This is a genomic window from Paraburkholderia sp. (assembly GCF_028283785.1).
In the GTDB taxonomy this organism is placed as follows: Bacteria; Pseudomonadota; Gammaproteobacteria; order Burkholderiales; family Burkholderiaceae; genus Paraburkholderia.
Window position 1 is genome coordinate 115343 of record NZ_JAPWKB010000008.1, and the last position, 57207, is coordinate 172549.

The 57207-nt window shown below is 63.6% G+C and carries 51 protein-coding genes (1 of these 51 running past the window's edge); 29 read left to right on the forward strand and 22 right to left on the reverse strand.

The window, feature by feature from the left end; translation table 11 throughout:
- Nucleotides 1-674 carry the 5' portion of an aminotransferase class I/II-fold pyridoxal phosphate-dependent enzyme gene (locus tag PW947_RS10140; RefSeq protein WP_299631347.1) on the reverse strand. It extends 364 nt beyond the left edge of the window, so the window shows 674 of its 1038 coding nt (coding positions 1-674); its start codon is at nucleotides 672-674; its stop codon lies off the left edge, out of view.
- 108 nt (nucleotides 675-782) lie between these two features.
- Nucleotides 783-1592, reverse strand: coding sequence for an AraC family transcriptional regulator (locus PW947_RS10145; RefSeq protein ID WP_299631349.1), 810 nt, complete (start codon nucleotides 1590-1592; stop codon nucleotides 783-785).
- A gap of 298 nt (nucleotides 1593-1890) precedes the next feature.
- On the opposite strand from PW947_RS10145, the gene PW947_RS10150 reads away from it, so the two are divergent.
- The 8 genes from PW947_RS10150 to PW947_RS10185 all read left to right on the forward strand — a co-directional run bounded on the left by PW947_RS10150 (nucleotide 1891) and on the right by PW947_RS10185 (nucleotide 10412).
- The gene (locus PW947_RS10150; RefSeq protein WP_299631350.1) at nucleotides 1891-3483 is read left to right on the forward strand and encodes an ABC transporter substrate-binding protein; all 1593 of its coding nucleotides are present in this window, start codon (nucleotides 1891-1893) and stop codon (nucleotides 3481-3483) included.
- A gap of 23 nt (nucleotides 3484-3506) precedes the next feature.
- A complete protein-coding gene (locus PW947_RS10155) occupies nucleotides 3507-4451 on the forward strand; it encodes an ABC transporter permease (protein ID WP_299631352.1) in 945 nt (314 codons plus the stop codon).
- The gene (locus PW947_RS10160) at nucleotides 4438-5322 is read left to right on the forward strand and encodes an ABC transporter permease (RefSeq protein WP_299631353.1); all 885 of its coding nucleotides are present in this window, start codon (nucleotides 4438-4440) and stop codon (nucleotides 5320-5322) included. The genes PW947_RS10155 and PW947_RS10160 overlap by 14 nt, the downstream gene beginning before the upstream one ends.
- On the forward strand, nucleotides 5315-5734 hold the full coding sequence (locus PW947_RS10165; protein WP_299631354.1) for an ATP-binding cassette domain-containing protein: 420 nt from the start codon (nucleotides 5315-5317) through the stop codon (nucleotides 5732-5734). The genes PW947_RS10160 and PW947_RS10165 overlap by 8 nt, the downstream gene beginning before the upstream one ends.
- Nucleotides 5691-6899 (forward strand): ABC transporter ATP-binding protein, encoded by a 1209-nt coding sequence (locus PW947_RS10170; protein ID WP_299631355.1) that lies wholly within the window; start codon nucleotides 5691-5693, stop codon nucleotides 6897-6899. The genes PW947_RS10165 and PW947_RS10170 overlap by 44 nt, the downstream gene beginning before the upstream one ends.
- A 33-nt stretch (nucleotides 6900-6932) precedes the next feature.
- Nucleotides 6933-8042, forward strand: a complete 1110-nt coding sequence (locus PW947_RS10175) for a C45 family peptidase (protein WP_299631356.1) — start codon at nucleotides 6933-6935, stop codon at nucleotides 8040-8042.
- A gap of 29 nt (nucleotides 8043-8071) precedes the next feature.
- Nucleotides 8072-9103: a LacI family DNA-binding transcriptional regulator gene (locus PW947_RS10180; protein WP_299631357.1), complete on the forward strand. Its 1032-nt coding sequence runs from the start codon at nucleotides 8072-8074 to the stop codon at nucleotides 9101-9103.
- Nucleotides 9104-9182: 79 nt separating this feature from the next.
- Nucleotides 9183-10412: a Rid family hydrolase gene (locus tag PW947_RS10185; protein WP_299631358.1), complete on the forward strand. Its 1230-nt coding sequence runs from the start codon at nucleotides 9183-9185 to the stop codon at nucleotides 10410-10412.
- Nucleotides 10413-10471: 59 nt separating this feature from the next.
- Here the strand turns inward: PW947_RS10185 and PW947_RS10190 are convergent, their stop codons facing one another.
- The gene (locus PW947_RS10190) at nucleotides 10472-11776 is read right to left on the reverse strand and encodes an adenylosuccinate synthase (protein ID WP_299631359.1); all 1305 of its coding nucleotides are present in this window, start codon (nucleotides 11774-11776) and stop codon (nucleotides 10472-10474) included.
- Between the two features lie 143 nt (nucleotides 11777-11919).
- Here PW947_RS10190 and gcvA point away from each other — a divergent pair, with 143 nt between their 5' ends.
- The 8 genes from gcvA (at nucleotide 11920) to PW947_RS10230 (ending at nucleotide 20712) form a co-directional block, all read left to right on the forward strand.
- The gene (gcvA, locus tag PW947_RS10195; RefSeq protein WP_299631361.1) at nucleotides 11920-12819 is read left to right on the forward strand and encodes a transcriptional regulator GcvA; all 900 of its coding nucleotides are present in this window, start codon (nucleotides 11920-11922) and stop codon (nucleotides 12817-12819) included.
- A gap of 359 nt (nucleotides 12820-13178) precedes the next feature.
- A complete protein-coding gene (locus tag PW947_RS10200) occupies nucleotides 13179-14573 on the forward strand; it encodes a lysine 2,3-aminomutase (protein ID WP_299631362.1) in 1395 nt (464 codons plus the stop codon).
- Nucleotides 14570-15442 carry an N-acyl homoserine lactonase family protein gene (locus PW947_RS10205; protein ID WP_299631363.1) on the forward strand — a complete coding sequence of 291 codons (873 nt, stop codon included), beginning with the start codon at nucleotides 14570-14572 and terminating at the stop codon, nucleotides 15440-15442. The genes PW947_RS10200 and PW947_RS10205 overlap by 4 nt, the downstream gene beginning before the upstream one ends.
- A gap of 10 nt (nucleotides 15443-15452) precedes the next feature.
- On the forward strand, nucleotides 15453-17345 hold the full coding sequence (locus PW947_RS10210; protein WP_299631364.1) for an FAD/NAD(P)-binding domain-containing protein: 1893 nt from the start codon (nucleotides 15453-15455) through the stop codon (nucleotides 17343-17345).
- Nucleotides 17342-17917, forward strand: a complete 576-nt coding sequence (locus PW947_RS10215; RefSeq protein ID WP_299631365.1) for a cupin domain-containing protein — start codon at nucleotides 17342-17344, stop codon at nucleotides 17915-17917. The genes PW947_RS10210 and PW947_RS10215 overlap by 4 nt, the downstream gene beginning before the upstream one ends.
- Nucleotides 17918-17948: 31 nt before the next feature.
- The gene (locus tag PW947_RS10220; RefSeq protein WP_299631366.1) at nucleotides 17949-19214 is read left to right on the forward strand and encodes an MFS transporter; all 1266 of its coding nucleotides are present in this window, start codon (nucleotides 17949-17951) and stop codon (nucleotides 19212-19214) included.
- Entirely contained in the window at nucleotides 19211-19864 is a 654-nt protein-coding gene (maiA, locus tag PW947_RS10225) for a maleylacetoacetate isomerase (RefSeq protein WP_299631367.1), read from the forward strand. The genes PW947_RS10220 and maiA overlap by 4 nt, the downstream gene beginning before the upstream one ends.
- On the forward strand, nucleotides 19861-20712 hold the full coding sequence (locus PW947_RS10230) for a sterol desaturase family protein (RefSeq protein ID WP_299631369.1): 852 nt from the start codon (nucleotides 19861-19863) through the stop codon (nucleotides 20710-20712). Before maiA ends, PW947_RS10230 begins: the two co-directional genes overlap by 4 nt.
- Nucleotides 20713-20741: 29 nt before the next feature.
- On the opposite strand, the gene PW947_RS10235 is transcribed toward PW947_RS10230, so the two are convergent.
- Entirely contained in the window at nucleotides 20742-21614 is an 873-nt protein-coding gene (locus PW947_RS10235; protein WP_299631371.1) for a LysR family transcriptional regulator, read from the reverse strand.
- A 131-nt stretch (nucleotides 21615-21745) separates the two neighbouring features.
- Between PW947_RS10235 and PW947_RS10240 the strand changes: the two genes are divergently transcribed.
- Nucleotides 21746-21892 (forward strand): hypothetical protein, encoded by a 147-nt coding sequence (locus PW947_RS10240; RefSeq protein ID WP_299631372.1) that lies wholly within the window; start codon nucleotides 21746-21748, stop codon nucleotides 21890-21892.
- 1 nt (nucleotide 21893) lies between these two features.
- Here the strand turns inward: PW947_RS10240 and PW947_RS10245 are convergent, their stop codons facing one another.
- The 8 genes from PW947_RS10245 to PW947_RS10280 all read right to left on the reverse strand — a co-directional run bounded on the left by PW947_RS10245 (nucleotide 21894) and on the right by PW947_RS10280 (nucleotide 33026).
- Nucleotides 21894-23120 (reverse strand): acyl-CoA dehydrogenase family protein, encoded by a 1227-nt coding sequence (locus PW947_RS10245; RefSeq protein WP_299631373.1) that lies wholly within the window; start codon nucleotides 23118-23120, stop codon nucleotides 21894-21896.
- A complete protein-coding gene (locus tag PW947_RS10250; RefSeq protein ID WP_299631375.1) occupies nucleotides 23117-24658 on the reverse strand; it encodes an amidase in 1542 nt (513 codons plus the stop codon). Before PW947_RS10250 ends, PW947_RS10245 begins: the two co-directional genes overlap by 4 nt.
- 59 nt (nucleotides 24659-24717) lie before the next feature.
- Nucleotides 24718-26346: an ABC transporter substrate-binding protein gene (locus tag PW947_RS10255; protein WP_299631377.1), complete on the reverse strand. Its 1629-nt coding sequence runs from the start codon at nucleotides 26344-26346 to the stop codon at nucleotides 24718-24720.
- Nucleotides 26343-28127 carry an ABC transporter ATP-binding protein gene (locus tag PW947_RS10260; protein WP_299631379.1) on the reverse strand — a complete coding sequence of 595 codons (1785 nt, stop codon included), beginning with the start codon at nucleotides 28125-28127 and terminating at the stop codon, nucleotides 26343-26345. The genes PW947_RS10255 and PW947_RS10260 overlap by 4 nt, the downstream gene beginning before the upstream one ends.
- Nucleotides 28124-29053, reverse strand: a complete 930-nt coding sequence (locus PW947_RS10265) for an ABC transporter permease (protein WP_299631381.1) — start codon at nucleotides 29051-29053, stop codon at nucleotides 28124-28126. Before PW947_RS10265 ends, PW947_RS10260 begins: the two co-directional genes overlap by 4 nt.
- Nucleotides 29050-30114 (reverse strand): ABC transporter permease, encoded by a 1065-nt coding sequence (locus PW947_RS10270; protein WP_299631382.1) that lies wholly within the window; start codon nucleotides 30112-30114, stop codon nucleotides 29050-29052. The genes PW947_RS10265 and PW947_RS10270 overlap by 4 nt, the downstream gene beginning before the upstream one ends.
- The gene (locus PW947_RS10275) at nucleotides 30111-31751 is read right to left on the reverse strand and encodes an ABC transporter substrate-binding protein (protein WP_299631384.1); all 1641 of its coding nucleotides are present in this window, start codon (nucleotides 31749-31751) and stop codon (nucleotides 30111-30113) included. The genes PW947_RS10270 and PW947_RS10275 overlap by 4 nt, the downstream gene beginning before the upstream one ends.
- 75 nt (nucleotides 31752-31826) lie before the next feature.
- Entirely contained in the window at nucleotides 31827-33026 is a 1200-nt protein-coding gene (locus PW947_RS10280; protein WP_299631385.1) for an LLM class flavin-dependent oxidoreductase, read from the reverse strand.
- Nucleotides 33027-33271: 245 nt separating this feature from the next.
- Between PW947_RS10280 and PW947_RS10285 the strand changes: the two genes are divergently transcribed.
- Both PW947_RS10285 and PW947_RS10290 read left to right on the forward strand, forming a co-directional pair.
- On the forward strand, nucleotides 33272-34420 hold the full coding sequence (locus tag PW947_RS10285; protein WP_299631386.1) for a rhodanese-like domain-containing protein: 1149 nt from the start codon (nucleotides 33272-33274) through the stop codon (nucleotides 34418-34420).
- A gap of 66 nt (nucleotides 34421-34486) precedes the next feature.
- Nucleotides 34487-35071: a DUF4865 family protein gene (locus PW947_RS10290; RefSeq protein ID WP_299631388.1), complete on the forward strand. Its 585-nt coding sequence runs from the start codon at nucleotides 34487-34489 to the stop codon at nucleotides 35069-35071.
- Between the two features lie 54 nt (nucleotides 35072-35125).
- Here PW947_RS10290 and PW947_RS10295 read toward each other — a convergent pair whose 3' ends face one another.
- Genes PW947_RS10295 through PW947_RS10310 form a run of 4 tightly spaced genes read right to left on the reverse strand, consistent with a single transcriptional unit; the run spans nucleotide 35126 to nucleotide 38919 of the window.
- Nucleotides 35126-36151: an aldo/keto reductase gene (locus PW947_RS10295; protein ID WP_299631390.1), complete on the reverse strand. Its 1026-nt coding sequence runs from the start codon at nucleotides 36149-36151 to the stop codon at nucleotides 35126-35128.
- A gap of 45 nt (nucleotides 36152-36196) precedes the next feature.
- On the reverse strand, nucleotides 36197-36451 hold the full coding sequence (locus PW947_RS10300; RefSeq protein WP_299631392.1) for a hypothetical protein: 255 nt from the start codon (nucleotides 36449-36451) through the stop codon (nucleotides 36197-36199).
- Nucleotides 36372-37799 carry an ABC transporter substrate-binding protein gene (locus PW947_RS10305; protein ID WP_299631393.1) on the reverse strand — a complete coding sequence of 476 codons (1428 nt, stop codon included), beginning with the start codon at nucleotides 37797-37799 and terminating at the stop codon, nucleotides 36372-36374. The genes PW947_RS10300 and PW947_RS10305 overlap by 80 nt, the downstream gene beginning before the upstream one ends.
- A 52-nt stretch (nucleotides 37800-37851) precedes the next feature.
- Complete coding sequence (locus tag PW947_RS10310; protein WP_299631394.1) at nucleotides 37852-38919, reverse strand: ABC transporter substrate-binding protein; 1068 nt, start codon at nucleotides 38917-38919, stop codon at nucleotides 37852-37854.
- Between the two features lie 250 nt (nucleotides 38920-39169).
- Here PW947_RS10310 and PW947_RS10315 point away from each other — a divergent pair, with 250 nt between their 5' ends.
- Complete coding sequence (locus tag PW947_RS10315) at nucleotides 39170-40147, forward strand: sulfonate ABC transporter substrate-binding protein (protein ID WP_299631395.1); 978 nt, start codon at nucleotides 39170-39172, stop codon at nucleotides 40145-40147.
- Nucleotides 40148-40358: 211 nt separating this feature from the next.
- On the forward strand, nucleotides 40359-41576 hold the full coding sequence (locus PW947_RS10320) for an acyl-CoA dehydrogenase family protein (protein ID WP_299631396.1): 1218 nt from the start codon (nucleotides 40359-40361) through the stop codon (nucleotides 41574-41576).
- 57 nt (nucleotides 41577-41633) lie between these two features.
- Here PW947_RS10320 and PW947_RS10325 read toward each other — a convergent pair whose 3' ends face one another.
- Nucleotides 41634-42998 carry an LLM class flavin-dependent oxidoreductase gene (locus PW947_RS10325; RefSeq protein WP_299631397.1) on the reverse strand — a complete coding sequence of 455 codons (1365 nt, stop codon included), beginning with the start codon at nucleotides 42996-42998 and terminating at the stop codon, nucleotides 41634-41636.
- Between the two features lie 240 nt (nucleotides 42999-43238).
- Here PW947_RS10325 and PW947_RS10330 point away from each other — a divergent pair, with 240 nt between their 5' ends.
- Entirely contained in the window at nucleotides 43239-44978 is a 1740-nt protein-coding gene (locus tag PW947_RS10330; protein ID WP_299631398.1) for an ABC transporter ATP-binding protein, read from the forward strand.
- Between the two features lie 29 nt (nucleotides 44979-45007).
- Here PW947_RS10330 and PW947_RS10335 read toward each other — a convergent pair whose 3' ends face one another.
- The 3 genes from PW947_RS10335 to PW947_RS10345 are packed head-to-tail and all read right to left on the reverse strand — an operon-like array spanning nucleotide 45008 to nucleotide 48468.
- Entirely contained in the window at nucleotides 45008-45901 is an 894-nt protein-coding gene (locus PW947_RS10335; protein ID WP_299631400.1) for an ABC transporter permease, read from the reverse strand.
- A 1-nt stretch (nucleotide 45902) separates the two neighbouring features.
- Nucleotides 45903-46928, reverse strand: a complete 1026-nt coding sequence (locus tag PW947_RS10340) for an ABC transporter permease (protein WP_299631401.1) — start codon at nucleotides 46926-46928, stop codon at nucleotides 45903-45905.
- Complete coding sequence (locus PW947_RS10345; protein WP_299631402.1) at nucleotides 46921-48468, reverse strand: ABC transporter substrate-binding protein; 1548 nt, start codon at nucleotides 48466-48468, stop codon at nucleotides 46921-46923. Before PW947_RS10345 ends, PW947_RS10340 begins: the two co-directional genes overlap by 8 nt.
- A gap of 360 nt (nucleotides 48469-48828) precedes the next feature.
- On the opposite strand from PW947_RS10345, the gene PW947_RS10350 reads away from it, so the two are divergent.
- From PW947_RS10350 to PW947_RS10370, 5 genes are all read left to right on the forward strand, one after another.
- Entirely contained in the window at nucleotides 48829-49422 is a 594-nt protein-coding gene (locus PW947_RS10350; protein WP_299631403.1) for a carboxymuconolactone decarboxylase family protein, read from the forward strand.
- Between the two features lie 49 nt (nucleotides 49423-49471).
- Entirely contained in the window at nucleotides 49472-50809 is a 1338-nt protein-coding gene (locus PW947_RS10355) for an LLM class flavin-dependent oxidoreductase (RefSeq protein ID WP_299631404.1), read from the forward strand.
- Between the two features lie 172 nt (nucleotides 50810-50981).
- Entirely contained in the window at nucleotides 50982-51800 is an 819-nt protein-coding gene (locus tag PW947_RS10360) for an ABC transporter substrate-binding protein (protein ID WP_299631405.1), read from the forward strand.
- An 89-nt stretch (nucleotides 51801-51889) separates the two neighbouring features.
- The gene (locus PW947_RS10365; protein WP_299631601.1) at nucleotides 51890-52639 is read left to right on the forward strand and encodes an amino acid ABC transporter permease; all 750 of its coding nucleotides are present in this window, start codon (nucleotides 51890-51892) and stop codon (nucleotides 52637-52639) included.
- Nucleotides 52636-53337 (forward strand): amino acid ABC transporter permease, encoded by a 702-nt coding sequence (locus PW947_RS10370; RefSeq protein ID WP_299631407.1) that lies wholly within the window; start codon nucleotides 52636-52638, stop codon nucleotides 53335-53337. The genes PW947_RS10365 and PW947_RS10370 overlap by 4 nt, the downstream gene beginning before the upstream one ends.
- Before the next feature lie 52 nt (nucleotides 53338-53389).
- Here PW947_RS10370 and msrA read toward each other — a convergent pair whose 3' ends face one another.
- Both msrA and PW947_RS10380 read right to left on the reverse strand, forming a co-directional pair.
- On the reverse strand, nucleotides 53390-53905 hold the full coding sequence (gene msrA, locus PW947_RS10375) for a peptide-methionine (S)-S-oxide reductase MsrA (protein ID WP_299631409.1): 516 nt from the start codon (nucleotides 53903-53905) through the stop codon (nucleotides 53390-53392).
- A 108-nt stretch (nucleotides 53906-54013) separates the two neighbouring features.
- Entirely contained in the window at nucleotides 54014-54946 is a 933-nt protein-coding gene (locus PW947_RS10380) for a LysR substrate-binding domain-containing protein (protein ID WP_299631410.1), read from the reverse strand.
- A gap of 71 nt (nucleotides 54947-55017) precedes the next feature.
- Between PW947_RS10380 and PW947_RS10385 the strand changes: the two genes are divergently transcribed.
- Both PW947_RS10385 and PW947_RS10390 read left to right on the forward strand, forming a co-directional pair.
- Complete coding sequence (locus PW947_RS10385; RefSeq protein ID WP_299631411.1) at nucleotides 55018-56484, forward strand: aldehyde dehydrogenase family protein; 1467 nt, start codon at nucleotides 55018-55020, stop codon at nucleotides 56482-56484.
- A 40-nt stretch (nucleotides 56485-56524) separates the two neighbouring features.
- On the forward strand, nucleotides 56525-57193 hold the full coding sequence (locus PW947_RS10390) for a haloacid dehalogenase type II (RefSeq protein WP_299631413.1): 669 nt from the start codon (nucleotides 56525-56527) through the stop codon (nucleotides 57191-57193).
- Nucleotides 57194-57207: the final 14 nt, after the last annotated feature.

Below are 57207 nucleotides of genomic sequence, written 5' to 3' on the forward strand. Positions count from 1 at the left end.
TCGTCAGTCAAAGCCGGGTTGCACACGACGATCGCTTCACCGAGCAGCGTGCCGACTTTCGTCCCGCCGATCCAGAACAGATCAACGAGCGATGCGATATCGGCTAACGTCGCGTCGTTTTTGCTCGACGCGAGCGCTGCGCCCAATCGCGCGCCGTCGAGAAACAGAATCAGCCCGCGTTGCCTGGCGAGCGCGGAAATGGCGCGCAGTTCGGCGAGCGTATAGATCGTGCCCGTTTCGGTCGCGTTTGAAATGTAGATGAGCCGGGGCTTCGCCATGTGCGGAAAATGCGCATTGCTGGCAAGTGCGGCTTCGATATTGCCGGGCGTGAGCTTCCCATCGACGGCGGGAACGGTGATGAGTTTGTGGCCCGTTGCTTCGATCGCGCCGGCTTCGCGCACGACGATATGCCCGGAGTTCACCGCGATCACGGCTTCATGCGGACGCAGGCAACTGGATATCGAAACGATGTTCGCCATCGTCCCGCTCGCAACGTAGTGAATCGCGCCGTTGAAGGTCTCTCCCAGGCAAGCCTTGATGCGAAGCGTTGCATCGGCCGAGTAGGTATCGTCGCCGTAGGGCGCTTGCTGGATGTAATTCGATTCCGTCAGCGCGCTAAGGATGTCGGGATGCGCGCCTTCGCTATAGTCGTCGAGAAAGCTGGAAGTGGTCATTCGGTGCTTCTGCCTTTGATAGAGGTCGCCCCAACAGGAGGCGAGGCCGAAACCAGTACGCTACCGATTCGCTTCCCTATTTCCTTGTAAAAAATTGCCGCTCTGCCGTCAGAAACGGGCCGGCGTCACGCCATAGGCGTGACGGAACGCGCGCGTGAAATGACTCTGATCGAAAAACCCAACGGCGTGCGCGATGTCGGTCATCGGCAGGTTGCGGTTTGCGCGGATCAACGCGACCGCCTTCTCCAGTCGCAAGCGGAGCAGCCATGCGTGAGGCGTCATGCCGACCGATCGCTTGAATTGCTTCAGGAAGCGAAAGCGTTCGAGCCCAATCAGGTGGGACAGGTCTTCGAGGACGATCTTGTCGGCGATATGCGCATCCACGAATTCCCGGACGACGCGCAGTTGCAGCGCGGACAGGTTGCCCGTGATCGTCTGCGGGGACGGTTGCTTCAGGCGGGCAAACAGCGCCTCCAGCAATTCCAGCACGTAGGTCTCGTTCAGCATCCGGTCGGCCGGCGCCTGTTGCAGCGTCGCGTGGATGTTGAGCAACTGGTCTGCGAGGCGACTATCTTGGATCACCGCAGGCGCCGGTGACGGAGAGGCGTGCGTGCCCGTGATTTCTTCACCGAAACCGTCCAGCAGCGCCGGTGACAGGCGAAAGGTGTGCAAGGTGTAGGACTGGTCCGCGCCTGCAATGCCGTCGTGGACTTCGCCTGGCGGCATCAGTTGAATTGCGCCTCTGGACAGCAACAGCGATTCGCCGCGAAACGATTGACGCTGCGCGCCGCTGGTCACGAGCGCGATATGGCAGTCGAGATGAAAGTGCGGCTCGAATCGAAACTCGGCGAACCTGGCCGTGCTGAGGATCAGGCCGGGAATGTCGGTCGGGTGACTGTACTGGACGTCTTCGGCCATGCAATTCCTCCGGTTCGCCGGTTCGCCGGTCCGCTGCGGTGATTATTCGCGGGTGACAGGGCGTTCGAGTAAGAGATTGTCGATGATTCGCGGTGGCGTGTCGAACGTCGGAGGCGGCGCCGGATACCGTCCCGTGCCGGATCGCCGCCCGTCGTAGCGCTGTCTGAATTTCGCTTCGCTCCACTTTTCCCCTTTTTTGAAAACGCTTGCTTTATCGTTTCACCTATTGCTTAATCGATAAAGCGGCGTGACCTGCGATTCAGGTCACGCATCAAAAAAGCCAGTCAGGAGATCGGGAATGACAGCGGAATCGAAGAGTTCAGTCTCGCGGCGCGCGTTTATCGCAGGCGCGGCGGTCGTCGCGGTGGGGGCCGCAATCGGGGCGCGTAGCCAGTTTCACAACCGAGACAGTGCGCCGTCCGCGGCGGCAGCAGCGGGTGCGCCGCGCAACGGCGGACGTTTGCGCGTCGGTCTGAGCGCGGGCTCGGCGAAGGATAGCCTCGACGCGAAAGCCGCGCTGACAGATGCCGACATCGCCCGCCAGAATCAGCTCTACGACACGCTGCTGCACTTCGACCCGGCGTTCAAGATCCAGCCGGCGCTCGCCGAGAGCGTAGAAGCATCGGAGCGTGCGTCGGTGTGGACCATCCGCCTGCGTAAGGGCGTGACGTTTCACAACGGCAAGCCGCTCACGGCGCAGGACATCGCTTACACGCTCGCGTATGCGCTCGACCCGGCGCGACCGGGCGCATCCGCCGCGCGTTTGCGCGCGCTCGATATGAAGTCCACGCAGGTACTCGACGACCTGACCTTGCGGGTGCGCTTCCAGTCGCCGTTCTCGATGTTTCGCGAAGTGCTTGCCGATGCGGGCACGGCGGCGTTGCGCGTCGTTCCGCAAGGCTACGACCCTGCGCAGCCGGTCGGCACGGGGCCGTTCGTGTTCGAGCGTTTCGAGCCGGGCGTGCGCTCCGTGTTCAAGCGCAATCCTCATTACTGGCGTCCGGACGAACCGCACGTTGACGCGCTCGAACTGCTGAACTTTACCGACGACGCCGCACGCGTCAATGCGCTGCTGAGCAACCAGATCGACGCATTGGCGAATCTTCCCGCAAACCAGATGGCAATCGTGAAAGCGAATCCGCAACTGCGTCTGATCGTGTCGGAAACGGGCGCGTGGAATCCGTTCACGATGCGTGTCGACGTCGCGCCGTTCGACGACGTACGGGTGCGCAAGGCGTTGCGTCTGCTGGTCGATCGCGAGCAACTGGTGCAGCAGGTGCTGGCCGGACAGGGTTACGTCGCCAACGATATTTTTGCCCGCTACGACCACGGCTATGCCACCGATCTCGCGCAGCGCGAAGTGGATATCGACCAGGCGAAGAGCCTGCTGCGGCAAGCCGGCCGCGAGCATCTCTCCGCCGAAATCGTCACGTCGCCGGTGTCGATCGGGCTCGTGCCCGCAGCCGAAGCGCTGGTCCAGCAGGCCTCGCGCGCGGACGTGCAGCTGAGCTTGCGGCAGATCGAACCATCGACGTTTTTCTCGCGCTTTTTCATGAAAGCACCGCTGTCGCAATCGTACTGGGGCACGCGCAATTATCTGCTGCAAGCGGCCGACAGCATGATGCCCACCTCGCCGTACAACGAAACGCACTGGCACGACGACGCGTGGCTGAAGCTCGTACAGGCGGGCTTCGCTGAACAGGACGAAGCAAAACGCGCCGAACTGATCCGCGCGGCGCAACACATCGAATACGACGAAGGCGGCTATATCAACTGGGGTTGGTACAACAAGATCGACGTGGTGCGCTCGAACATCGAAGGGTTCGTGCCGGATCGCAGCGGCTTTTCGCTGACGAGTTTCGCCTTCCGCCGCGCGTGGTTTTCGGCCTGAACGCTTTTATCGAGGATTCTTTTATGTTTTCCAGTTCGATCAGGCGGCTCGGGGCGACCGCGCTCGCGTTGCTCGTCGTGTCGCTGTGCGTCTTCACCGCGACGCAGGTCTTGCCCGGCGACGCCGCTCAGGCCATTCTCGGACGCGACGCCACGCCCGAGCGTCTCGCCGCGCTGCGCATGCAGTTGCATCTCGACGGCAGCCCGTTGTCCCAGTATGGCGCGTGGCTCTGGCATGCCGTGCATGCCGATTTCGGCGTCTCGCTGAGCAACGGCATGGCCGTCAACCTGATGCTCGGCGAGCGCGTCGGGAATTCGCTGTTGCTGATGGGCGCGTCGATATCGATCGGCGTGCCGCTTGCGTTGATCACCGGCGCCGCGTCCGGCTACTGGCGCGATAGCGCATTCGATCACGCAGCGACGATCGTCACGCTGGTGCTCTCGGCGCTGCCCGAAGTCGTACTTGCAATGGGCCTGATCATCCTGCTGGCGACCGGGCTCTTCCCGCTGTTTCCTGCAACCGCGACGATGCGGCCCGTGACCGCTTACCCGCTGCAGTTGGTGCTGCCCGCGCTGACACTCGGGCTCGCGATCGTTCCGTACATCGTGCGGATGGTGCGCGCGGCGATGATCGAGGTGATGGACAGCGACTACGTGGCGTATGCGCGGCTGACGGGCCTGCCGGAGCGCACGGTTGTCTTCAGGCACGGACTCGTCAACATGCTGGGCGCGGTCGCGCAAGTGCTGGCATTGCAGCTCGCCTATCTCGCGGGCGGCGTCGTGATGGTCGAATACGTGTTCGGCTATCCCGGCATCGGCTCGGCGATGATTGACGCAGTGAATAACCGCGATCTGCCGGTCGTACAGGCCATCGCGTTGCTGATCGCGATCGTCTATATCGTCGTCAACCTGATCGCCGATTCGCTTACCTTGCTCGCCAATCCGAGAGTTCGCCATGCAGCCCGATAACGCACCCGCGCTCGTTCTGACCGATCACGCATCGCCGACGCTCCTGCACCGCATGACGGCCGATAGCCGATTCTGGATTGGCTTCGTGCTGATGGCCGTGCCGTTGCTGGTCGCAATCGCCGGCCCGCTGCTCGTGCCGCACGACCCGAACGGATTCGTCGGCGCGCCGTACGCGGGATCGTCCGCAAGCGCGTTCTTCGGCACCGATAATCTCGGCCGCGACGTGTTGAGCCGCTTCATGGCGGGTGGCCGCATGCTGATCATGCTGTCGGCGGTCGCGACCTTGCTCGGCGTCGGAGGCGGCAGTGCGGCGGGCGGATTGCTCGCCCTCGAACGCGGTCGCGTCGATGCCGTCGTGATGCGCGGTGCCGACGTGCTGCTGGCATTTCCTTCGATCGTGCTGGCGCTGATGTGTCTGAGCCTGATGGGCGCGTCGGCGTGGCTGATGGCGCTGGTCGTGGCGGCGGGCCATTTGCCTCGCACGATGCGGGTGATCCGGGCCGTGGCGCTGGGCGTGGTCGAGCGCGACTTCGTCAAATACGCGCAAACGCTCGGTTACGGCCGCGCGCGCACGGTGTTCCGGGTCGTCTTGCCGAATCTGGTCGTGCCGATCATGGTCGAGCTGGGCATCCGCTTTACCTACTCGATCGGCATCGTCGCGAGTCTCAGTTTTCTCGGGCTGGGCGTGCAACCGCCCAATCCGGACTGGGGAAACATGATCAACGAGAACCGGATGGCGTTCTCCGTGCAGCCGTGGGGCGTGCTCTTGCCGCTGACGGCCATTGCGAGTCTTGCGGTCGGCTGCAATCTGCTCGCGGACTGTGTAGGCCGCGCGGTCAACTTCATCGAAACGAGGTCGAAGCATGGCTGACGTGCTGACTATAACGGGCCTGCGGATCGTCAACACGCGCACGGGCCTGCCGCTGATCGACGGAATCGATCTGTCGATCGGGCGGGGTGAACGGGTGGGCCTCGTCGGCGAATCGGGTTCGGGCAAGACCACGATCGGACTCGCCGGGCTCGGTTACGTGCGTGGCGGCATGCGGATCGACAGTGGCGAGATTGCGTTGAACGGTCAGCGGCTTACCGTGCTCGACAGCCGCCAATTGGGCGCGCTCCGGCGCAGCGCGATGGCGTATGTGCCGCAATCGGCGGCGATGGCGCTGAACCCGGCGCTGCGGATCGGCACGCAACTCGCAGCATCGTCTCGAAGACGCGGCGACCGATACGCAGCCGCGTTTGCTTGCCGCGCTCGAACAGGTTCGTCTTCCTGCAACGGTTGAGTTCCTCAAGCGCTATCCGCATCAGCTTTCTGGCGGACAGCAGCAGCGTGTCGCCATTGCGGCGGCGTTGCTGTCCGACCCGGCGCTGATCGTGTTCGACGAACCGACAACGGGTCTCGACGTGGCGGTCCAGGCGCAGATTCTCGAACTGATCCGCAGTGTCTGTGAAGCAAAGAACGTTGCGGGGCTGTTCATCAGTCACGATCTCGGCGCGGTCGCTGCGCTGTGCCGTCGCACTGTCGTGCTGCGACACGGACGTATCGTCGAAAGCGGTGCCACGCGGCACGTTCTGAAAACGCCGTCGAGTGCTTATGGGCGCACGTTGATCGACGCGGCGCCTAGCCTCTCGCGGATTCTCGCGAAGGCGCAAGACGATGCGCCGGTCCAGCGCGCGACGACGCAAACGGACAGCGCGCCGCGGCTGCGCATCACGGCACTGCGCGGCTATTATGGCAAGCGGGAAGTCCTGCATGAGATCGACCTGACCGTGCCGGCGGGCGGCTGCGTTGCGCTCGTCGGCGAATCGGGCAGCGGGAAGACGACCTTGTGTCGCGCGATGATCGGTCTGCACGAGAACTATGCGGGCACGATCGCGCTGGACGGCGTAACGCTCGAACGCGCGGTGCATCGTCGCTCGCGCGAGCAACGGCGCGATCTGCAATACGTTTTTCAGAACCCGTATGAATCGCTCAATCCGCGATGCACCGTCGGCGATCTGCTCGAACAGCCATTGCGCTTCTTCGGCATGGCGATACCGTCGGGCCATGTTCGGCATCAGCTATCGCGGGTGTCGCTGGGTGCCGGTGTTGCGTCGAAGTATCCGCATCAGTTGAGCGGCGGTGAGCGTCAGCGCGTTGCGCTCGCGCGTGCGCTTGCGGTGCAGCCCAAAGTGATGATCTGTGACGAAGTGACGTCGGCGCTCGATGTCTCCGTACAGGCGTCCGTGGTCGATCTGATCAACGACTTGCGGCACGAACTGCAACTGACGGTCGTGTTCGTCACTCACCACATTGCACTGGTGCCGCAGATCGCCGATCAGGTCGCCGTGCTCGAACAGGGGCACGTGGTCGAGCGGGGCGAGACGAGAGCCGTATTCAGCCGGCCGCAAGCCGCGCTGACGCGTCAGTTGATCGAGCAGACGCTGGATCTCGATCAGATGGTCTGATGCGCAATCTTCACTTTTCCGATGGAGACAGACATGATGATCGTTGAGTGCACAGGCGATGGTCGCGCGCGCGGCCGCGCGCATGGCGAGAGCGCGCGTGAACTCGTGCGCGGCGCGCTCGATCGCTGGGCGGATGCGACGATGCGCGCCTGGCACGCAGAGAAGGACGTGCCCGATATCGACGCATACGCGGCGCGTCTGCTCGCGCAAACCGGACTGTTCGACACGGCATCGCGCGTGTTGCCCGATCTGGCGGACGAGGTGCGCGGCATCGCCGAAGGTGCCGGGCTGCCGTTCGAACGGGTGGCCGCCTACAATCTGATGGACGAGCAATGGTGGTACGACCTCGACGCGTTGAGTGCGCTGCCGACGTCCGAGCCGGGTTGCAGCGTGATCGGATTCGCGGACGCAGAGTCGGTCGTGCTGGCGCAGAATATGGACTTGCCCGCGTACATGGACGGATCGCAGATCGTGCTGCGACTGCGTGACGGAGATGGACCGGAATCGCTCGTGCTCAGCGGTGCGGGACTGATCGGTTTGACCGGCATCACCGCGGCGGGCGTCGCGATCTGCGTGAATACGTTGTTGATGCTCCGGCACGACACGGCGGGCATTCCCGTTGCATTCGCGTTGCGCCACGCGTTGCGGCAGCGCACGGCGCACGACGCCTTCCAGGCGTTGCAACACATGACGCACGCGAGCGGCCAGCACTATGCGATAGCCGATCGCACGGGTGTCGCCAGCATAGAGTGTTCGGCGCATGGCGGCGCGTTGCGCGCGGAGCCGCGCGGCAATGCGTTATGGCACACCAATCATCCGCTGTATAGCGGCGACGTCAGGGAAGAAGCCGTCTTGCAACTGGCCGCGAGCGGACGCATTCATAATTCGACTGAACGCCTCGCGTTTTTGCATGAGCGCGCAACCTCGCTGCATTGCGCAGACGACGTCGAAGCGTTGCTGGCGGATCCCGGCACGCCGCTTTGTATGACGCCGCGCGGCGCGAGCATCAGCCAGACGTTCGGCTCGGTGCTGTATCGTCTCGGCGACCGGCCCGAGGCGTCCTTCTGCGCAGGCAGACCGGGCGAAGCGCGCTGGCAACCGGTGCCGTTCTCGGCCATCGGCGAGGCGCGCCGTGCGCAGTGACAGTAAATCGCCTTTTGAACGTACCGAACATGATTGATGAAAAGAAAAAGCGCAGTCGCATCGGCATCAAGGACATCGCGGAACTGGCGAATCTATCCAAGACAGCCGTGTCGTATGCGCTCAACGGCACGGGCCGGCTGGACGAGGAAACGCGTGCCCGCGTGATCGCGATTGCCGAACAGCACGGCTATCGCGCGAATCCGTTCGCGCGCAAGCTGAGGGGCAAGAATTTCGGCGTGCTGGCGGTGTTCGCGTCGGTGCCGTCGTCGATGTCGGAAGTCGTCGCGAATACAGACTACTTCGTGCGCTTGTGGCAAGGCGCGGTGACATGCGCGCTTGGGCGCGGTTATATGCTGTTGCTCGCGCCGTTCGGCACGGGCCCCGACATGCTCAGCAACATGCCGATAGACGGCGGCATCGTCATCGATCCGGTTCAGAACGACCCCACGCTCACGCATCTGAACCGCAACGGGCTGGCTGCCGTCACGATCGGACGCGACCTCGAGGCCGGCAGCGACACGCTCTGGATCGACAGTCCGCATGGCGAACTCGCGACCCGTCTGTTCGATCTTTTCGAAGCGCAGGGTGCGCGTCGGGTCGGCGCGATTCTGTCGTCGCCTGCGTACGGTTACACGCTCGCTGTGCGTGACGCCTACCTTCAGTGGACGCGCGCGCGCAAACAGACGCCGATGCTCGTGGAGATCGAGTCGCATCCGTCCGAGTCGGCCGGCTGTGATGCGGCGATGAAGATGCTGGCCGGCAAGTCGCCGCCCGACGCGATCTTCGCGTCGCTCGACCGCCTGGCGGCAGGCGTGTTTCTCGCCGCGCAGCGACGCGGCATCGTCGTGCCCGACGCGCTGATGATCGCGGCGGGCACGGACGGCGCCGAGAGCCGTTCGGCTGCAATGCCCATTACCGCACTCGATCTGCGGCCGGAGGCACTCGGCAGTGCAGCCGTTTCAAAGCTGATCGCGAAACTCGAAGGCAGCGAAGATGCGGGCGGCGAGATGCTGTCGGGCGACGTCTTGTTGCGCGCGACGACAGCACGTCACCCGACCTGAGCGAACGGAGGCAGGCAGCATCATGCTGTCTCCGTTCCAGTCAATATAGTTAGGGTTACTACACGGGAAGGAAGGCGAGATGTTGAAAGAATATGCGTGGCTGACACGCGAGACGGACGATCCGACGCCGGGGACGCACGCGCAGGGTATGCGCTGTGGGCAAATGATCTGGATTGCCGGGCAGGCCGATCTGACTGCCGCAGGCGAGATCGCTCATCCCGACGATCCACGCGAACAGACCCGGGGCGCGATGCGGCGCGTCGACGATGTGCTCGACGAACTCGGCAGCGATGCGACCCAACTCGTCAAGTTGCTGTGCTTCTATGTCCCTGACGACGGCTTCGACGAGACGGCCTGTCTTGCATCGCTTGCATCGATGTTGCCCGCTGGCGCGCGGCCTGCGGTCACGGTAATTCCGGTCGGTTATCTGTCGCATCGTGGGATGCGGGTGTTGATCGAAGGCTACGCAATGCAGGCCGCCGACGGCGCACGCCTGTCGCGGCAGTACGCACCGCGCGACAACGGTGAAGCATGGCTGCCAGCCCCTTTCGAAACGGCGGTGCGCTGCGGCAAGATGATTTTTGTCAGCGGCCAGCTGGCTGTCGTGGACGGAAAGGTCGCGCATCCTGGCGATATCGTTGGACAGACGCGGCAGGTCATGCAGCAGATCGGCGGCGCGTTGGCTGCGTTCGGTGCGACCTTCGACGATGTCGTCAAGGTCAATCGCTGGTACGTGGGTCGTGGGTCCGTTGAGGATTTCGAGCCGGCGGCGCTCGCGTGCGCCGCGCACTTCAACGAACCGGGCCCGGCGGCAACCGGCATCCCGCTTGCAAACCTCGCGCGCGAAGGCGAGCTGATAAGGATCGAAGTGGTCGCGATGCTCGGTGAAGACGGTGAGCGCTTGCCGCGCCGTCATGCGTGGCCCGATAGCCTGTGGGACTGGACGACGCATCTGCCGTACAAGCACGGCGTGAAATGCCACGACATGATCTTCCTCGGCGGCCAGGTTTCGCTCGACAAGCAGGGCCGTGCGGTCAGTTCTGGCGAGATGGCGTTGCAGACGCGCCAGGCGATGACTCACATCGGTACGATACTTCGCGAACTCGATGCCGACTATGCGGACATCTGCAAACTGACCACGATGTACGAGGGTCGTTGCGGCGTGGACGAACTCGATGTCAACCGGCGTGTGCGCTCGTCGTTTTTCGACGCGCCGCGTCTGCCGATGACGGATGTGCCGCAACCGGTGCTGGCTTATCCCGGCATGATCATCGAGATCGACGCATTTGCCGTGGCCGAACCCGACTGACGGACAGCACTGCGCTATCGACCCGTCAGGCTAGCCAGGCCAAAGTCCAGATGCCCCGCTCAGCGTCGCGTCCGCTCCGCTTCGTCGAACGGCGACCGCAGCACAATGGCGTCATCACGTTCAGGACCCGTGGTGACCATTGCTACCGGAATGCCAACCTCCTGCTGGATCGCCTCGATCAGCGCGACGGCCTGGCGGGGCAGGTCGCCATATGACCGGATGCCGCGGGTCGAGCCTTCCCAGCCATCGAAGCGCTTCAGAACCGGCTCCAGGCGACATTGCTCGGCGTGGGTGGCAGGCATGTAGTCGATGCGCTTTCCGTCGAGCATGTAGCCTACGCACACGTCGATCGAGTCGAATCCATCGAGCACATCCAGCTTGGTCAGCGCGAGCAGGTCGATACCGGCTACTTTGCTGCTCTGGCGCAGTTGCACCGTGTCCAGCCAGCCGCAACGGCGCGGGCGGCCGGTGTTGACGCCATATTCGCCGCCGCGCTCGCGGAGCATGTCACCGAGCGCGCCGTCCACTTCGGACGTGAACGGGCCTTCGCCGACACGCGTCGCATAGACCTTGCTGACGCCGAGCACCGGCCCCAGGTGCGACGGCGCGATACCGGTGCCGCTCGCCGCACCGGCGGCGATCGTGCTCGACGACGTCACATACGGATAGCTGCCCCAGTCCACGTCGAGCATCACCGCTTGCGACCCTTCGAATACCGTGCGCTTGCCCGACGAATGGGCGACGTCGAGTTGCTCCCAGACGCGTCCCACGAACGGCAGGATTCGGGGGGCCATCGCAAGCAGATCGCTGAGCATCGGATCGCGCTGGAAAGGTTCCAGACCGAGGCCGCGGAACCACGCGTTATGGTACTCAAGCAGGACGTCGAGCTTTTGAGCAAGCAGTTCCGGTTCGGCGAGATCGCAGACGCGCAAGCCACGGCGGCCAACCTTGTCCTCGTAGGCCGGACCGATGCCTCTTAGCGTCGTGCCGAGCGGCTGCGCGCGCAAGCGTTCCTGCGCGGCGTCGAGCGCGCGATGGACCGGCAGCACGAGCGTAGCGGTCTCGGCAATCTGCAGCACTTCTGGTGTGACGCTGATTCCCAGTGCCGCCATGCGCCCGATCTCCGCCAGTAACGCTTCGGGGTCGAGCGCGACGCCGTTGCCGATCAACCCCAGCTTTCCGCGCACGACACCGCTCGGAAGCAGCGCGAGTTTGTAGGTCTTGCCGTCCACCACCAGCGTATGGCCCGCGTTGTGGCCACCGTTGTAGCGTGCGACGATGTCCGCCTTTTCGGCCAGCCAATCCACGATCCGGCCTTTTCCCTCGTCGCCCCACTGAGCGCCAACCACAACAACGTTCGACATAGCGTAATCTTCCTGGTGACTTTATTGAACAGATCTGGAGCCAGATCTGCGGTCAATCAGGTCAATATAGCGGCCGGGCGTAGTCGCGAATATCGATATAAACTCATTAGAATTGTCAGGAAAACTCACATAGAGATCGTCTTATGCCGCGCCGTCTGCCCCCGTTGAACGCATTACGCGTATTTGAAGCTGCCGCCAGGCTCGAGAGTTTTTCGGCCGCCGCCAATGAGCTTTGCGTCACGCACGGGGCCGTGAGCCGGCAAGTGGGACAGCTGGAAGCGTGGTTCGGACACGACCTGTTCGAGCGTCGGGGCCGACGGGTCGTACTTACGACGCCGGGGCGCGTTTACCTGTCGGAGATATCGGCGGTGCTCGACCGGATCGAACTCGCCACCAACGAACAACTCCGGATTACCCGGCAGCAGATCATCCGGGTCAATGCGCCGACCACGTTCGCGTTGCGCTGGCTCTTGCCGCAGTTGTCGAACTTTCAGCTGGCCAATCCCGCAGTGGAAGTCCGGTTGACCACCTCCGACGAAGCGATCGAACGGCTGCGCGGCGAATGCGATGTAGCGATTCGCGGCAGCGAGCAGAAAGCGGCGGGCTACGTGGTCAACGAGTTTCTGTCGGAAGTGCGGTTGCCGGTGTGCTCCCCGAAGGTGTTGGAGTCGCATCCGATCCGGAATGTGTCGGACTTGAAGCATCACACGCTGCTGCACACGGCGACCTATCCCGGCCTGTGGGCCGAATGGCTGGCGGCGTGCGGGAACCCCCGGCTTGCCGCGCGCAACTCCCAGCAACTGGATCACTTTTATCTGACGCTGCAAGCCGCGATCGACGGCTTGGGTATCGCGATGGGACCGACCGCGCTTGTCGCCCTCGATGTCGAGGAGGGCCGTCTCGTGTTTCCGTTCGACGGCCCCGCGTTGCCCGCATGGCGCTACTGCAGCTATGTTCACACTGCCCGCGTTGAAGACCCGGCCATCAATATCTTTTTGACGTGGTTGCGCGAGTTGGGGCAACGGTTTTCGCGCACGGTGTAGCGCATATCGCTTTGCCCGGCTTCGACTGCGTGAACATGAAACGCCGCCATTTCTTTCGAAATGGCTTCCAATACTTTCAATCTGCTTATAAGCGATGCGGTCATTAACCTTGGCCGCCGATTAGCTAATCGCATTCCACGCATAGCGATATTTAATTTCAGAAATAATCCGCCTGCCATGTTCATTTGGCGTGCGCGCCATTACAGTCTGATTGCGCAAATTACGGCCGGTCTGATTAAGCCGCTAATTGCCGATATGAGTCTTATGCTTTTAAATGCTTTCGATAGTCCGTTTCGTTTATCCAATATTGCGCCCGACAAAATAAATGGCGCAAAGAATAAATTTACGAGGGCACTGGAATGCAGAACGACGCAACGCTCAGGTTTAAACCGTACACGCGGCAGACCGTCCGGCAGACGCCGGAGTGGTCGAAGCTCTCCGCCGATCAGCAAGAGGCCGTCGATATAGTCGGCCGCGTACTACCGTTCCGGGTCAATAGCTACGTATTGGGCGAATTGATCGACTGGCAGCAGATTCCCGACGATCCCATTTTCAGGCTCACCTTTCCGCAAAAAGAAATGTTGCGGGACGAGGAATACGATCAGCTTAGAACGCTGATTCGATCGGGTAATTCTGAACCCGAGATCGACAAACTGGTTCACAAGATTCGTCTGCGAATGAACCCGCATCCCGCCGGGCAACTGACGCATAACGTTCCTTATCTGGACGGTATTCCGTTGCAGGGAATGCAGCATAAATATCGCGAAACGGTTTTGTTCTTTCCGAGCGCCGGACAATCCTGCCATGCGTATTGCACGTTCTGCTTTCGCTGGCCGCAATTCGTCGGCATGGACGAGTTCAAATTCGATGCGCGGGAAACGTCGCATCTCGTCGAGTATCTGAAGCGCCATAAAGAAGTCACCGACGTGCTCATCACGGGCGGCGATCCGCTGGTCATGAATGCGCGCTCGCTGGCGGAATACCTGACGCCCTTGCTGACCCCGGAGCTTGCTCATATCCAGAATATCCGGATCGGCACGAAATCGGTGGCGTACTGGCCGCAGCGCTTCGTGACCGACAAGGACGCCGACGATCTGCTGCGCGTGTTCGAGTCGGTCGTCGCGTCCGGGCGCAACCTGGCGATCATGGGGCACTACAACCATCCGAACGAACTGGAGCCCGAGATCGCGCAGCAGGCCGTGCGCCGGATCATCGGCACCGGCGCGACCGTCCGGATGCAGGCGCCGCTGATCCGCCATATCAACACGGACCCTGACGCATGGGCGCGGCTCTGGACGCTCGGCGTCAAGCTCGGCGCGGTGCCGTATTACATGTTCGTCGAACGTGATACCGGCCCGAGCGATTACTTCAAGCTCCCACTGGCGGATGCGTACGACATTTTCCAACGCGCGTACCGGCAGGTGTCCGGCCTCGCGCGAACCGTGCGCGGCCCGTCGATGAGCGCATTTCCCGGCAAGGTGATGGTGGACGGCATCGTCACCATCGGCGGAGAAAAGCTCTTTGCCTTGCAGTTTCTCCAGGCGCGTAACCCCGAATGGGTGCGTCGTCCGTTCTACGCGAAGTTCGATCCGCAGGCGACCTGGCTCGACGACCTGGTGCCCGCATTCGGCGAGCGGAAGTTCTTTTTCGAGGACGACGCGCCGCAGCCGCCCGCAGGCAAGCGCGTGATTCCCGTTCACGTGGCGGGCACCGGGCGGGTGGACGAAGCCGATTTCGTGGAGGCCGCGCAATGAAGCGTGATGTCCCGTTGACGCCCGACCGCTACGAAGTCTACGCAGTCCGGTACGCGACGCACGCGGCCCGGCGCAGTGCAGAAAACTATCTCGGCCACGATCCGCACGGCAATCGCGCGATGCCGCTCGATTTCTATTTCTGGGTGATCCGCAACGCGCAGCGCGTCGTGCTGGTCGATACCGGTTTCAAGTCCGAACTGGCGGTCAGGCGTGGCCGCGCTTACTTTGGCGAGCCGGTCGCGCTGCTCGCAAAACTGGGCATCGACGCGGCCGATATCGAGGACGTCGTGATTACGCATATGCACTACGACCACGCAGGCAATCTCGATGCTTTTCCGCGCGCGCGCTTTCATTTGCAGGAAAGCGAGCTTGCGTTTTGCACTGGGCGTTGCATGGGCCATGCGGCGTTACGCGGACCGTTCGAGCCGCAAGACGTGGCGCAGGCGGTATTCCGTCTGTTCGAAGGGCGTCTGCGTTTCACCGACGGTGACAGCGAACTGTTCCCCGGCATCACGCTGCATCAGGTCGGCGGCCACACGCCCGGCCTGCAGGTGGTGCGGGTCGCGACGGCGCGCGGCCATATCGTGCTCGCGAGCGACGCCGCGCACTACTGGGACAACCTTCGCGCCCGCCGGCCGTTTCCGATCGTGATCGACGTGGGCCGGATGCTCGACGCGCATGCGTTGATCGAGCAGCTCGCCGATGGTCCCGACCATATCGTGCCCGGCCACGATCCGCTCGTGCGAACGCGCTTTCGCGCACTGCCCGGCGAGCCGGACATCGTTGCACTTCACGAAGCACCGCTCGGCAAACCGGCGCATCAGCACGCCGATCACGTCGCCGACGCGCTCACTGTCGAATCGGATTGAGGAGACACGTATGACATTGACGAACGTCACTCTGGTGGGAATGGGGCCGCGCGGTCTGAGCGTGCTCGAACGGATTCTGGAGCATGCGCAGCGCGTGCCGCCCGATGCGCGTCTGCATATCGACGTGATCGACACAGGCGAATGTGGTCAGGGCTCGCATCCATCGCGTCAGCCGGATCATCTGCTGATCAACACGGTGGCATCGCAGATCTCGATGTTTGCGCCGATCAGCGTCGCGGGCGGCGGCAGCTGCGGGCCCTCGCTGGTCGAATGGGCGGCGGCGAGCGGCTATCGCCGGTTCGGGCAGCGCTTTTTGCGGGTCGAGGACAGTTCGGGCGCGGCGATCACCGAGTTCGATCATCTGCCGCGCAGCCTGCTTGGCGAGTATCTCGCGTGGATGTACGACCGCGTCGTGAGCCTGTTGCCGGAACGGATCACGGTCGTGCATCACCGCACCCGCGTGGTCGATATCGAGCCGCGCGGGGAGCGCTTTCAGATACGGCTCGACAACGGCTATCTGTATCCGACGGACTTCGTGTTTCTGTTGACCGGCCACGGGCGGCGAAAGCCCACCATCGACGATCTTCAGGCATCCGGGTTCGTGACCGGGCACGTGCGCCGCAATCCGAAGCTGGGTTATTTCGCGTCGCCTTATCCAGTGACCGGATTGTCGAGCATCCCCGCACAGGCAACGGTCGCGGTGCAGGGTTTCGGCTTGACGTCGCATGACGTGATCTCGGAGTTGACGTTGGGGCGTGGCGGCCGCTACATCGAGACCAGTGAAGGCTTGCGTTACCGGCCTTCAGGCAAAGAGCCCAAAATTCTGCTGTTCTCGCGAAACTGCCTGCCGTTCGCCGCGCGGGGCGTGAACCAGAAAGGTTTGACCGGCAAGCATCGGGCGCGCTTCTTTACACCGGATGCGATCCGCACGCTGGCGGACGGCGCGAGACAGGCGCGCAGCGATCCACGCATCGACTTTCGTGCGCACGTGTTGCCGTTGATCGTCAAGGAAATGGCCTATGCGTATCGCAGCGCCGCCCTTCAGCAAACAGTCGATCCATCGACATTCGACGCGACGCCCGAAGAAAACGCGGCGATCGAATCGATCCTTTGGCCGTTGAAGGGGCGACGCTTCGAGTCGGCGGACGCGTATCGGGCGTTTTTCGATGCGCAGTTCAAGCACGACCTCGAGCATGCGTTCAAAGGCAATCTGTCGAGCCCGGTGAAAGCCGCCACCGACGTGTTGCGCGACACGCGCGATGCGTTGCGTACAGCGGTCGAATCCGGCGGACTGACGCCCGACTCTCACCGATATTTTGTCGAGGAATTCAACGCGATCACCAATCGCGTCGCATTCGGTCCACCGAAGCAACGCAACGTCGAGTTCCTCGCGTTACGTTCGGCGGGTCTGCTCGATCTGGCCGGCGGCCCGGGCGCATCGGTCACGGGCGATCCGCAGCGCGCGCAGTTCCGGATCGATACGCCGTATGTGGACGGGGTGTCGCAATGTTTCGCCGACGTGCTCATCGCCGCGCGGCTCGATAGCTATTCGCCGCTCACGGACGACTCGCCGCTGACCGACACCCTGTTAGGTCGCGGTCTGATCCGTCCGTATCGCAATGGCGATTACCACCCCGGCGGCATCGATATCGATACGCAATCGCGCCCGCTCGGACGCGATGGTCGCCCGCATCCGCGCATGTGGGCGATCGGCTTCGTCGTCGAAGGCCCGCATTTCTATACGCATGCGCTGCCGCGTCCGCAGATCGCCTCGCGTCAGACCGCCGACGCCGAGCGTTGCGTGCTGCAACTGTTCGATGCCGTGAATGCGGCGGATCGAACCGCGCGGACCGATCCGGCACGCTCGCCCATCAGCGCCGGCGACCTCCAGGAGACCGTATGAGCCACGCCGAACTATCCGACGTGTCAGTGGCCGCGCCGTCGCAAGCCGCAGATGGCGGCCGCTTCGTGTCCTTCGACGCATATCTGGATTCCGCGAGCCAGCGCCGACCGCAGTCGGCCCATTGGCCCTGGTCGGCGGTGTCCGGTGCCTGGGCGGCGCACGCGCACGGCGAACGCGGCACGGTCGCGCTGGTTGCCGGGCCGCCGACCGACGGCAACGAACCCGGCCACGCCAATGCCGAAGCGGCGCCCGGCGTGTCGCTGACCGTGCAGATCGTCGAGCCGCAGCGGACCACGCGCTCGCATCGGCACTCGTTCTGGCATCTGTACGTGGTGGTGACGGGCGAGGGTCGCGCGTACGTGGAACAGGGCACCGGTTATGCGCTCGCTCCCGGCGATGCGCTGTACGTCCCGCCGTGGGCCGAGCATCGGTTCGTCAATCCCGACGGCGCGGCGCCGCTGGTGCTGTACGCGGTGCAGAACCTGCCGCAGGTCGCACAACTCGGCACGCTCGTGCGCGAGTCGCCGGACGCCGGCATCGAGCATGTCTATCGTGCCGCGCATCGTCCCTGATCGGGATCGTTATTCCAGAAAGGAGTCTCGCGTGGAGTCGTCCAATACCGAGGGCCGTGTCAGTACGGCGGCCTTGTATGCCACTGTGTTTCTGCCGTTTGCATTCGGCCATTACGTGTCGTTCGTGTTTCGCTCCATCAACGCGGTGCTCGCGCCGTATCTGGTGGCGTCGTTGCAACTGAGTGCCGCGCAGCTCGGCTTGCTGTCGAGCGCCTACTTCGTGTCGTTCGGACTGGCGCAATTACCCGTCGGGCTCGCACTCGACCGGTACGGACCGCGCCGCGTGCAACTCGTGCTGCTGGGCATCGCCGCACTCGGCTCGCTGCTGTTCGCGGCCGGCGACGGTTTCGGTGCGCTATTCGTCGCGCGGGTGCTGACCGGTCTCGGCCTGTCGGCGTGCTTCATGGGATCGATCAAGGCGCTGTCTTATTGGGTCGCGCCGGCCAGATTGCCGTCGATTCACGGCTATCTGCTGGCCGTGGGCGGACTCGGCGCGATGTCCGCGACGCTCCCGGTCGAGATCGCATTGCAGTATCTGAACTGGCGCACGCTGTTCGTCGTGCTGGCCGGGATCACGCTGGTGCCGGCGCTGGTGATCTATTTCGTCACGCCGCAGGAACCGCTTGCTCATCGCGTGACGCGCTGGCCGTCGGTGCGTTCGCTGTTCGAGGTGTACCGCGACCCGGCATTTCGCCGCACGATTTCGCTGCTGCTGCCCGCGCACGCGGTCGCGTTCGGACTTCAGGGTCTGTGGATGGGGCAGTGGCTGCAGGATGCGGGCGGCCTGAACGCGCACGATACCGCTGCGCTGCTGTTTATCGGCATGGCGGCGATCGTCGCCGGTTCGCTGTCGATCGGCAATCTGACCGAATGGGCCGGCCGGCGTTTCGGTATGAAGCCGCTCGATGTGGCGGGCGTCGGCGTCGGCATCTTTATCGGCGTTCAGGTGCTGGCCGTGCTGAACATCGTGCCGCTGATTCCCGTCATCACGGTGGCATTTACGCTGATCGGCACGATTGCCGGGCTGGAATACACGATCGTCGCGCAAAGCGTGCCACCGGCGCTCACCGGCCGCGCCGCGACCTGCCTGAACCTGCTGATCTTCTTCAGTGCGTTCGTCGTGCAAAGCGGCTTCGGTTTTATCGTCGGCGCGTGGCATCCGGATGCCGCGCATCACTACCCGGCGGTTGCTTTCCAGACGGCGTTCGGCGTTGCGCTCGCGCTGCAGTTGCCGGGCTTCGTGCGATGGCTGCTGCGGCGCGAGTGGCGTCCGGCGAAGGCGGGAGCGACATCATGAAACTGCATGGCTACTTTCGTTCGTCGGCCACGTTTCGCGTGCGGATCGCGCTGAATCTCAAGCAGATCGCTTATGAAACCGTGTCCTACGACATCGCGCAACAGGCGCACCGCGAGCCCGCCTACCTTGCGCTGAATCCACAAGGCTTGCTGCCGACGCTGGAGATCGACGGGTGTCGGCTGACGCAGTCGCTGGCGATTGTCGAATACCTCGACGCTACGCGTCCGGAACAGCCGCTGTTTCCCACCGGCGTCGCGGCGCGCGCGCGTGTCACGAGTCTTGCCGCCGCCATTGCCGCCGATATTCACCCGCTCGGTGCCGCCCGCGTCGCGCGCTATCTGCGCGACCACGCCGGTCTCGATGCGGACGCGATCGCCGCCTGGCAGCGGCATTGGGTCGACGAAGGTCTGCTCGCCGTCGAGCAGCGTTTGCAGGACGGTTTCACAGGCCGTTTCAGCCATGGCGATTCGCCAGGCACGGCCGACCTTTTTCTGGTGCCGCAGGCGCTGAATGCGCGTCGCGCGGGCATCGATATCAACCGGTATCCGACGATCGCGCGGATCGTCGAAACGTGCCTGGAAGTGCCGGCCTTCCAGCATGCGCTTCCCGACAATCAGCCGGACAGCAATCAGGACTGGAGATCGAAATGAGTCTTTACAACCTTGCATTGGCGAACCCGCGTTACGCGGTGATGTTGACCGGCTTGCCCTTGCTGATCGTGCTGGAGGCGATTGCGCCGTTCCTCGAGGGTGACGGGCGATGGCGGCACACCGCGAAAAACCTGGTGATCGGCGCGATCTACGTGGCGACCACCGCCGTGCTCGGACTCGGTATCGTCTGGCTGCTTCATGCGACCGGGCGCAACCACTGGGGGCTGTTCAACCATGTCAGCGTGCCGCTCTGGATCCAGGTCGTGCTCGGCGTGCTGGCGCTCGATTTCGCGGACTACTGGCGGCATCGCGCGGATCATACGTTCCGGCTGTTATGGCGTTTTCATCGCTTGCATCACAGTGACCCGCTGATGGAGGCGTCCACGACGATCCGCAATCATCCCGGCGCGGCAATCACGATTCTCGCGCCGCGGGCGATCCTGATTCCGCTGCTCGGCCTCGACCCGCTTGTCCTGATCATTCACGCGCCGCTCGCGCTCGCGGGTCAGCTCTATCACCACAGCAACCTGAAGCTGCCGCCGATACTCGAACGCGTGCTGGGGTATTTCATCGTGACGCCGAGTCAGCATTTCGCGCACCACGCGAAAATCCGCAAGTACGCCGACAGCCAGTTCGGCGTGATCCTGATTCTATGGGACAAGCTTTTCGGCACGCTGCTCCAGACACCCGACAGGGCCGCGACGCCGATGGGCGTGCGCGGCTACGACGACGCCGCCAGTCAGTCGATCTTCGGGATGCTCGCGTCGATGTTCGAGAAAAAGAAGCCGGCGACCGGTCTACCCCTTGCGGCCGTCGGCCTTGACGCGCGAACCCAGGAACCCGGCTGAGCATGGGGCGGCGCGTGTCCACGGCGGGTTCAGGTCGGCGCTGTCGCCGCGCCGGTTGGCGTCGAGCGGAACGCGCTGACCAGCGTGCGCAGGGCCGCGCGAACTTGTGGGTCGGAGGTTGCGGAATACAGCACCACGTCGCGCGAGGGCAGCGGCGGCAAGCCGAGCCGCGGGCCGACATCCACCGTGCCGACCGGCGCGACGCGCAGCGCAAGCGGTGCGACTGCCAGGCCCGCTTGCGCGGCCGCGCCGATGGTCGCGATACCGCCGCCGACGAACACTTCGACCCACGGCAGACGTGCGTCTCGCAACGCGCCGACAGCCATCGCGCGGACCCGGCACGGATACGCCTGGGTGGCGAGCCGCAACGGATCGCCGTCGCGATGCGGCCAGTCGGGCGTCGCCATCCAGCCGAACGGCTCCGCCATCAAGGTTTCGCCGTCACGGCGACTGTCGTCGTGCCGCAGCACCAGCGCAGCGTCGAGCGAGCCACGGTCGAAGTCGGCTTCGATGTCGCGCGAACTCGATACGCGCATCTCCACGAGCAAGCCTGGATCGGCGCTATGCACATGGCGCAGCAACACCGGCAGATCGCCACCGACGATGTGATGACTGATGCCCACTTTCAACGTGGTCCTCTCCCGCGTCAGGGCGGCGAGCGCGTCGTCGTGCGCGGCGAGCAGATTACGCGCGGCCTGCAGGAAGATCTCGCCTTTCGGCGACAGCCGCACCATCCGGGGCGTGCGCTCGATCAGGCGCTGACCGAGCCGTTCTTCCAGGCGCTTGAGCTTCAGACTGATCGCCGATTGCGTGCTATCGAGCGCGTCGGCCGCGCGCGTGAAGCTGCGCAAATCAGCGACCAGCAGAAACGCCTGTACCGCTTCGAGGTCGAGTGTCTTCATGGCGATCCATTCGTTTTGGTCATCATAGAAATATCGCGCGGCGTGTTCAAAAAAGACGGGGGCCGTGACACGCTAGCGTCATTCGCCGTATCGGGCAAGCCGGTACGGACCGACTCGTCAAAGGACGCGTGATGCATCATTTCGAAAGGGCGTGCACCAACGATGCCGCACCCGACCGGCGCCACGCGCTTTACGCGCATCTTGCCGGCCTGGGAATCGGTGCGCTGATCATTCTGGGGACCACGGCGCTGGCCTGCGCGTTGATTCGCGCGCTTTGACTCAGGGCTGATGGTGGACGGGCTCGCCCGGGCGCCAGCCAACCAGAGCGGCGCGCCCCGCGTTGCCGCTGATCAGGCTGTTCGACGGCGCGTGGATCTGGCTGCACAACACGTTGCGATGATGCCGCTCCAGCGGATTGCTGCGCGCGAGACCGTGATTGCCGGCCAGCTCGATCGCAAGGCCAACGGCCTTGATCGCATTGTCGATGGTGACGTGCTTGACTGTCGCCGCCAGTGTGTCCGGCGCCTCGCCACGATCGAAGGCAGCGCTGGAACTGCGCAACAACCAGTCGTTGGTTTGCAACAGCACTTCGATGGCACCGACAGTCTGCTGGATGGTGGGCACGCCCGCCAGCGACGTGCCGCCGAGCGCACCGGGGCGTCGCCCGTTTAGAAACCCGAGCAGCCAGTCGCGCGCGGCGCGGGCCGCGCCGTCGTAGACGCTGCCGACCAGCGTGAAGTACCACGCGGTGTTGTGCGGATGCCGTTGCAATCCGAGCGATGCGGGTTTGAGCGCGACGACATCGGCGAGCGGCACGCGCACGTCGCTGAACACCACGTCGTGACTGACGGTGGCGCGCATACCGAGCGGGTCCCACGTCTCGACGATCTGCACCCCGGGCGCGTCGCGCGGCACCAGAAACTGACCCAGTCGCGGTTCGGCTTCGTCGGTGCGCGCGAGGACGCTGATCCAGGACAGTAGCGGCGCGCCTGTCACATATCGCTTATGTCCGGTGATCCGCCAGACGTCGCCGTCGCGGCGTGCGACCGTCTCCGGCAAGCCGCCATGCGATGGCGATCCGAGGCCGGGCTCGACCTGCGCGGCGTTCAGCAGTGCGGCACCCACGGCGGCCTCGCGCGACAGACGGCGCGCGAGATGCGCGGGCCAGTCGCCGATGCTTGCCCGTTCCGAGTTGACGATCGCGGCATGCTGGCAGTAATGCATCGACAGTATCAGTGCGACCGACGGATCGCCGTGCGCGATCGCGCGGACCACCGCGCTCGCGGCGGCGAGTCCCGCGCCATGCCCGCCGTCTGCTCGCGACACCACCAGCTTCAGCAGATCGGCGCGCAACAACGCGTCGAACTGCTCGCGCGGTGCTGCGCCGGATGCGTCGTGTTCCGGCGCGAGCGCCGAGAACGTAAGTCCGAGTTGCGTGGCGCGCCCGATCAACCCGTCGATACGGTCGGTCTCCCGGTTAGCCAGTTGAGGTTCGCGCGCGCTCATCGCGTAGCGGCGCCGGTGGAATGCGATCCGGCGGCATAGCCCGGCGGCGCGATAAATCCACCGAACGCGGTTTCGAACGCGTGCGCGAAGGCGATGGTCGTCCGGTCGTCGAGGTAGGCACCGACCGCCTGCGCGCTAACCGGCAGGCCGTCGTCATCGAGTCCGAGCGGAAAGCTGGTCGCGGGCAATCCTGGCAAAACGGGCAGGCCGGCCCAGTAGAACAGCTCGAAGAAGGGCACCTGCCGTATTCCGTCCGCGTAGGCGACAGGGTACGTGCGTTCGTCTTTCGGTTCGCTGTGGTTGTGCGCGAAGGCGGGCGTCGGCGCAACCGGCGTGATGACCACATCGAAAGCGCCGAACAGGGTCTCCCATTCATGGCGCAGCGCGTGACGGTGTTCGTCGGCGCGCAGCCATTCGCGATGCGTCAGCGTCGGCGCGCGCAAACGCGCGGCCTCGGCGCTGTGGTCGTCCGGTTGCAACTGCTTCAGCCGCGCTTGCGCGTTGGCGCCGAGCGGCGGCGGATCGACCAGCGACGCACCCGCCAGCGTTCTGAACAACGGATGAGAGACGGCCAGGTCAGGCAACAGTCCGGCGGCGAGAGCGGTTGCGCGCGTCACGTGCGTGCCGTGCGAGCTTAGAGCTTCGACGACCCGCTCGATCACCCGGCGTTCGGACACGCTCGGCTCGGTGCCCGGCCATGTGTCGAGCACCAGCACGCGAAAATCCTGCAGGCGCGTATGCCGTGCGGACGGCAGCGCGACGCGCCACGCCTTTGCCGCGAGCGGCTCCCGGTTCACCAGCAGGTCGAGCGCGAGTTCGAGATCGGCGGCGCGGCGCGCGAGCGGTCCGGCAACGCTGAGATCGCGATCGACGATCCGTCCGGATGGCGCGCCGGTGCCGCGCATCGACACCAGCCCGGCGCTGGGCTTGTGGCCGAACACGCCGTTGAAATGGGCCGGAATGCGGATCGAGCCGCCGATGTCCGAACCGAGTTCCAGCGCGACATAGCCCGCCGCGAGCGCCGCCGCGGCACCGCCCGACGATCCGCCCGGTGTGCGTGCCGGGTCCCACGGATTGCGGGTCAGCCCGTACACATCGTTGTAGCTTTGAAGATCGGCATTGGCCTGCGGTACGTTGGATTTCCCGACGATCACCGCGCCCGCTTCGCGCAGCGCGGCGACTGCGTCCGAGTCGCGCTCGACGCGATTATCCGCGTAGCGGGGATTGCCAACGCTCGTGACAAGTCCGGCGACGTCGAACGATTCCTTGACGGTCACCGGCACGCCGAGCAGCGGCTTGCGTTCGCCGCGCGCGAGTGCGGCGTCGGCGGCGCGGGCCGCCTGTCGCGCTCGATCGTCGTCGCGCACGGCGATCGCGTTGAGCGCGGCATCGAAGCGGTCGATGCGTGCGAGCGTCTGTTCCAGCAGGTCGATTGCCGACACGCGGCCGTCGGCGAGCGCCTGAGCCTGTTCTTTTGCGCCGGCGAAAACGAGTGCGGCCAGTGTGTCCGGCGCGGATTCAATGGTTGAGGACGTCATGATTCGTATCCACGGAGACGGTGGCGCGGCGCGCTGTGCGCCGCAGCGGTGTCGAGCGTTCAGGCGGGCGCCTTGTCGTCGAGCCAGGTATCGGAGAAATCGCCTGCCATCAGGTCGATGCTGTTGTTCAGGTTGCGCACCCGCGTGCTGTAGACCTGGATCGACGGAATGCTGACGAGCGGATAGACCGGCAGGTCGCGTCCGACGATCTGCTGCGCCTGCCTGAACAGCACGGCGCGGCGGCGTTCGTCGGTTTCCGTGGCAGCCTGGACGAACAGGTGATCGACATCCGGGTTTTGATAATGCGACGCGTTGATCCAGACCAGCGGATGCCGGGCGCCGTCGGACCAGTAAAAGCGTTGCACGCCGACGCTCGGATCGTAGAGGCGGCCCAGGCCGTTCAGATTGATATCGAAGTCGCGATCGGTATAGACGCGCTTCAGGAAAGTGGGCAGGTCGCCGTCGAGAATCGTCACCTTGATGCCGACCTTCGCGAGTGCGGCGCGTGTGTAGCCTGCGGCGTTTTTGAGGTCGCCGCTGGTGAGGTAAGTCAGGCGCAGTGCAAAACGCGTACCGTCGGCGCCGCGCGGATAACCGGCCCGATCCAGCGCGGCGTTGGCGGCGGCGGGATCGAACGGATAGTGGAACGTGCTGTCGTCGTAGTAGTTCGACAGCACGCGCGGCACTGGCGAGTCGATTACGTTCGTGTGACGGAAGTACACGTTGTCGCGAATGAACGTGCGGTCGAGCGACTGCGCGATCGCATGCCGGACCTCGGGCCTGGCGAGGGCGGGATGCTCGTTGTTGAATTCGAGGAACGCGCCGTTGTTCAGATACGCGTCGTACGTGTCGTCCACTCGCAGTTTCGGATTGCGCGCGAGCCGCGCCAGATCCGCGAGGCCGACGTTGTTCGCGGCCTGCGCGTCGCCGCTTTCGAGCGACGCCGAAATCGCGGCGGGGTCGCTTGCGACCTTGAAGATCACGCGCTCCAGATGCGGGGTGCCGCGACGCCAGTAGTCCGGATTGCGACGCAAGCTCACATAGCTGCCCCGAACCCATTTTTCGAAGATGAACGGCCCGGTACCGACGGGCGCCGACGCGTTCGGACTGGTCAGCGGATCGCCGTCGCCGTAACGGTGTTGCGGCACGATCGGCAGTTCGGCCGACGAGAATGCCTTGATCAGATACGGCGCGGGTTTCGACAGCACGATCGATACCGTCAGCGGGTCGGGCGTATCGATGCGTTCGACGTTGGCAAGGCTGATGCGCCCGCGCGGCCCGAGTTTCTGCTGCGCCAGCAACGAGAACTTCACATCCGCCGACGTGAACGGCTCGCCGTCGTGCCATTTCACGCCGGGTCGGAGTTTGAACGTGTAGCGCAAGCCGTCGGGACTGATCTCCCACGACGTGGCGAGCAACGGCTGCGGCTCGAATCGCGTGTTGTAGCGCAGCAGGCCTTCGGTGATCTTGGCGCTGACATTCCGGTTGCGGGTGTTGGTGTCGAGAAACGACACCAGTTGCGTGACGTCTTCCGGAACCGCATAGGTGAGCGTGCCGCCATCGACCGGCGTCGCCGCTGCTGCGCCATCGGGCGTCGCAGCGGTTGCAAACCGGGGTAATGCGCCGCTCGCGCCTGCAGAAAGCAGCGCGGCTGAAGTATGCAGAAACTGTCGTCTGTTTATTGTCATGAATGGACCCGTTGAGTGCCGTGGTGATTGCTATCGTTTTGATTGGGTCGGGGCGCGCCGCGCACAGCGGGCACCGCTGCGATCAACTGGCGTGTGTACGCGTGCTGCGGGCGTGACCAGAGCGAGCGGTGGTCGCCCGCTTCGACGATGCGCCCTTCGTGCATTACCAGCACCCGGTCGGCGATATAGCGGACCACGGCCAGGTCATGCGAGATGAACAGGTACGACAGACCCAGTTCGCGCTTCAGTTCGACCAGCAGGTTCAGCACTTGCGCGCGGACCGACACGTCGAGCGCGGACACCGGCTCGTCGCAGATCAGTAAGGACGGGCGCAGCACGAGCGCACGGGCAATGCCGATCCGCTGCCGCTGCCCACCGGAGAATTCGTGCGCATAGCGGTGTAGCGCATTGGCCTGCAAGCCGACGCATTCGAGCACGTCGCGAATCCGGTGCGCGCGCTCGTCGGCATCGTGAACGTCGTGGACACGCAGTGCGGCGTCGAGCATCGCGTGCACGGTGTGCCGTGGATTGAGCGAGCCGAACGGGTCCTGGAACACCATTTGCGCGGTACGGCGCATGGTCCGCAGGCCGTTGCCATGCAGTTGCGTGATATCGATGCCGTCGAGCTCGATCGTGCCCGCCGTGGCCGGATTCAGGCGCAGCAGCGTGCGGCTGAGCGTGGACTTGCCGCAACCGGATTCGCCGACCAGTCCCAGCGTTTCGCCGCGCGCGATATCGAGCGACACGCCATCGACGGCGCGTAGCGTGCGGCCGTTGCGCGTGTAGTGCATCTGCAGATCGCGCACGCGCAGCAACGGCGCACCGGCTGCGCGGGTCGCGTGTGCCGTCTGCGCCACCTGCGCGTTGCGTCGTGTTTTCAACATGTCGGGCGTGTCCGGCGCTGCGCTGATGCGCCGGTCGTGGCGAAGTGAAAACGTGACCCGTCCGGATGCTTCGTCGCGCTTCGCCCTGACTTCGGCGAGCCGCGAGTCGCGGTAATGCTGGTCGTGCGCAAGCGTCAGCGACGCGCCCAGCAAGCCCTGCGTATACGCGTGCCGGGGCGAGTCGAAGATCGCGTCGACGGGGCCTTCTTCGAGCTTCTCGCCGTCGTACATCACCGCGACCCGATCCGCGATCTGACCGACCACGCCAAGATCGTGCGTAATCAGCAGCAAGGCCATCTGCATCTCGCGGCGCAGCGTGTCGAGCAACGCGAGGATTTGCGCCTGGATGGTCACGTCGAGTGCCGTGGTCGGTTCGTCCGCGATCAGCAGACGCGGTTCGCAGGCGATCGCGATGGCGATCATCACGCGTTGCAGCTGTCCGCCGGACAGATGATGCGGAAAATCGTCGATGCGCCGGACGGCGTCCGGTATCTGTACGAGTTCGAGCAGTTCGATTGCCCGTTTGCGCGCGTCGCGGCGCGAGAGCGGGCGGTGTTGCAACAGGACTTCGGCAATCTGCCGTCCGATTGTCATCACCGGATTCAGCGAGGTCATCGGCTCCTGAAAGATCATCGCCATGCCGCTGCCGCGTAGTGCGCGCCGCTGTGCGGGCCGGAGCGTCAGCGTATCGCGACCCTCGAAGTGGATCGCGCCGCTCACGTGTGCGGTGGACGGCAACAACCCCATGATCGCCATCGCGGTGGTGGACTTGCCGCAACCCGATTCGCCGACCAGCGCGAGCGCTTCGCCCGCAGCGAGATGCAAATCGAGCTTCTTCACGGCGGCCCGGCCGCCGAACGCGACGCCGACATCCTGCAGTCTCAGCAGCGAACTCATCGACGCTCCCGCAGACGTGGATTGAACGCTTCGTTGAGGCCGTCGCCGAGCAGGTTCAGCGACAGGATCGTCACCACGAGCGCAGCGCCGGGAAACACGGTCAGATACCACGCGGTCCGCAACATCTGCCGGCCGTCCCCGATCATCGAACCCCAACTGACGCGGTTCGGGTCGCCCTGGCCGAGAAACGCGAGCGCCGATTCGGTCAATACCGCGCTGGCGACCATCACGGATGCCGTGACGATGATCGGCGGCAGCGCATTGGGCAGGACTTCGGAAAAGATGATCCGCGCCGGGCCGTAACCGAGACTGCGCGCTGCGGTGACGAATTCGCTCGTGACCAGCGAGCGGAATTCCGCTCGCACCAGCCGCGCGATGGTGGGCCACGACGTAACGCCGATCGCGAACGAAATCACCCATAGCGACGGCTGTCCGATGGTCACGATCACGATCACGAACAGAAATGAGGGGGTGGTCTGGAAGATCTCGGTGATGCGGCTCAGCAGCGCATCGACGCGTCCGCCGAAGAAACCTGCGCAGGCGCCGATCAGCGTGCCGACCGTGACGCCCAGCAGCGCGGACAGCACGCCGATCGAAAGTGACGCGCGCGCGCCGTGCACGATCCCCGCCGCGACATCGCGACCGAGCGAATCCGTGCCGAGCCAGTGTTGCGGGTCGGTGAACGGCGCAGTCAACGGCGCGCTGACCATGTCGAGCGGATCGCCGGGAAACAGGCGGTCGGCGAACAGCGCGGCCGTTACGATCGCCAGTAACAGCAGCGCGCCGACCAGCGCGAGCGGGTAGCGGCGCACGATGCGCCACGCCGTGCCGGCCACGATTCGCGACGTCGGCGGCTGGACATCGGCGGGCCGCGCAGCGGAAAGAGGCGCGGCAGCGGAAACAGAAACGGCTTGCGATGATTTCATGCGGTGCGGTCCTCGATGCGCGGATCGAGCCAGGCGTGCAGCAGATCGACCGCGATATTGGCGACGATCACCATGACCGACGCAAACAGCAGAATGCCGAGCAGGACCGCGTAATCGCGACCTTGAACGGCGTCGAGCGCGAGCCGGCCCAGGCCGGGCCAACTGAACACGGTTTCGACCACGACTGCGCCGCCGAGCAGGTTGCCGAAGTGCATGCCCGCCACGGTGGTGATCGGCATCAGCGCATTGCGCAACACATGACGCAATGCGACGCCCAGCGGCGACAAACCCTTCGCGTGCGCGGTGCGCACATAGTCCTGACGCTGGACATCGAGCATGGCGGCGCGCGTCAGCCGCGCGTAGATCGCCACGAAAAAGCTCGCGAGCGTGGTCGCGGGCAGCGCCGCGTGACGCAGACGGTCGGCAAGCGCGTGCCAGCCGGTGAGCGTCTGGCCGAGCGTTGCGGAGCCGTCGCTCGGCAGCCAGCCGAGTTCGACGGAGAACACGATCACTGCGACGAGCGCGATCCAGAATCCCGGAATCGAATACAGCGCGAGCGCGACGACCGACAGCAAGCGGTCGGGCCAGCGGTTCGCCCAATGGGCCATCACCGCGCCCAGCGCAACCCCGGCGAGCAGTGCGATGACCAGCGCGCTGATCATCAGGAACAGCGTGTCGGGAACGCGCGAGAGGATCAGATCCATCACGGGCGCATTGAAGCGCACCGACGTGCCGAGGTCGAAGTGCGCGAGGTTGACGAGATAGCGCTCGAACTGCTGCCACGTCGTCATGTCGAGACCGAAGTGATGGCGCAACTGCGCCATCGTCTCAGCGGTTGCCGAACCCGCTTCACCGGCGATCACGTCGGCCGCGTCGCCCGGAACCAGCTTCATCAGCACGAAATTCAGCACGATGACGCCCGCCAGGGTCGGCACGGTGCGGCGCACCACACCCGACAGGCGCCGCAGCAGACGAAGCGGTTGTTGCAGGATGCGCTTGCCGCGGCGCTTCAGGACGTCGGACGGAGGCTCCGGCGCGTGGGCGGCCGGTTGCGTGCTCATCGCTGCACCCACGCGTCGGCAAAGCTCGACGCAGTGCCGTCGGGCGACACGGTGTGATCGTGCAATGCGCGGTTGTAGACGGTCACGTATTGCGGCGACGCCAGTGTCAGATCCGGCAATTCGCGTTCGACGATCCGCTGGATCTCGATGAATTCGCCCTTGCGGCGCGGTTCGTCGGTTTCCACGGCGGCCTGCGCGAACAGACGGTCGACGGAGGGATTGCTGTAGTGCGAACCGTTGGTAAACGGGACGCCGGGCCGGAAACTGGTGCTGGTGTAAAGACGGGCGACGCCCACCGACGGATCGAACAGATTGCTCATGCCGTGCACGCTCATATCGAAGTTCCGGTCGGTGTAGATGCGTTTCAGATACGCGGGCAAATCCTGGCTGCGCACGGACAGCGCGATTCCAATTCGTTGCAGCGACGCGTGCAGATAGCTGCCGATTCGCGTGTACGCGTCGTTGCCGGGGAACGGATCGATCACCAGCGCGAAGCGGATGCCGTCGGCCTGACGCGGAAAGCCGGCCGCATCGAGCAGCGCATTCGCGCGTTTCAGATCGAACGGATACGGGCCCGGCTGCGTATCCGCATAAGGACCGGGGATGATCGGACCGGAGGTCGGATTGGCGTAGCCGTAATAGATCACGTTGCGGACCACGTCGCGATCGACCGCCGACGCAATCGCTTGCCGCACCTCGAGATGCTTCAGGTACGGGTTATCCAGATTGAATTCGACCCGGACCACGCCGGTTTCGAACGCATATCCGCGTGTTTCGAGGCCGAGCTTCGGATCGGTTTTGAGTCGCGCGAGATCGGACAGCGGTACAGGCGTTTCTCCGCCGATATCCACCGAACCGTTTTCGAGCGCAATCGAGCGGGCCGACGAATCGCCGATGACCTTGACGATGATCCGGTCGAGATGCGGCTTGTCGTGGGCCCAGTAATCGTCGTTGCGTGCGTATTCGATATAGCTGCCCCGCACCCATCGGACAAAGCGGAATGGACCGGTGCCGACCGGTGCGTCGTTGGCCGGATTGGTCAGCGGGTCGAGCCGGTCGTACAGATGCTTGGGGACGATCGGCGTTTCGGATGCGGAGAAGGCCTTGATCAGGTACGAGGTCGGTTGCGCGAGATGCAGCACGACCGTGTACGGGTCGGGCGTGTCGATGCCGGTGAGGTTCGCGAAGGTCGAGCGCGCGCGTGGATGCACATTGCGCAACATCTGGAGCGACCACGCCACGTCTGCGGAAGTGAAAGGCTGGCCATCGTGCCACTTCACGTTGTGCCGCAAATGAAATGTGTAAGTGCGCCCGTCCGGACTGATCTCCCACGATGTCGCGAGCAAAGGGCGCGGCGTCAGGTCGAAATCGTAATCGAGCAGACCCTCGGTCACTTTCGCGCTGACCTGCATCACGCTGGTCGATGTGGTGGCCAGATTGACGAGGGTTGTCGGTTCGGGCGTCACGACCACGTTGAGCGTGCCGCCGGGCGTTTGCGCGTGGACTGCATGTGCGGCGAGCGTCAACGTGAGCGGCAGCGTCAATGGCAGCGGCGCGGCCACGAGCGACACGAGAAAGGCGCCGACGCGGCGGCGCAACGACATCGGAATGAGGCGGTTCGGTGCGGCGATTGGCATCGGGTTCGGGCGGAAATGAGCGTGAGGCGCCGTCAGCGGCGCAGGGGGAAACGGGAACGAAGGCCGGGAGACGAACTAGTGCCGCAGTCCGGCCTCGCGCAGTAACGGAACGACGCGTTCGCCGAAAAACTGAAGGTCCGGCGCAAAGTCATAGAAGCTGACCTGAATGCCGTCGATGCCCGCGATATGCAACCGCCGGATGTAGTCGGCGATCTCTTCGGGCGAGCCCACCATCGACACATTGCCGCCGACCGCACGTTGCGCGACCTGCCCGCGTCCCGCCTGATCGCGCCACGCATGCGCATCGCTGTCGAAGCGATCGAAGCTGCCCTGCACGGCGTGCGCGATGATCGCGTCGCGATATGCATGCGCTTCCGCAGTCGTCTCGCGGCAAATCACCATCGGGTTGAGCAATGTCCGGATGGTTCGTCCGTGTGCGCGGGCAGCGGCCCTCACGCGCGCCGTGTGAGCCGGAAGCGACGCAATCGCGGTTTCAATTTCGGAGCCCGCCGGGCTCGTGATGAAAATAAAGTCGGAGTAACGCGCCGCGAAATCGATGCCGGCCTCCGAACCGGTCGCGTTGACCAGCAACGGGCGGCCGAAACGCGGCTTCGGCGTGACGAATGCGCCGTCGAGTTGCCAGCTGGAGAGTGCAGGTGCAAACGAGAAGTTCGCGTCCTGTGCCCATAACTGTTGCACGGCATCCAGAAACTCGGATGCGAGTTGATAGCGGCGGTCATGTTCGATACGCTGCCAGCCGAACATCTCGTGTTCGACCGCGCGATGACCCGTCACGACATTGATGCCCCAGCGTCCCTTCGACACGTGATCGAGCGTTGCGCAGAACTTCGCGAAATGCAGCGGATGCCACGGTCCGTACAGCACATGACTGGTTGCCACGAGAACGATGCGTTCGGTAATGGCCGTCATCGCAGCCAGCGACATGAACGAGTCGAGCGCTTCGCCATTGAATACGCCGCCGTAACCGCCTTTCGGCAGCCATTGCGACAGTGCGAACACCAGATCGAAGCCGAACTGTTCGGCCTGTTTGACCAGCGCCGCGTTGTAATCGAACGACCAGTCGGTGGTTCGCGGCAAATTGGACGCACTCCAGCCGCCTGCCTGGATCGGCAGGAACAGGCCGAGGTTGAGCGGCTGCGCATTCAGTCGTGCAACCGGGCTATCCGGGTAGTCGGCGGGTGAGCGTACAGGCACGAACGGCGACGACGTAAGCGTGCGTTCGAGCGGATGATCGACGGCGATGGATGCGGGCATGAGTTCGTTTTGAGGCCGCGTGTTTCGAGGAGCCGAGTAAATCATGGCGAACGCGTTCCAGCCAACGAATGAATCGTGCTAAGTATGTGTCGCGCAGACATTCGAATTTCATATCGCTGAGATACGAAACGCCGATAGATTATTCCGATGGTTTCCTAATCGTTTTAAATTGGTTTGTCCCGCACGGTGTTGAACTTATATCTATGAATCTTTCACGCGGCTCGACCGTCAACAAGGAGAGATTCATGAGCATTCGCGAGATTCATCGTTCGACACTGCAAACGTGGTTGATTCAAGGTGGCCTGGCCGGCGTTCCCGAACTGGCCGTTCTGGATGTGCGCACCGAAGCGGAGTACGGCAAGGGCGAGCCGCTATTTGCGAAAAATGTGCCGGTGGCACGGCTCGAAGCCGACGCGCGCGATTTCGTGCCGCGTCGCTCGGTGCGCCTGGTGCTGGTGGATAACGGCGACGGGGCATCGGCCGAGGGTGCGGAGATTCTCGCGCGCCTCGGCTATAGCGATATTCACGTACTGACGGGCGGTGTGCCTGCGTGGACGGCAGCCGGCGTATCCGGCTTGCCGACTTTCGACATTCCCGGCAACGTGTTCGCGGGCAGTATCCGCGATCTGCGCGCGACACCGTCGATCGACGCGGTCGCGCTGCGCGCGCTACGCGACGAGGGCAAGGACGTCGTCGTGATCGATACCCGCACGCCGAAGGAGTTCGAGGAGTCGCATGTGCCCGGTGCCATCAATGCGCCCGGCGAAGAGATACTGCATCGCTTTGTCGATAACGTGCCGAATCCGGACACGTTCGTCGTCGTGTCGTGTGCGGGGTTGCCGCGCGCCATTATCGGCGCGCAGACGTTGATCGACGCGAAGGTTGCCAACCGGGTTGCGTTGCTCGAAGACGGCACGCTCGGCTGGACTCGGGCCAGTCTGGCGCTGGAGCACGGTGCGGCCTCGGCGCGTCCTCCGGTGAGTGCCGCATCGGCGGCATTCGGCGCGACGCACGCAGGCGAACTGGCCGCGCACGCGGCGATTCCAGTGGTCGCGCGCGAGACGGTCGAAGCGTGGCTGGCGGATGGCGAAGTACGCACCACGTATCTGCTCGATGTGCGCTCCCGCGACGAGTATGACGCCGGACATCTTGCCGGATCGATCTCGTCGCCGGGCGGCCAGTTACTCGGCGTCACGCATCGCACGCTCGCGACGCGCGGTGCGCGGGTCGTACTGATCGACGACGACGGCACACGCGCGTTGACGACCGCGTACTGGCTGCAGCATCGCGGTTGGGACGTGCATGTGTTGAACGGTGCGCTGCCGGGTTCGGTACACAGCCGCGCGGCCAGCGATTCGCAATCGGCATCACAGTTATTCGAACTGCAGAATTGAAGCGGAAACGGGCCTCTGGCAAGCTGAAACCCGGGCAATGACCATCTGCTAACCGAGGCCTTCATCATGTTGATCAAACAGTACGAACATCGCTTGCCGTCCGATTACGACATCGCGCAGATCAGGCTGCGCGGACGGTCGCGCGGCGTGGTCTGGGACGATGCGCAAGGACTCGCGTTCAAGGCTTTCGCATTGCGTGAACGCGGTTTGAACGGTGCGCCGCATCATGCGTACACATCGATCTATTTGTGGCTTAGCGAGAATGCGGCCGCGGATTTCGTCACGGGCCCGCGCTTCAAACCGGTAATCGAATCGTTTGGACGACCGGAGATCCGGACCTGGCTGCCCATCGCAGTGCAACCTGGCGACGTGAACCGGACGGCGCTGTCGATTTATCGCGAGGAACTGCCAATCGACGAAGCCGCCGACCTCACCGCGCTGCGGCACGCGGAAACGGCGCGCAGTGCCGATCTCGCGAAGCGGCCGGATACGATTGTGTCGGTGGTCGGGATCGACGTGTCGGCGTGGCAGCTGGCCCGTTTCACGGTCAGCGCGGCGCCGCTTCGCGAGCCCGAAACCGGGATCGGATATGAAATTGCCTATCTGGCTTCGCCCGGGTTGAAGCAGGGATTGCCACGCGCGGCAGGGTGACGATGGCGAGCGCGCGCGGCGGGTCGAGGCGGGTGGGTACCGCCTCCGGTTGCACTAGCCGTGCGGCGCGGCATCGCGCGGGATGCGGCCGAAGAACGGATGGCCTGGATCGTTGAAACCGGGCGTCGAAGGATGGCCGCTCGCCACCAGCGCGTCGACGAACGACTCGTCTTCGGCGGTCAACGTGTAGCGCAGCGCCGGCAGATAGTCGTGCCATTGCGCTTCGGTACGGGGACCCGCGATCGTCGATGCAATGTAGCCGCTGTTCAGCACCCACGCGAGCGCGAATTGTCCGGCAGACAGGCCGCGCGCGGCCGCGTGATCGCGCACCCGCCGCGCGAGCTCGATCGATTCGTCGCGCCATTCGGTCTGTTGCAGACGGCGATCGCTGCGTCCCGCTCGCGTGTCGGCGGAAGGCGTCGCGCCGGGTTCGTACTTGCCGGTGAGCACACCGCGCGCAAGCGGACTGTACGAGATCACGCCGAGCCCATACCGGTGAGCTGCCGTGAGCTGTTCGGTTTCGGCCTGGCGATTCGCGATGTTGTACAAAGGCTGGCTTGCGACCGGCGAATCGAGGCCCAATGCGCGTGCCGTATGGCTGAATTCGGCGATCTTCCACGCACGGTGATTCGACAGCCCGTAGTAACGCAATTTCCCGGCGCGGATCAGGTCGTTGAGCGCGCGAACCGTTTCTTCGACCGGCGTGGCGTGATCTTCGCGATGCAGGTAAACCAGGTCGATGTAATCGGTGTTCAGTCTTTTTAGACTGGCTTCGACTGCCTGCACGATGTGTTTGCGCGACGCGCCGTTTGCGTTGACGTCGCCGTCGCGAACGGGATTGCCGAACTTCGTCGCGAGCACCCAGCGGTCGCGCTCTGCCGCGATCGCGCGACCGACCACCCGCTCGGATTCGCCACGCGCGTAGACGTCGGCCGTATCGATCGAATTGACGCCCTGTTCGCGCGCGAGATCGATGATGCGTGCAGCCGTGGTCGCATCGGTCGGTCCGCCGAACATCATCGTGCCGAGCGTCAAGGTCGACACCGCGATGCCGCTGTGACCGAGTTGTCTGGTTTCCATGATTCGTGTTGTCCGTAAGTCAGTTGAAGATGCGGGAATACAGGGTCAGCGCTTCAGCCAGACGTCGGCGAAACTGGCTGACAGCCCGTCGGGCGATGTCGTGTGGTTGTGCACCGCGCGTGAGTACACGGTCAGATACTGCGGCGAGACGAGATTGATATCGGGGAGGTCGCGTTCGAGAATGCGCTGGATCTGTGAGAACACCTGTTTGCGCGCATTCTCATCGGTCTGCTGCGCGGCTTGTGCGAACAGCGTGTCGATTTCCGGGTTGTTGTAATGCGAGCCATTGGTGAACGGCACGCCGCGCCGGAAATTCGCACTGGTATAGAGCCGGGCCACGCCCGCGACCGGATCGAACAGGTTGCTCATGCCGTTGATGCTGAAGTCGAAGTCGCGGTCGGTGTAAATGCGTTTGAGATATGCGGGCAGGTCCTGGCTGCGCACGGTGACGGCAATCCCGACTCTCGCCAGCGCAGATTTCACATAGGCGGCGGTACGTGTCGGCAGATCGCCGATCGACAGTCAGCGCGAAGCGCGTGCCGTCTGCTTTGCGCGGATAACCCGCCTGATCGAGCAAGGCGTTCGCTCGCGCGATATCGAACGGATACGGCGTCGGCGCGGCGTCGTAGTACGGATTCGTCGGGATGATCGGGCTCGCCAGCGGCGTCGCGTATCCGTAGTAGACGACCTTGCGGATCACGTCGCGATCCAGCGCCGATGCAATCGCCTGACGGACTTTCAGATTGCCCAACACCGGGTTGTCGAGATTGAATTCGATTCGCGCGACACCCGCCTGAAATTCATAGCCACGGGTTTCGAATCCAAGTGCCGGATTGGCTTTGAGCCGCGCGACGTCGGATAACGGCACCGGCGTGTCGCCGCTCAAATCGACCGAGCCGTTCTCGAACGCCACGGTACGCGCGGCCGCGTCCGCAATCACCTTGACGACGATACCGTCGAGATAGGGCTTGCCCGTGTCCCAGTAATCGTTGTTGCGGGTGTATTCGATGTAGCTGCCGCGTACCCATTTCACGAACCGGAACGGGCCGGTGCCGACCGGCGCGTTATTGGCCGGATTGCCGAGCACGTCGGTGCCGTCGTACAGATGTTTCGGGAGGATGGGCGTCTCCGATGACGAAAACGCCTTGATCAGATACGGCGCCGGGCTCGATAGCGTGATGACGACGGTGTAGGGGTCGGGTGTCGCGATCCCGGTGACGTTGGCAAAGGTGGTTTTGGCGCGCGGATGAACCTGCCGCAGCATCTGGATCGAAAAGGCAACATCCGCGGAAGTAAAGGGTTGGCCGTCATGCCATCTGACGCCGTGGCGCAGATGGAAAACATATTTCCGGCCTTGATCTCCAATGTCCCACGATGTCGCGAGCGACGGCTTCGGCCGAAATGCGAAATCGTATTCGAGCAATCCTTCGACCACTTTCGGGCTGACCTTCAGCACATTGGTCGCGGTGGTCGCGAGATCGACCAGCGCGGTCGGCTCGGGCGTCACCACGAAATTCAACGTGCCGCCCCGCGCTTGTGCGGTCGCGACAGGTGCGCTGCAGGCAAGCGCCAGCATCGATGCAAAGGCGGCCGCGTGCCGCGTCAGGCTGCGGCCGCGTCTCGGCGTGGACGAATGAAGCGCGATCATCGTGATGATTCCGGGCAGGGGAAGAGACCGTGAGCGGTGGCCACGTGGGTGTTCAGATCGGCACGGGCATGTGCGCCTGCGCGCGGCGCAGCTTGATCGCTCCGGCGAGGGGCGCGGGATCGATCCATGCGTCGAAGTCGAAATCCGACGGTATGAAGCCCCATTTGAAGAGAAACTGTTTGAAATCGGCGAGCGCGGCGAGCGCGTGCGGGTCGAGACCGATGCTCAACTGCGCGTGTAGTCCCCCCGGATAGGCGCGCGTCACCCAATGTTCCGCAGTGCGCACCTCGCGTGCCACGTAGTCGTTCAGTTCGGAGGCGTGAGCGGCGGCCCAGTTACCCGCATCCAGCGTGCGGGCCAGCACCCGCTCGACCAGATCGGGGCGTTCGCGCAACAGTTGCGCGTCGACGGTCAAGGGGCGGGGCGTGCCATTGTTCGCATGCAGGCGGCGGTTGGACTGCGCGCTGATATCGATCAGCACGTGCGCGTTGAGCACATTCGCGATCTCGAGTCCCGTCGCGCCTTTGACGAATACAACGTCGGCTTCGCCACGCAGCAATGCCTGGGCTTCGCGCGCATATTCGTGCGAGCGTTGCGCGTCCAGCCACTGCCCGGCTGTCAGATCCGGAGCCGGCCGCGCGTCTTCCAGACCACGCGGCGTGTGCAGCAGATCGACGAAATCGATGTCCTCGAACTGCACACCGACCGTATTGAGTAGCGACGAAAACCCGCGTAACGCGGTGGCACGATGGAAATCGACAACGCTCGCGCGCGTATTGAGCGGCAGCCCGAAACGTCGGCCGGATAGGGATCCGGCAGTCGCATCGAGTTCCCGGTCGAGCGTGATGAGCGCCTGGAATTCGTCGACCCAACTCAGTCCGATCAACCGTGTGTCGCTGCCCTGAGCACGCGCCCACAACGCCGGAATATTGCCGCCCTGACGCAGCGACCACGGTTGACTATGCGTGAAATGGGAGCGACGGATCAGCGGTTCGTCGGCGTCCTGAAGCGCTTTCACTTCGATATCGTCGGCGGCGAATTCGTCCTGCAACCAGCCTTTTTGCACTGTGATACCGAACGGTGTCGGCGCGGGACAGCGGGTGTACCAGAGTCGGCTCATGCGATCACCTGATGTGTGGTGATGCAGTAGAGCACGCAGGCATTCGCCGCACCAACCAACGATTTCTGCTTTTCAATTGACCGTGCATCCGCAGTACTGATCATCTGCGTGCCTCCGGATGACACCCATGGAAGTGTCATAAGCAATGCAGATCCGATTCGTTTTCTCGCGACCGATCCCCGCCTAAGATGGGCCACCACCGGTTCCATACGGCTCGACCGGGCGACTCATTTTCATCAGGCACGCATCCATGACACGTGATATCTCGCAGGGCCGTCGTGCCTTTCTCCACGCCGGAACCGCGCTTGGCATCGCTGCGGCTATTCCACACGTACAGGCTCAGTCTTTAGCCGCAACGACCGCGCCGCGTGCGTTGCGCATCGGATATCAAAAGGGCCTGCTGAGTATCCTGAAAGGGCGCGGCACGCTCGAAAAACGTCTCGCGCCGTTGGGCACGCGCGTCGAGTGGATCGAGTTTCCGTCGGGACCACCGCAACTGGAGGCGCTCAACGTCGGCTCGATCGACTTCGGCGATGTCGGTGAAGCGCCGCCGATCTTCGCGCAGGCTGCCGGCGCGCCGTTCGTCTACTACGGACAGACGGGCCGCCGCCCCGCCAGCGAAGCGGTGATCGTGAAGAAGGAGTCGCCGGTCAGGTCGTTTGCCGAGTTGAAAGGCAAACGCATCGCGCTGGTCAAGGGATCGAATACGCATTTTCTGCTGGTCCGTTTGCTGGCCGCAGCGGGCCTTGCTTATACCGACGTCACGCCGGTCTGGCTGTCGCCGTCCGACGCGCGGGCGGCCTTCGAGCGTAACGCGGTCGATGCATGGGCCATCTGGGACCCGTTTCTCGCCGTGGCGCAACAGACGGCCAATGCGCGAATCGTGGCGGACGGAACCGGCGTGGTGGCGAACCGTGCGTTTTATTTCACGTCGCGCACGTACGTCGAAAAAAACGACGACGTGTTGCGCATCGCGCTGGCCGAGATCGGCGCGGCGGACACGTGGATCGAGGCGAATCGCGATCAGGCGGCCGTCGAGTTCTCGCAGCTTTGGGGCGTGCCGCGCGATATCGTCGCGACCGCGCTCGGGCGACTGAAGCACGGCACCGAGCCGATTTCGCGCGACACGATTTCCGACCAGCAGCGTATCGCCGACGCATTTTTCGATCTGAAACTGGTGCCGAGGAAGATCGACGTGGCGCAGGCTGCGCCGCCGTCGCTGGGTTGATGGCGCGACGGCAAGCGCTCGGCGATGCACGGCGATCACGCCCGCCATCAATCCAGACAAACGAATATTCATAGCTCAAATCGCTTGTTTTACCGCGCCTGGCGCGTCCCTATACTGATTCGTCGCATCGGCCGGACCGATGCATTCAATCGATTCAATTCACGCGTCACGGATGATTGACGGTTCGTGTGCGTTTTACAGGAAAGATCGCATGCAGCAATCTCACGAGACCGCGTCTGAAACGCGCCTTCAGGCGGCCCTGTCCGCGCTCCCCGCGCTTGCGGAGGCGATTGGAGAAGATGCGGCGCAACGCGAGGCGCAACGAACGCTACCGTTCGACAAGTTCGCGCTGTTTCGCGAATCCGGGCTTGGATTGCTGCGATTTCCGCTCGAATGGGGCGGCCTTGGCGGGTCGGTCGAAGATCTGATCGAGGTCGTGGCAACGCTCGCCGCCAAAGAATCGAATGTCGCGCATGCGTTGCGGATTCATTTCGATCTGACGGAACAACTGCTGTTGTCGCCGCGCTCGGATTTCAACGACACGCAGATTGCGAGGGTCAGGGAAGGCGCGCTATTCGGTGGCGCATCGACGGAATTGGGGACGTCCCGTCCCGGCGAGATCGTGACGCAACTGGTACGCGACGGCGAGCACTTTCGCGTCACGGGCAAAAAGTACTATTCGACCGGCACCGCATTCGCGGATTTCGCGCGCATCAACATCCAGGATGAAAACGACGAGAAGGTGTCGATCGTTATCCCGGTCGCGCGTGAAGGCCTGACGGTGCTCGACGACTGGGACGGCATGGGGCAGCGCATGACGGCAAGCGGTAGTCTCGTGCTCGACAACGTGCAGGTGTTCGCCCACGAAGTCGCGCCGCGCGGCTATACGAGTCTGGCGGGACGGCACGGCAGCGCATTGCGGCAACTGCATCTGGTGGCCGTCGCGGCGGGTATCGTGCGAAATGTCCTCGCGGATGCGAAACGCTACGTCGTGCAGCATGGAAGGCCGGTGCTGCACAGCCCGGCTTCATCGGCGCGCGAGGACGGCTTCGTCCAGCAGGTGGTGGGCGATCTCGCCGCGCATAGCCTGTCGATCGATGCGCTGATCCGGCAAAACGCGCGCACGCTCGACCGCTCCGCGAACGCAATCCGCAGCGGCGCATCGAATGCGGAGGCGCTGGTTCTGGAAGGCGCGCTGGCAACGGCGAAAACACAGCTTGTGGTGAGCAAACTGGCGCTGTACGCAGGCGAGCGATTGTTCGAGGTGGGCGGCGCATCGATCACGGCGCGCACGCATAATTTCGATCGTCACTGGCGCAATCTGCGCACGATCTTCAACCACAATCCGTTGCTTCACAAGGCACGGGTGATCGGCGATTACGAACTGAACGGCGTGACCACGCATCTGACCGAAGGGCGCGTGTTCTAACGAACCCGCCGCGAACCCGCGCGTTGCCGGTCTTACGTCCGGCAGCGCGCGGTGTTGCTATCGAACGTAGCGCGAGCCCGGATGATCGGACGGCAATCGGGGCCCGGCGGCAAACAGCTTGTCGCGGTATGTACCCGGCTCGTATTCATCGCGATACAGGCCGCGCCGCTGAAGTTCCGGCACCAGCAACTCGACGATATCTTCGAACGTCCGATGAGCGGCGATATAGGTCAGATTGAACCCGTCCAGGCCGGTTTCGTCCATCCACGCTTCGAGTTCGTCGGCGACCTGCGCGGGTGTGCCCGCGATGAGCGGACCGCGCCCGCCGAGCGACACGTATTCGACTGCCTCCTGAACGGTCCAGACGCGATCCGGATCGGCGCTCGAAAACGACGCCAGCGCGGAGCGGCCCGCATCGGTGTCGACGTAGGTGAGCGTGTCGTCGGGCGCATACGCGGCGAGGTCGATCCCGGTCCATCCCGACAGCAGCGCGGCGGCCCCTTCGTGGCTGGCGCGCGACCGGTACTGTTCGATCTTGTGCCGGACGTCGTCTTCGGTGCGTCCAACCACGACGGTCAGCATCGCGAAAATCTTGATCTGCGCCGCGTTGTCGCGCCCGGACGCGCTGGCCTGTGCGCGAATGTCCGCGACATTGCGCGCGATGATCTTGCGGGTCGGCGCAGCGACGAACACACATTCCGCGTGGGTGCCCGCGAACTGTTTGCCGCGACCCGAACTGCCCGCCTGAAACAGCACCGGCGTGCGTTGTACGGACGGTTCGCACATATGAAAGCCAGGCACCTTGAAGTAATGGCCTTCGTGCCCGATCGGATGCACCTTCGACGGGTCGGCGTAGATGCCGTTGACGCGATCCTTGACTACCGCGCCGTCCTCCCAGCTGCCTTCCCACAGCTTGTAGCAGACGTCCATGTACTCGTCGGCGAGGTCGTAACGCTGGTCGTGCGAAAGCTGGCGGTCGAGGCCGATATTGCGCGCTGCGCTGTCGAGATACGACGTGACGATATTCCAGCCGATGCGCCCGCGCGTCAGGTGATCGAGGGTCGTCATGCGTCGGGAGAAGGTGTACGGGTGCTCGTATGACAGCGAACAGGTCACGCCGAAGCACAGATGCTCGGTGACTTGCGACATCAACGGAATCACCGCGAGCGGGTCGTTCATCGGTATCTGCGCGGCTTGCCGCAATGCAGCGTCGGGGCCGCCGTCATAGACGTCGTAGACGCCCAGCACATCGCCGAGAAAGACGGCGTCGAAGCGGCCGCGTTCGAGCAGGCGCGCGAGATCGGTCCAGTATTCCGGTTCGAGGTAACCGGTTGCGCGGTCGTCGTCGGCGGTCCACTGACCAGGGGCCAGGTGCGCGACGCAGTTCATCAGGAAGGCGTTGAAGCGGATGGTTTTTTTCACGGTGGATAAGGCGCGCGAAGAGCGTCGAAACGGGACGGCAAGTGTATGCGTGATCGCGTCGATTACATATCCGCATTGCTGGATTGCTTATCACGCGGTGCGCACGGTGTGATCGGGTCGCCGTTTCTGCCATTGCGGCGGAACAGATGTCCTTAGCATATGTTGTTGGTTCATTTGCGCAGGGGTTTTTGCTACCGTCGGGCCTTTGCTCCTGTTGCGGCCCTCGCGCCGAATGCACCCATGACACAAGACGCACACGACGCCCGCGATGCCCTGTTGCGGGTCAGCAAACTCAATGTAGCCTATGGCGCGCAGCGGGCGGTGGTCGATCTCGACTTCGATCTCAAGGCCGGCGAAACGCTGGCGCTGGTCGGCGAGTCGGGATGCGGAAAATCGACGACGGCGATGTCGCTGTTGCGCCTGCTGCCGCGACACGCGACGGCAAGCGGTCGCGTGCAATTCGAAGGCGTCGATCTGCTCGCGATGGATGAGCCGCGCCTGAGTGCCGTGCGAGGACGTCGCATCGCGATGATCTTTCAGGAACCGATGACGTCGCTGAATCCGGTGCTGACGATCGGCGCGCAGGTGGGCGAAGCGCTTCAGGTGCATCTGGGCCTATCGGCGCGTGCGGCACGGCGGCGGGCGATCGAATTGCTCGATCTGGTCCGGGTGCCCGAGCCGGAACGCCGCGTCGACGATTACGCGCATCAGCTGTCCGGTGGCCAGCGCCAGCGCGCGATGATCGCCGCTGCGATTGCGTGCGAGCCAGCACTGCTGATTGCCGACGAACCCACCACGGCGCTCGACGTCACGGTGCAGGCGGAGATTCTGCAACTGCTCGATTCGCTGCGCCGCGATCTCGGCATGGGTCTGCTGTTGATCACCCATGATCTGGGCGTGGTCGCCGATTGGGCGGACCGCGTGGTCGTGATGTACGGCGGCCGCGCCGTGGAGCAGCAACACACGGCGGGGTTGTTCGCCGCGCCGCGTCACGCGTATTCACGCGGATTGCTCGGCGCAGCGCTTCATGTCGATACCGACCGGCACTATCTGGAAGCACGGTTGCCGGAGATTCGCGCGGACCGCACCGCTGCGGGCGAACTCGAATTCACGCTGGAAACGCCGCCGATGCCGGTCTTGCCCGCGTTGCCGCGCGGCACGGATCGACCCGGCGCTTCGGTGGCTGCGCCGCTGCTTGCCGTCGAACAGCTGAACACTTCATACGACACGCCGCAAGGTCGGCGTCACGTGGTGCGGGACGTTTCGTTTTCCGTGGCCAAAGGCGAAACGGTCGGACTGGTCGGCGAGTCGGGTTGCGGCAAGTCCACGCTGTCGCGCACGATCATGCGGCTGGTCGATCCTTCGTCGGGACGCATCGTGCTCGATGGTGTGGACATCGCGCGCTTATCGCGACGCGCGCTGACTCCGTATCGGCGGCGGCTGCAAATGGTGTTTCAGGATCCGTATTCGTCATTGAATCCGCGGCAAACTGTCGAGCAGATCCTGCAATTCGCGCTGTCCGTGCAAGGCGTCCTGCCGGCTGCCGAGCGCGGCCGACGCATCGCGTCCATTGTCGATGCCGTCGGCTTGCCGTTGTCGGCGTTGAATCGCTATCCGTATCAGTTTTCGGGTGGACAGCGTCAGCGGATCGGGATCGCGCGGGCGCTGGTGCTGAAGCCCGCGATGCTGATCTGCGATGAACCCGTGTCGGCGCTCGACGTGTCGATTCAGGCGCAAATTCTGAATCTTCTGGTCGATCTGAAGGCCGAGTTCGGCTTGTCCCTGCTGTTCATCTCTCACGATTTGTCGGTGGTCCGGTATATCGCGGACCGCGTGCTGGTGATGAACGCCGGCACGATCGTCGAAAGCGGTGCGCCGGACGCGCTGTGGTCCGCGCCGACGCATCCGTATACGCGTTCGCTGATTGCGTCGATGCCGGGGCGGCGGCGCATCGAACTGGGCAACGCGGCGTACGCTTGAACCACGGCCGCGTCGTGAAAGACGCGGCGTCATCGTTCGATACGCTGCCCCAGCATGCCCGCTAGCCCGTCGCTTAGCAGATTCAGCGCAAGAACCGTGACGACGATCGCAAGGCCGGGCAGCGTCGCGATGTACCAGTCGGTGCGCAGCACTTCGCGTCCGGCGCCCACCATGTTGCCCCAACTCGCGATGTTGGGATCGCCCAGTCCGAGAAAAGCGAGCGCCGATTCGGTGAGGATCGCGGTCGCAACCAGCAGCGATGTCGAAACGATCACAGGGCTCAGCGTGTTGGGCAAAATCTCGGAGACGATGATCCGGAGATCGCTCGCGCCGATCGCGATGCTCGCCTGCACCATCTCGCCATGACGCAGCTTTTGCGTTTCCGCACGCACCAGACGCGCGAGATTGGGCCATGACGTGATGCCGATCGCCATCGCAATCGTGACGACCGACGGTTGCACGATCGCGACGATCGCAAGCGCGAACAGAAAGGGCGGCACGGTCTGGAAAAATACCGTCACCCGATTGATCTCGCGATCTACCCATCCGCCGAAGTACCCGCCGACCAGACCGGCCGTCACGCCGATCAGCAGGCTGATCGCGGTCGATGTCGCGGCGATCAGCAGCGACGCGCGCGCACCGTAAAAGATGCCTGACAGAATGTCGCGGCCGAGCATATCGGTGCCGAGCGGGAAAGCCGGGTCGTGGCCGGGTCGCAGGAACGGTTCGGCGACGAGTTCGAGCGGATCGCCCGGACGCAGCCAGCCCGCCGTCGCAGCGATCACGACGATCGCCAGTAACACGATCGCGCCGATCGCCGCCGACGGCCAGCGCCGCGCGCGACCGAATAACCGGAACACGCGGCGAGGCGGGCGAGGTTCGACAAGGGAGCGGGCAGCGTGTGTGTCGAGAGTGTCGGGCATGTCAATGCTTTGCAATTCGGGGGTCGAGCCATTGGTTGATGGCGTCGGTGGTCCAGTTGATCAGGACGACCAGAATCGAACTGCACAGCAAAATGCCGAGCAGCACGTTCAGGTCGCGGCGCACCAGTGCGTCGAATGCCAGTCGCCCGAGTCCGGGCCACGAGAACACCGTCTCCACGACAATCGCACCGCCGACGATCGAGCCGATCTGCATCCCCAGCATCGTCACGAAAGGAATCAGCGCATTGCGCAGGATATGCACCCGGAACAGACGCGCGGGCCGAACGCCGCGCGCGACAGCGGTGCGAATGAAGTCTTGCCCGCGAACCTCGATGACGCTTGCGCGGATCAGACGGATGTATGCCGCAAGATAGAACAGCGACAGCGTCACGGCGGGCAGCACCAGATGACGCAATACATCGGCGGCCCGCGCGAAACCCGTCAATCCCGACGAGACGGTTTGCATCCCGCCGACCGGCAACCAGTCGAGCCAGACCGAGAAGACCACCACCAGCATCAAGCCGACCCAGAACAGCGGTGTAGCGAAGCAGATTAGCGACAGCGTCGACACCAGCACGTCCACGATGCGCCCGGCTTTCCATCCTGCCAGCGAGCCGAGTACGAGCCCGAACACCGCCGCGATCAGCACGGCGGCGCCCATCAGCAGCAACGTCGCGGGAAGCCGCGTCCAGATCAGATGCGAGACGGACATGCCCTCGCGAAACGAATACCCGAGGTCGAAACGCGCCAGGTGTTCGAGATACCTGACGAACTGATACCACAGCGGCTGGTCCAGTCCGAACTGCTGACGCAACGCCGCGATGTACTGTGGTGACGCGGAGCCCGACTCGCCGGCGATGACCTGCACGGCGTCGCCGGGTGCGAGCCGCAGCAGAAAGAAGTTGACGACGGCGATGCCCAGCACGATGCCGAGCAGTTGCCCGAGCTTGCGGAGAGCCGCGACGGCGGCGCCTCTCCCCGAGGTGCGCGGCGGCGCGAGGCCGCCAGCCGAAGCGGTGTCACTCATGTTTCGACGGGTCCGTGTACCACGCGTTCTTGAACGACCCATACACCTGATCGACACCGCTGACCGTGTCGTGAAGATCGGATGACTCGAGCGTGAAGAAGTGCAGTTCAGTGAGCGGCAGCGACGGCAGATCCGTCTGCACGATGCGCTGGAACTCCTTGAACAGACGCACGCGCTCGGCCTGGTCGCCGGAACTCTGCGCGTCGCGAATCAGTTGGTCCACCTTCGGATTGCGATAGCCCGAGCCGTTGGTGAACGGAATGTTCTTGCCGATACTGTCGGACTGGTAATCGCGCGTCACGCCGACCTGCGGATCCGAAAAGCCCGCATACCATTGAATCGTCACGTCGAAATCGCGGTCGCCATAGATGCGATGCGTGTAGGTCGGCGTGTCCTGATTGCGGATATCGGCGGCGATGCCGATCTTGCGGAATGCCTGCTTGATGAACTCCGCACTGCGCAGGAATTCGTCGCCGTACGGCAGATAGTCGATCGTCAGCTTGAAGCGGATGCCGTCGGGTCCGGCCTTGTAACCGGCCGCATCGAGCAGGGCATTGGCCTTCGCCACGTCGTACGGATACTTCGGCACGTTCGGTTCGAAGAACTGCGTGAGTGTCGATACGACCGGGCTGACAGCCGGTTTGCCGAAGCCGTACCACACCACGCGGTTATACGCGTCGCGATCGATCGCGCGATACAGCGCCTCGCGCACCCGCACGTCCTTCACGAAAGGCCGGTCCACATTGATATCGAGGAACAGCCACGGCGATAGCCATTCATAACCCTTCGTTTCGATGCGCAAGGTCGGCAACTTCGCGAGCCGTTGCGCATCGCGCGCGGGAACGGGGCTCAGCGGCGCATATTGCACCTCGCCTTTTTCGAGCGCGGCGGTACGCGCGCCACCATCGGGGATCACGCGGTAGATCACCTTGTCGAGATACGGCTTGCCGGCGTCCCAGTAGTTCGGGTTGCGCTCCAGCAGAATGTAGTCGCCTTTCACCCACTTTTTGAATACGAAGGGACCGGTGCCGACGGGCTTGTTGTTATACGGATTGTTCAGAATATCCGTGCCTTCGTACAAGTGCTTCGGCAACACCTGCGCACCATTGCTGTTCAGCGAACTCAAAACCGCCAGCGACGGCTTGCTGAAATGAATGATCACCGTATAGTCATCCGGCGTATCGACGCGATCCACGTTGGCGAACAGCGCCTGATTGCGCGGATGGTATTTTTTCCAGACGTTTTCCAGCGTCCATTTCACATCCGCCGATGTAAACGGTGCACCGTCATGCCATTTGACGCCGTGACGCAGGTTCAGCGTCAGCGTCTTGCTGTCCCCGGAGAGTCCCCATTTCACTGCGAGGCCGGGCTTCAGATGAAAGTCCTTGTCGTATTCGATCAGGCCGTCGAACACGTTCGTGCTGAAAATCCCGGTCGGCGACGACGTGCTCAACGCAGCGGTGAGAATGACGGGCTCGGGTTGCGCAATGACGGTCAGTGTGCCGCCGTGTTTCGGCGTCTGGGCGTAAGCGCTGCTCATCCCGACAATCAACGCTGCGCCTAGCACGCGGCGTGTTGCACGACTCCATCCCTGAATGCTGCTGCTGATCGACACGGTGTGTTCCCCTTTTGACGCTGTTGTTCGTATGGCGCTGATCGAGCCGCTCAAGTGAGCCGTCGACGATAGCAACGCGTCTGCCGGGCAGGAACCAATTAAATCTGCTGTGCATATTCGGGGCAGCGCGTCGGGATCGTGCAGACGCAGCGACGCGTAGATGCTTATCGGATTTTCTTCGTTGTCGCGAGAAACGCGTCACGGTATGGTCGTCGTCCGTTCGTCCCTGACGCGACCGGAGGATGCTGCGTCGGGTGCGACGAACCCATTGAACGGATCGAAACGATGAGTCACGAAGACGAAACCCGCTTGCTGTCGGCGCTGGAACGGAAGAACGCGCATGCACGCGCATTCAGGCAGTTTTCGCGGACGCACTGGAGCGACGGCAAGCTCAGCAGCCGCGACAAACATATCGTGGCGGTGGCGGTCGGGCAGGTGACGCGTTGCGAGTACTGCATCGAACATCATGCGGAGATCGCGCGGCAGTTGGGCGCCACACTCGACGAACTGCTCGCGGCCGCCTATATCACGGCCGCAATCGAAACGATCGAAACCGGTGAGATCGCAGTGAGTCCTGCGCTGGATGTCGATGTAAAGGGTTCGGTGATCGGCGGATCGTCAGTCGGGACATCCCGCGACGAATTCGTCGCAGCGATTCTGCAGAACGACACGTTGCCGCTCGAATTGCGTCTCGTCAGTAGCGCGACGGTGGCGTTCGCGCAACGTCGCGACGCGCTGCGGCGCACGTTTCATCAACTCGCGATCGATCACGGCGTGTCGCCGGATGCGCTCGACGAGGGTTACGCGATTGCGGCTGTCTTGCGCGCGGGTGCCGTCTACGCGCATACGCTTGCGATCGCGAAGGTATTCGATCGGTGAACCGCACGGGGCGCGAACCCCAATCGTCAATTTCTCTTTGCGAGCGCTTATGAGCACACGTAGCGGGCATTTGCGCCTCGGCGCGTTTCTTTATCCGTCCGGGCATCACATTGCCGCGTGGCGGCACCCGAAAGCGCAGGCGGACGCCGGTGTCAACTTCCGTCACTACGTGCAGCTTGCGCAGGCGGCGGAAGCGGCAAAGTTCGATCTCGTGTTTCTCGCCGACGGCGTCGGAACACGTGGCGACGACGTCGAGTTCCTGAGTCGCACCGCGCATAGCTACGTCGCGCAGTTCGAGCCGATCACGTTGCTGTCGGCGCTGGCCGCCGTGACCGAACGTATCGGTCTGGTCGGCACCGCCTCGACGAGCTTCAACGAGCCGTACCATATCGCGCGCAAATTCGCGTCGCTCGATCACATCAGCGGGGGGCGTGCGGGCTGGAATCTGGTCACGACGTCCAGCGAACACGAAGCCAGAAACTTCAATCGCGATCGACATTTCGAACACGCCGAGCGCTACGCACGCGCAACCGAATTCGCCGACGTCACGGCCGGACTATGGGACAGCTGGGACGACGACGCCTTCGTCCGAGACAAGGCCGCAGGGCGGTTCTTCGATCCATCCAGGCGACATGTGCTGGATCACAAGGGCACGTTCTTTCAGGTCAGAGGGCCGCTGAACGTCGCACGCGCGCCGCAGGGGCATCCGGTGGTGATGCAGGCGGGATCGTCGCAGGCGGGCCGGGAACTGGCCGCAAAAACCGCCGAAGTGATCTTCACCGCGCAGCAGACCTTGCAGGAGGCGATCGATTTTTACGCGGACGTGAAAGGGCGTCTGCACGCTTATGGCCGCGAGCCGGATGACCTGAAGATCATGCCGGGCGTATTGCCGATCGTCGGGCAGACCGAAAGCGAGGCGCGAGAGAAGTTCGAAGAACTGCAGTCGCTGGTCGATCCGAAGGTCGGACTCGCGTTGGTGTCGGGACTGACGGGGGGCTTCGACCTGTCGTCGTATCCGCTCGACGGTCCCATCCCGCCATTGCCCGAGACGAATGCGAGCAAGAGTCGTCAGTCGCTGACGCTCGACCTTGCGCGCCGCGAGAACCTGACGATCCGCGAGCTTTATCTGCGCGTCGCGGGCGCACGTGGACACTGGCAACTCGTGGGCTCGCCGGAGCAGATCGTCGATCAACTGGAAGAGCGTTTCGTGAATTACGGCGCCGACGGTTTCAACGTGATGCCACCGTTGTTGCCGGATGGACTCACCGATTTCGTCGAACTGGTGTTGCCTGAACTGCGGCGGCGCGGATTGTTCCGCGACGAATACGAAGGGCGCACGTTGCGCGAGAACCTGGGCTTGCGACGGCCACGCTCGCGCCGGACATGAAGCACGATATTCCCGGATTGGTCCGGACGCATTCCTGTTATCACGTTACCGCATTAGCACCCGAGAATTCCTTTGTTCGCCGCACTCGACCCCGCTGCTAAAGTCAGCCGCCTGAGTGCCGGATGCTGAGGGCACATCACGACAACATAGATTCGATTCACGGGGATTCAACATGAAAACATGGACTCGCGGCGCTGCCGTGCTGGGGCTCTTGCTGACGATTTCGGGCGTCGCGCACGCTGACAGGCTGGACGATATCAGGAAGGCGGGCGTGTTGCGCGTCGCGACCTTCGACAGCAATCCGCCGTTCGGTTTCGTCGATCCGAAGACCAACCAGGTTGTCGGCCTCGATGTCGATTACGCACGTGCGGTCGCCGCGAAACTCGGCGTCAAGCTCGAGATCCAGCCGACCAATCCCGCTAACCGGATCGCGTTCCTGAAGTCGAACAAGGTCGATCTGGTGTTCGCGAATTTCACCATCACCGACGAACGCAAGAAGGAGATCGATTTCAGCACGCCGTATTTCGCCTCCGGTACGCAGTTCATCGCGAAGAAGGGCGTACTGACGTCGCCGCAGCAGCTTGCCGCTTTGCGCATCGGCGCGGACAAGGGAACGACCAACGAACAACAGGTCCACGCCCAGTTCCCGGCCGCCACCATCGTCGCTTACGACGACACGCCGTTCGCGTTCGCGGCGCTGCGCGCGGGCAACGTCCAGGCCATCACGCAGGACGGCCCGAAGCTGGTCGCATTGCTGGCCAATGCACCGGACAAGACGAAGTACGAAATCCCGCCGTTCACCATCTCGAACGATTACGAAGGCGTGGGTGTGCCGAAGGACGAACCGCGTCTGCTGGATGCGGTGAATCAGACGCTGGTCGGCCTCGAAGCGAGCGGCAACGCCACGAAGATCTATGACCAGTGGTTCGGTCCGAAGAGCCGCGCACCGTTGCCGCGTCTGTTCAAGATCGGCGACGCGCAAAAAAGCTAGGCGCGCTCGCGCTTGCTTCCCGGCCTGCCGTTTATCCGACGGCGGGCCGGTTTCGTTTGGCTCGGCAAAATCGGTTTTGAATGATGACAATGAATGGATGGCTCGAAGCCCGCTACACCGGTTGGATCTGGCATGGATTCGCGATGACGTTGGGGTTGTCGGCCAGTGTGATCGTCAGTGCGACGCTTTTGGGTTTTGTGCTGGCACTCGCGCGTAGCGCGAAGGTGTCCGCATTGCGTCGGGCGGCTGCGGCTTATGTGCTGGTCTTTCGCAATTCGCCGCTGCTGGTCCAGTTGCTGTTCTGGTATTTCGGGGCTGCGACCTTGATGCCCGACAGCGCGATGACCTGGCTCAATACACCGCATCGGCTCGCTGTCGGACCGATCGCATTGAGCTGGCCGAGCTTCGAGTGGGTCGCGGGCTGGATCGGTCTGACCTGCTATTCGACGACCTTTATCGGAGAGGAATTCCGGGCGGGACTGCGCGGCGTTCGCGCGGGCCAGCACCAGGCTGCGGCCGCGCTCGGCATGACCCGCCTCACCGCGTTCCGTTACGTGATCCTGCCTCAGGCGATACGTGTCGCGATTCCGCCTTTGGCCGGGCAATACATGAATGTCGTCAAGAACTCTTCACTGACGATGGCGATCGGGCTTGCGGAGTTGTCGTATGCATCGCGTCAGGTCGAAACCGAGACACTGAAGACGTTCCAGTCTTTCGGGATGGCGACGGTGCTTTACATCGCGATCATCGCCGCGCTCGAAGTCGCCGTGGTGCTGTGGCAGCGGCACGGCAACAGCGCGTTGTCGGGTGCGCGTCATTCACGCGGAGGCCGCGCATGAGTCCGTCCGACTGGTTGCCGCTGCTCCGTTACCTGTTGGTCGGTGCCTTCCCGAATGGTCCGCTCGGCGGCGTCGCGCTCACGGTTGTCCTCGCGCTGAGCTCGGCGATCCTGTCGGCGCTTCTCGGGCTGGCGGGCGGCGTGTTGCTGGCGATGACCCGCGGTGCGGTGCATAGCCTGTTGCTGGGGGTGATCGGCTTTTTCCGGGCCATTCCGGTTTTGCTGCTGATCTTCTGGACCTTCTTCCTGATGCCGGTGCTGCTGCATATCGATGTGTCCGGTCTCGCGACGGTCGTTTGCGCGCTGGCGCTGATCGGCGGCGCGTATCTGTCGCATTCGGTGCAGGCGGGCATCGTTGCGGTCGGCGAGGGGCAATGGCAGGCGTCGCTGTCGCTGGGGATGACGCGTGCCCAGGCGTTGCGTCACGTGCTGTTACCCCAGGCGATCCGCATCATGACGCCGTCGTTCGTCAATCAATGGGTGTCGTTGATAAAGGACACGTCGCTGGCGTATATCGTCGGCGTTCCCGAGTTCACGTTTCTCGCGAATCAGGTGAACAGCCGGTTGATGGTCTATCCCGCGCAAATCTTTATCTTCGTCGGACTGGTCTATCTGATCTTGTGTTGCGCGTTCCAGTGGGCGGCGACCTGGCTGTTGACGGCCGTTTCCGGCCCGCGTCCCGATCCGTCAACGCCATAGCGACATGGGCGTGCCCGCGCCGTTCGACGAAGCTTTCGCCCGTCGCCCCGTCTTACGATTTCACTTCGCGGGCCGGCAATTTCCAGTCTGCGCGGACGAAGTGGCACGTGTATCCGTTGGGAATCCGCTCCAGATAGTCTTGATGTTCCGGTTCGGCTTCCCAGAAGGGGCCGGCCGGCGCAACCTCGGTGACGACCTTGCCCGGCCAGAGGCCAGATGCGTCGACGTCGGCGATGGTATCGAGCGCAACCTGCTTCTGCTCGTCGCTCAGATAGAAGATGGCTGACCGGTAGCTCGTTCCGACGTCGTTGCCCTGACGATTGCTGGTCGAAGGGTCGTGAATCTGAAAGAAGAACGCCAGAATCTGGCGAAAGCTGATCCGGCTCGGATCGAACACGACTTCGATCGCCTCGGCGTGGGTGCCATGATTCCGGTAAGTCGCATTCGGCACTTCACCGCCGGTGTAACCGACGCGCGTCTCGAGCACGCCGTCATGGCGACGCAGCAGATCTTGCATACCCCAGAAGCATCCACCGGCAAGCAGGGCGGTTTCGGTTTGAGTTGTCATACCAGGTTTCTCCGTCAAAGGCGTGCTTTCACGAACACGCCAGTCTTAAGTAAGTTCACATGCTAGCGAACCGCTAATACGAGTGCTACTGCGGACCGCTGCGTGCCGTTAGCCGCGGCCCTCACGGCGCCACGGCGCGGGATCGAACGCCTGTTTCGCGGCGTCGAGAAACACCCGCTGGCGACTCGATACGCCGTGGCGCGTCGGCAGTAGCGCCATCACGGGCGCCGGCTCCAGCCGCCATGCCGGCAGCACGCGCACCAATTTTCCCGACGCGATCAGCCGCGCCGCATCCCATTCCGAACGCTCGATGATCCCCAGGCCGTCGAGCGCCCAGTCGCTGATGACGGTGCCGTCGTTCGACGACAGCGCGCCCGACATCCGGATCGTGACAGCTCTGGCGGCGGTTTGTCCTTCGGTTTCGGCCTGCATGAAGCGCAAGCGTGTCACGTCTTCGTCGTTCTCGCGCAAACAGAGGCATTCGTATTGCGCGAGCTCGGACGGATGTGCCAGCTTGCGCAGGCGTCGCGCGAAGGCAGGGCTGGCGCACAGGTAGCGCTCATTCGGCGCAAGGTAGTGACCAACCCACGACGACGCCTTGATATTACCAATGGATACGACGACGTCGGCGCCCGCCGCCGCCGTGAGCGGACTGTCCGACAGCGCGAGCGAGATCGTGAGCTTCGGATGCGCGCGATGCAGGTCACGCACCAGCGGCGCGATGTGCGCCCGTCCAAAGCCGAATGGCGCGACGATCCGCAGATTCCCCGTCGCGCTGCCCATTTCTCCGGAGACGCGAGACGGAATGGCTTCGATTCTTTCAAGCAGTTCGTTGGCTTCCTGGTGCAGCCGCTGGCCTTCATCCGTCAGTGAGATACCGCGCGCCTCGCGCACCGCAAGGCGCACCCCTAAACGCTCTTCGAGCCGCTGTAGCCGGACCGTGACGGCGGGCGGTGTCAGATTCAGAAGTCTCGCCGCTGCGGCCAACGAGCGCGACACGCCGAGTGCACGGAACAGACGCATGTCGTCCAGTTCGATCATTAACCAGCCTTTAACGATGGATTTAGACCATATTAAACACGACAAACTTCTGGCTTTCTATAGTGAATCGCATGAACTCAACTCACTCCGCCTCTGATGATTACCGCGTCGATCCCGAGATCTGTCGCCGCTTCTTTATCGACGGCCGCTGGACGTCACCCGCCCAAGCTGGATCGATGCCGGTCGTCAACCCGGCAACGGAACAGGTGATCGCCGAGATTGCGCGGGGTTCGGCGCAAGACGTCGATCGTGCGGTCGATGCCGCGCGTGCTGCGTTCGATGCGTGGTCGGCGACGTCCGTCGGCTTTCGCGCAGCGATTCTCGAGCGAATTCATCAGCTGATTATCGACCGCACCGAAATGCTCGCGCAGGCGATCTCGCTCGAGATGGGTGCGGCGATCGGCTTTGCGCGCGCCATGCAGGTGCCGCTCGCAGCGGAGCACGTGCGTGTTGCGTGCGACGTGCTGAAGGGCTATCGCTTCAGCCGCGTTGAAAATGGCACGGCCGTCGTGCGCGAGCCGATCGGCGTGTGCGGTCTCATCACGCCGTGGAACTGGCCGCTGTATCAGATCACGGCGAAAGTGGCGCCCGCGCTTGCCGCCGGCTGCACGGTGGTCCTCAAGCCGAGTGAGTTGTCGCCGCTCAGCGCGTTGCTGTTCGCGCAGATCGTTTACGACGCGGGTTTGCCGCCTGGCGTTTTCAATCTGGTGAACGGCAGCGGCCCCGATGTGGGCGAAGCGATTGCCGCGCATCCGGATATCGACATGATTTCGATCACCGGCTCGAACCGCGCGGGCGCACTGGTCGCGCAGGCCGCCGCCCAGACCGTGAAGCGCGTAACGCAGGAACTGGGCGGCAAATCCGCGAACGTGATGCTGCCCGATGCGGATTTCGCGAAAGCCGTGCCGCTCGGTGTGATGGCTGCGTTCCGCAACGTCGGTCAGTCTTGCAGTGCGCCGACGCGGATGGTCGTGCCGCGCGACCGCCTGGCCGAAATCGAGGCGCTGGCCGCGACGATCGCCAATGCAATCGTCGTGGGTGATCCGCGCTCGGAGCACACTGTGCTCGGGCCGCTCGCCAACGAGGCTCAGTTCAATCGCGTGCAGACGATGATCGATGCTGGCATCCGCGACGGCGCGAAGCTCGTGTGCGGTGGTCCGGGCCGCGTGCCGGGTTTCGACCAAGGTTTCTACGCAAGACCGACGATTTTCTCCGGCGTCGATCCGCTGATGCGGATTGCTCAGGAAGAGATCTTCGGGCCGGTGCTGTGCATCATTCCGTACGACACCGTGGACGACGCAGTCCGCATCGCGAACAGCACGTCGTACGGACTGAGCGCGCACGTTCAGGCTCAAGACCTCGACGCCGCGCGCGCCGTGGCGACGCGGATTCGCGCCGGGCAAGTGCATATCAATCATCCGGCCTGGGACCCGTATGCGCCGTTCGGCGGATACAAACGCTCGGGCAATGGGCGCGAGTACGGCGTCCACGGACTCGAAGAGTATTTCGAAACGAAAGCGATCATCGGGTTCGGTTGAATCCGCAATCAACCGTCACACTGCTCACAAGGACCAGGACATGGCTCTCTTCAAACCCAAATACATTACGTTCGATTGCTACGGCACGCTGACCCGTTTCCGGATGAGCGATCTCGCGCGCGAGACATTCGGCGACCGTGTCGCAGCCGACAACATGGAGCAGTTCACGAAGGATTTCGCGTCGTATCGGATGGATGAGGTGCTCGGCGCGTGGAAGCCGTATCAGGACGTCGTGAAGAACGCGATTCGTCGTACCGTGAAGCGCTGGAACATCGAATACAACGACGCCGAAGCACAGAAGTTCTACGACGCCGTGCCGACCTGGGGTCCGCATCCGGACGTGCCGGAAGGTCTCGCGAAAGTGGCGAAGGAAATTCCGCTGGTGATTCTGTCGAACGCGTCGAACGATCAGATCCAGAGCAACGTCGACAAGCTTGGCGCGCCGTTCCATCGTGTGTACACCGCGCAAATGGCGCAGGCGTACAAGCCGCGCCTGCCCGCGTTCGAGTACATGCTGGACAACCTCGGCTGCGGTCCGGAAGACATCCTGCACGTCTCGTCGAGCCTGCGATACGACCTGATGGCCGCGGACGACCTCGGCATCAGGAACAAGGTGTTCGTCAATCGCGGACATGGTCCGTCGAATCCGGCGTACAACTACACTGAGATTCAGGATATCGGTGGTCTGGCGGGCGTGGTCGGTCTCTGATCGTCGGGATCGAA

What these genes read in the sequence shown, in the direction of transcription:
- PW947_RS10145 (WP_299631349.1), bottom strand. Translation starts at nt 1,592, where the DNA reads ATGGCCGAAGACGTCCAGTACAGTCACCCGACCGACATTCCCGGCCTG.
- PW947_RS10150 (WP_299631350.1), top strand. Translation starts at nt 1,891, where the DNA reads ATGACAGCGGAATCGAAGAGTTCAGTCTCGCGGCGCGCGTTTATCGCA.
- PW947_RS10155 (WP_299631352.1), top strand. Translation starts at nt 3,507, where the DNA reads ATGTTTTCCAGTTCGATCAGGCGGCTCGGGGCGACCGCGCTCGCGTTG.
- PW947_RS10160 (WP_299631353.1), top strand. Translation starts at nt 4,438, where the DNA reads ATGCAGCCCGATAACGCACCCGCGCTCGTTCTGACCGATCACGCATCG.
- PW947_RS10165 (WP_299631354.1), top strand. Translation starts at nt 5,315, where the DNA reads ATGGCTGACGTGCTGACTATAACGGGCCTGCGGATCGTCAACACGCGC.
- PW947_RS10175 (WP_299631356.1), top strand. Translation starts at nt 6,933, where the DNA reads ATGATGATCGTTGAGTGCACAGGCGATGGTCGCGCGCGCGGCCGCGCG.
- PW947_RS10180 (WP_299631357.1), top strand. Translation starts at nt 8,072, where the DNA reads ATGATTGATGAAAAGAAAAAGCGCAGTCGCATCGGCATCAAGGACATC.
- PW947_RS10185 (WP_299631358.1), top strand. Translation starts at nt 9,183, where the DNA reads ATGTTGAAAGAATATGCGTGGCTGACACGCGAGACGGACGATCCGACG.
- PW947_RS10190 (WP_299631359.1), bottom strand. Translation starts at nt 11,776, where the DNA reads ATGTCGAACGTTGTTGTGGTTGGCGCTCAGTGGGGCGACGAGGGAAAA.
- gcvA (WP_299631361.1), top strand. Translation starts at nt 11,920, where the DNA reads ATGCCGCGCCGTCTGCCCCCGTTGAACGCATTACGCGTATTTGAAGCT.
- PW947_RS10200 (WP_299631362.1), top strand. Translation starts at nt 13,179, where the DNA reads ATGCAGAACGACGCAACGCTCAGGTTTAAACCGTACACGCGGCAGACC.
- PW947_RS10205 (WP_299631363.1), top strand. Translation starts at nt 14,570, where the DNA reads ATGAAGCGTGATGTCCCGTTGACGCCCGACCGCTACGAAGTCTACGCA.
- PW947_RS10210 (WP_299631364.1), top strand. Translation starts at nt 15,453, where the DNA reads ATGACATTGACGAACGTCACTCTGGTGGGAATGGGGCCGCGCGGTCTG.
- PW947_RS10215 (WP_299631365.1), top strand. Translation starts at nt 17,342, where the DNA reads ATGAGCCACGCCGAACTATCCGACGTGTCAGTGGCCGCGCCGTCGCAA.
- maiA (WP_299631367.1), top strand. Translation starts at nt 19,211, where the DNA reads ATGAAACTGCATGGCTACTTTCGTTCGTCGGCCACGTTTCGCGTGCGG.
- PW947_RS10230 (WP_299631369.1), top strand. Translation starts at nt 19,861, where the DNA reads ATGAGTCTTTACAACCTTGCATTGGCGAACCCGCGTTACGCGGTGATG.
- PW947_RS10235 (WP_299631371.1), bottom strand. Translation starts at nt 21,614, where the DNA reads ATGAAGACACTCGACCTCGAAGCGGTACAGGCGTTTCTGCTGGTCGCT.
- PW947_RS10240 (WP_299631372.1), top strand. Translation starts at nt 21,746, where the DNA reads ATGCATCATTTCGAAAGGGCGTGCACCAACGATGCCGCACCCGACCGG.
- PW947_RS10245 (WP_299631373.1), bottom strand. Translation starts at nt 23,120, where the DNA reads ATGAGCGCGCGCGAACCTCAACTGGCTAACCGGGAGACCGACCGTATC.
- PW947_RS10250 (WP_299631375.1), bottom strand. Translation starts at nt 24,658, where the DNA reads ATGACGTCCTCAACCATTGAATCCGCGCCGGACACACTGGCCGCACTC.
- PW947_RS10255 (WP_299631377.1), bottom strand. Translation starts at nt 26,346, where the DNA reads ATGACAATAAACAGACGACAGTTTCTGCATACTTCAGCCGCGCTGCTT.
- PW947_RS10260 (WP_299631379.1), bottom strand. Translation starts at nt 28,127, where the DNA reads ATGAGTTCGCTGCTGAGACTGCAGGATGTCGGCGTCGCGTTCGGCGGC.
- PW947_RS10265 (WP_299631381.1), bottom strand. Translation starts at nt 29,053, where the DNA reads ATGAAATCATCGCAAGCCGTTTCTGTTTCCGCTGCCGCGCCTCTTTCC.
- PW947_RS10270 (WP_299631382.1), bottom strand. Translation starts at nt 30,114, where the DNA reads ATGAGCACGCAACCGGCCGCCCACGCGCCGGAGCCTCCGTCCGACGTC.
- PW947_RS10275 (WP_299631384.1), bottom strand. Translation starts at nt 31,751, where the DNA reads ATGCCAATCGCCGCACCGAACCGCCTCATTCCGATGTCGTTGCGCCGC.
- PW947_RS10280 (WP_299631385.1), bottom strand. Translation starts at nt 33,026, where the DNA reads ATGCCCGCATCCATCGCCGTCGATCATCCGCTCGAACGCACGCTTACG.
- PW947_RS10285 (WP_299631386.1), top strand. Translation starts at nt 33,272, where the DNA reads ATGAGCATTCGCGAGATTCATCGTTCGACACTGCAAACGTGGTTGATT.
- PW947_RS10290 (WP_299631388.1), top strand. Translation starts at nt 34,487, where the DNA reads ATGTTGATCAAACAGTACGAACATCGCTTGCCGTCCGATTACGACATC.
- PW947_RS10295 (WP_299631390.1), bottom strand. Translation starts at nt 36,151, where the DNA reads ATGGAAACCAGACAACTCGGTCACAGCGGCATCGCGGTGTCGACCTTG.
- PW947_RS10305 (WP_299631393.1), bottom strand. Translation starts at nt 37,799, where the DNA reads ATGATCGCGCTTCATTCGTCCACGCCGAGACGCGGCCGCAGCCTGACG.
- PW947_RS10310 (WP_299631394.1), bottom strand. Translation starts at nt 38,919, where the DNA reads ATGAGCCGACTCTGGTACACCCGCTGTCCCGCGCCGACACCGTTCGGT.
- PW947_RS10315 (WP_299631395.1), top strand. Translation starts at nt 39,170, where the DNA reads ATGACACGTGATATCTCGCAGGGCCGTCGTGCCTTTCTCCACGCCGGA.
- PW947_RS10320 (WP_299631396.1), top strand. Translation starts at nt 40,359, where the DNA reads ATGCAGCAATCTCACGAGACCGCGTCTGAAACGCGCCTTCAGGCGGCC.
- PW947_RS10330 (WP_299631398.1), top strand. Translation starts at nt 43,239, where the DNA reads ATGACACAAGACGCACACGACGCCCGCGATGCCCTGTTGCGGGTCAGC.
- PW947_RS10335 (WP_299631400.1), bottom strand. Translation starts at nt 45,901, where the DNA reads ATGCCCGACACTCTCGACACACACGCTGCCCGCTCCCTTGTCGAACCT.
- PW947_RS10340 (WP_299631401.1), bottom strand. Translation starts at nt 46,928, where the DNA reads ATGAGTGACACCGCTTCGGCTGGCGGCCTCGCGCCGCCGCGCACCTCG.
- PW947_RS10345 (WP_299631402.1), bottom strand. Translation starts at nt 48,468, where the DNA reads ATGAGCAGCGCTTACGCCCAGACGCCGAAACACGGCGGCACACTGACC.
- PW947_RS10350 (WP_299631403.1), top strand. Translation starts at nt 48,829, where the DNA reads ATGAGTCACGAAGACGAAACCCGCTTGCTGTCGGCGCTGGAACGGAAG.
- PW947_RS10355 (WP_299631404.1), top strand. Translation starts at nt 49,472, where the DNA reads ATGAGCACACGTAGCGGGCATTTGCGCCTCGGCGCGTTTCTTTATCCG.
- PW947_RS10360 (WP_299631405.1), top strand. Translation starts at nt 50,982, where the DNA reads ATGAAAACATGGACTCGCGGCGCTGCCGTGCTGGGGCTCTTGCTGACG.
- PW947_RS10365 (WP_299631601.1), top strand. Translation starts at nt 51,890, where the DNA reads ATGAATGGATGGCTCGAAGCCCGCTACACCGGTTGGATCTGGCATGGA.
- PW947_RS10370 (WP_299631407.1), top strand. Translation starts at nt 52,636, where the DNA reads ATGAGTCCGTCCGACTGGTTGCCGCTGCTCCGTTACCTGTTGGTCGGT.
- msrA (WP_299631409.1), bottom strand. Translation starts at nt 53,905, where the DNA reads ATGACAACTCAAACCGAAACCGCCCTGCTTGCCGGTGGATGCTTCTGG.
- PW947_RS10380 (WP_299631410.1), bottom strand. Translation starts at nt 54,946, where the DNA reads ATGATCGAACTGGACGACATGCGTCTGTTCCGTGCACTCGGCGTGTCG.
- PW947_RS10385 (WP_299631411.1), top strand. Translation starts at nt 55,018, where the DNA reads ATGAACTCAACTCACTCCGCCTCTGATGATTACCGCGTCGATCCCGAG.
- PW947_RS10390 (WP_299631413.1), top strand. Translation starts at nt 56,525, where the DNA reads ATGGCTCTCTTCAAACCCAAATACATTACGTTCGATTGCTACGGCACG.